This is a genomic window from Streptomyces sp. NBC_00287 (assembly GCF_036173105.1).
Classification (GTDB): domain Bacteria; phylum Actinomycetota; class Actinomycetes; order Streptomycetales; family Streptomycetaceae; genus Streptomyces.
On sequence record NZ_CP108053.1, the window covers coordinates 4,220,002 to 4,276,165 of the forward strand.

Below are 56,164 nucleotides of genomic sequence, written 5' to 3' on the forward strand. Positions count from 1 at the left end.
GAGCGGACGGGCTCGGGCGCCTCCGCGGAAGCGGGTTATCCCGGTCCCACCTACAGATCAGGTGGCCGAAGCAACCGAGGCAGCGTCGAGGCTTGGTCAGGAGGGACAGCGGTCACTGACGTCTGATCGCGCGGGATAATCCGCCCGCCTGTTCCGATCCCCTGGTGACGAATGCACCGCGCCGGTTCCTCACCTGTCGTGGGCTCGCTGGTCGGATGCCGGCCGTCGGGGAGGGGCGTGAGCGACATCAGCGTGCCGGACGGATGGCAGACAGTACGCTGAGTCCAGTGGGATCGGGTCCGCAGCACAGCGTCCAAGAGGTGCTTCATGACGGCCGAGATGGTGGCCCCGGCGTGGATGCATGAGCAGATCACGGCGGAGGAGTACGAGTCCTGGTCCGAGGAGCAGTGCGCCGGTATCGAGATCGTGGACGGGATGGTCGTCGTTAGTCCGAGTGCGTCCAAGCGGCACAACCGGCTGGCCCGGATTCTGGCGAACGCCTTGGGTGCCGCCGCGGGCCCGGAGTGGAACGCCGACACTGGCTTCGACGTCCGGCTTCAGAACGTCCCGCTCACCAATCGCCGCCCGGACGTCATCGTGTACCGCGCAGACACGATCGACATCACCCCCACCCGCCCCGAGCATGTGCTGCTGGTCGCGGAGGTGGTGTCGCCGGGCTCGGAGACCACCGACCGGATCGTGAAGGTCGACCAGTACGCCAAGGCAGGCATCGGCTTCTACTGGCGGATCGAGCAGGCCGCGACAGGCGTCCCTCTCGTGTACACCTACGTCCTCGACCCCGCGACGAAGACCTACCGGGACGGAGACGTGTTCACCGGCGTCCTCAAGGTAGCGGCCCCCTTCCCGGTGGAGATCGACCTCGGTCAGGTCTGACCCACGCGCAGCAACCGGCAGCGCGTGAACGATGCGTGAGCGGACTGCACGGCGGCATGAGCAAGGATTCGATCCCACTCTCCTAAAGCGGGTGCCGCAGGTTCGAATCCCGCCAGGGGAACACCAGACAAAAGGCCCCGGACCAATCACGGTCCGGGGCCTTTGGTATTCACTTACTGAAGCAATGGTCAGGCAGTCGTGTAAACCCACCCGCCGCAATGCTCAAGGTAAGTCCCGCCATAGTGGCCACGGCAAATCCTGAACTGCAGCTGATAGCCCTCTGTGAAGTCCTTGTTCTGCCAGCGGGACTCGCCGGCGCCCAGCCTCATCCAGATAGTTCCGCCGCGCACGAGCGTGCCGCTGGAGTTGTGGAGACGCCATTGGGTGGCAGCGGAGAATCCGTCCGCCCTGTTGTCGGAGACGAAGAACCAGTCGCCGTTCTCCTGGAATGCCGCACTGGCGTCTTCGTAGGAGCTGTGGGCCCAGACGTTCGACCCGCTGGAGGACGGGGACAGCCCGGTGGCGCTGTCCGTCTCCCAGGTGATGGCGGACGCCTGGGTGGAAAGGAGCATAAAAGCTCCCGCCGCGGCAGCGATAACTGTCGCTATGCGCTTCTTGCGCATTTGGACCCCCTACATGAATTGCAGATGACGGCGATCATGCTAGCGCAAGAAAGGGAAGCATTGATCAAGTGAACAATTCCGTCATCCGGGATAAGGCGCCGCCTCACGTGCCGTCCGGAGGGCTCCCGCCCACCACGACAGCTGGTCGAGGAGGGTCTTGGCGTAGCCGGGGGTTTCGGGGTCCAGGGGGCGGCCGTCCTGCCAGGACGTGAAGTACATCGGGAAGGACAGGCCGTCCCGGATGGTCACCGCATGCAGTTCCGTCAGGACGTTTTCCAGGTGGAGGACCGCATGGCGGCCGCCCGCCGCACCGCCGTAGCTGACGAAGGCGACCGGCTTGGCCGTCCACTGGGTGAAGTGCCAGTCGATGGCCGCCTTCAGGGAGGCGGGGTAGCTGTGGTTGTACTCCGGTGTGACCACGATGAACGCGTCCGCGCCCTCCAGGGCCGAGGTCAGGGGCGCCATCCCGGCCGGGCGGGGGTAGTCGTCTCCCGCGAACTTCGGCGGTGCCGCCGGGAGGGCCAACGGGATGTCCACCTCGGCCAGATCGATGACCTCCACGTCGAAACCACCGTGCGCCGCGGCCTGTTCGGCCACCCACGAGGACACCACCGGGCCGAACCGTCCGTCCCGGACGCTTCCGACGATGATCACCAGCTTGTGCTTGTTCGTCTCCATGGCCACCACGATCAGGGCTTACGAAGGCCCCAACCAGACCGTGTTCAGGCTGGCCCCCGCAGGGCCACGCTGAGCACTCCGCGAGCGGCCGACCGCGAATTATGCTCGCCGTATGGGGACGCCACTGGGGGACTTCATCCGAGCCAAGCGCGACAGCATCCAGCCCGAATCGCTGGGGCTGCCCGATCGCGGTCGCCGTCGGTCACCGGGGCTGCGGCGCCTCGATCTCGCCGCCCGGGCCGGTATCAGCGTCGAGTATCTGACCCGCATCGAGCAGGGCCGGGACCGCAATCCCTCCATCGCGGTCGTCAACGCCCTCGCCGACGCCCTCAGCCTCGACCCCGCCGAACGCAACCATCTGCGCTACCTCGCCAAGATCACGGGCGGTGAGTGCTCCGCCCACAGCCGGCCCGCACCCCCGAGCCGCGACGTCCGTCCGACGGTCCTGGAGACCCTCCGTCTGCTCGAACCCGGTATCGCCGTCGTGACCAACCGGCTCGGCGACATCCTCGCCCACAGCAGCGGCTACGCGTCCGTGACGAGCGGGAGCGGACTGCTCGACTCCGACAGCCCGAACCTCACCCGGTACCTGTTCACCGACCCCCGCGCCCGGTCCTTCTTCGCCGACTGGGACGACATCGCCGACGAGCAGGTCTTCGACCTCTGGCTCGCGCCCTCCGTCGAGAACTCCGAGTGGTTCAGCACGGAGCTCGCCCCTCTCGCAGGGCCTGACTTCACCCGTCGGCTCAACCGTCACACGGTTCCCGGGCGCGGGGACCTCCGCCTCAAGCACCCGACGGCCGGGGAACTTCGGCTGCGCCGCGAGACTCTCGAACTCTCGGCAGACAACCAGCAATTGGTCGTCTTCCTCCCGGCCGACGAGGCCACCGCCCAGGCCGTCGAGCAGCTCCGTCAGCGGTCCCACGGTCGGCTGCGCGCCATTTCGTGAGTCGCTGCGCGCCATTTCGTGAGTCAGGGACGGGCCCGCGACCTCAGCCGCGGGCCCGTCCACAAAGGTCAACTCGCCGTACAAGTCGCTCCGTTCAGCGTGAACACGCTCGGCGACGGGTTCGTCGTCCCCTTCGTGCCGGTGAAGCCGATCGAGACCGATCCGGACGCCGGGATCGTCGTCGTGTACGACGCCGGGGCCACCCGTACCGTGTCCGCCGTCTGTGTCGGGACTCCGCCCCACATGTTCGTCACCGTCTGGCCCGCCGGGAAGGCGAAGGTCAGGGTCCAGCCGTTGACCGGGGTCGTGCTCGTGTTGCGGACGGTCAGGTCCGCCTGGAAGCCGCCCGGCCATTCGTTCACCACGCGGTAGGTGACCGCGCAGGTTCCCGTGGGCGGGTTGGTCGTCGTCAGCGTCGCCGTCGCCGAGCGCGGGGAGCGGTTGCCCGCCGCGTCCTTCGCGTAGACCGCCAGCGTGTACGCCGTGTTCGGGGACAGGCCCGTCAGGGCCGCCGAGGTCGTCGTCGACGCGGCCAGCGTCGTCTCCGTCGTGCCCGTCACCCGTACGATCTCGTACGCCGTCACGCCGACGTTGTCGCTCGCCGCCGGCCAGCTCAGCTGTGCCGACGTCGAGGTCACCGCCGATGCCGTGGGGGTGCCGGGGGCCGTCGGGGGCTGGGTGTCGGTCCCCCCGCCGCCGAAGATCGTGGCCTCCTTCGACGTCTGGGCTATGCCATTGGCGCCGTTGAAGATCCGCTGGCCCCAACTGCTCAGCTGATTCGGGTCGAAGCCGATCGACAGGTCCAGGATCGGGTCCGTGTTGCCGCTCCAGGACCAGGCCAGGTAACCGAGGTTCAGCCTCTGCGCCTCGGCCATCATCGTGTCCTCGTCCGGATCGCCCCATTGGTCCGCAGGGCCGCCGAACTCCCCTATCAGGATGGGTAGTTTGGCTGCGACAAAGGCGTTCAGGTAGTCCGTTATCTCCGCCGCCGTGTCGTACACGCTGTACATGTGGATCGAGAAGATCAGGTTGCCGGTGGTGTCCGCCGCGTACACCGCCTGGGCGTTGGCACGCATCACGCCCTGCCAGTCCTGGCCCCAGTTCGGCGCGTCCACCATGATCGTGTGCTCCAGGCCCGCCGCCCGCAGCTTCTTGATCGAGGCGATCGTCGGGTCCGTCCAGCCCGCCGGATCCGTGTTGCCCCAGGGCTCGTTGCCGATGTTGACGATGACGTAGTTCTCCTGGCCGGCCAGGACGTCCTTCAGGCCGATCCAGTAGTCCGCCGCCGAGTCGAGCGTGGCGGCCGCCGCCTCCTCGCCGTAGCCCGTCGTGTCATGCACCTCCAGTACGCAGATCAGCCGGTTCGCCTTGCAACTGGCGATGACCGCGGCCACGTCCTCGGGCGTGTTCCGGGTCCAGCGGTGGCCGTTGGACAGGACCACGCGGACGCTGTTCGCGCCCAGCGCCTTGATGTCGGCCAGCGACTGGGTCTCGCCGGGGTACCAGGTGTGAGCGTGGTTCACACCGCGCATCACGAAGTCGTTGCCGTTGGCCTCCACCAACCGGCCGTTGCTGATGTGCAGGCCAGTGGCCTGGGCGTCCACGGGTGGCTCCGCGGCCTGGGACGGCGTCGCGCCCAGGACCAGCAGACCTAACAGGGTGGCCAGCGCCGTCAACAGTCTCACCGTCAACTGCCTCGCCGCCACCGAGCTCTTGTGTGTTCTCACTGCGACTCCTGAGAAGTGAGCACCGGAAAGCATCGGAAGAAAAACATGGGAGCGCTCCCACACATGTATCCACCCCGCCAGGGACACGTCAAGACAATGCGCGCTCCTCGATTCCCGCGGGCACCGGAGCGCGCAGCCCCCTCGCGAGGCACACCGTCACCGCCAGCGACGACACCGCCATCACGGCCATCGCCGTGGCGGGAGACGTCAGTTGGGCCACCGAACCGGCCAGCGTCGCGCTCACCCCCTGCAAGGTCAGCATCCCGGCCGAGTGCAAGCCCAGCGCATGTCCGCTCAGTTCGTCGGGCGTGAGCTCCATCAGCCGCTCCTGCTGGATCAGGCTCGCCCCGAAACCGACCGACGCCAGCGCCACGGCGAGGGCCGCGAGCGGCACGGGCGGGCCGAGGACGAAGAAGGCGTACGGCGCAGCCAGCAGCATCAGCAGCGGTACCCCCAGCCTGGCGCGCCGCGCGGGTGGGATCAGGCGGCCCACCGTCACATCGCCCGCGAGCATCCCGAGCGCCGCGCAGGCGAACAGCGTGCCGGCGGATTCGGGGGCGTAGGAGACGAAGAGCGACTCGCAGCCCACGACCAGGCCGTTGGGGATCCACAGGGCCAGGTAGACCGTCCGGCGGGGGCGGGAGGACCAGAGCAGGGCGTTGGTGCGCCAGGTCGCCGCGACCGACGGGCGGCCCGAGGCGCGCGGGGCCCGGGCGGTGAGGCCGAGACGGACTCCAGCCGCTGCAAGGACGTACAGCAGGGCCGAGAGCAGCAGGCACCAGCGGGGTGACAGCAGCGCCACCAGCACCCCGCCCGTCGCGTACCCGGCGATCTGCATGATCCCGCTCATCATGTTGAAGACCGAACGCCCCAGCAGATAGCCGTCCTTGGCGAGGATCTCGTTCAGCAGTCCCCAGCGAACTCCCCCGCCGAGTGACGCGATCAGGCCTTGCGTCAGCAGGATGACGAAGACCGCCCAGATCGGCAGACCCGGTACGGCGAGAAGGGCCGTGGCCGCCGCGAAGGCCAGCGACATGCCCGTCAGGGTCGCCCTCGGGGGGAGACGGTCGGCACCCGAGAGGAACAGGGACGCGCCCAGCACCTGGGCCAGCGACGGGCCGAACATGCTCACCGCCGACAGCAGCGGGGAGTCCGTCGCCCGGTACACGAGCGTGGCGAGCGCCAGAGAGCCGACCGTCTGGGCCGCGACATGGGCCGAGGAGGAGAGGAAGAGCGGGGTGAACTCAGGGGTGCGGAAGAGGGCTTGGTAGCTGTTGCTGCGCATGAGCGGGAGTCTCGGGCGGCGCTTGCGGGGGCCGTTAATGTTTCGCACAGGTGCGAAAGGAGGGGCGTCATGGGCTGGTGGCAGGTCAACGCGGACACGCTCGCGCGCAGCCGGTTCGTGCTCTCGCCGCTCGCCGAGACCTTCGCGAGCCTGAAGCTGCTGCACGCGGCGACCGGCGCCCACCCGGGCGAGAAGGCCTGGCTGCGCGCGCATCTGCCCGGCTACCGGGCCCTGCTCGCCGCCGATCCGGTGACCGCGCTGCTGGTGCGTGCCGGGCTCGGGCGGGACTGGATCGCCGACTTCCTCACGCCCACGCCCCGCGACGGGGAGACCTTCGAGGAGGGCGTCGCCCGGGTGCGCGCGGCCCGCCCCTCGGAGGCTCGCGCCCACCTCACCGTCTCCCTCGCCGGACCGCTCCCCGCCGAGCTGGACCGCGACGACCTGCCGGAGCGGGCGGCCGCGCTGCTCCAGTACGTCTGGCAGGAGACCGTACGGCCGGACTGGGACCGGCGCCGACGGATCCTGGAGGCGGATGTGGTCGCCCGGACCGTGCAGGTGAGCCGGAGCGGCTGGGCGGCGGTGCTGGACTCGCTGCGGCCGGGGACCCGGTGGCTCGGGGAGAGCCGGTTCCAGGTCAACCGGCACGAGTACCCGCCGCGGGAGATCTCGGGCGCCGAGCTGGTGTTTGTGCCGGTGACGCCGAAGTCGGGGTGGGTGTCGTGGGAGGGCGACGACCGGTACGCCGTCGTCTACCCCTGCACCGGCGCGCTCGCCTCGCACCACGACCGCCGTGCCGTCCCGACGGGACTCGGGGCGCTCCTGGGCACCACCCGCGCCGGTGTCCTCGTCCTGCTCGGCACCCCGATGAGCACGACCCAGCTGGTCGCGGTGACCGGACAGGGTCTCGGCTCGGTCGGACGTCATCTGCGGGTGCTGCTGGACGCGGGGCTTGTGGAGCGGCGGCGGGCGGGGCGGTCGGTGCTTTATGTGCGTACGGCGGCTGGGGAGGTGCTGGTGGAGGCGGCCGGAGAGATGTCACCCGGCGCGGCTAGCATCCGGGCATGACTGTAAACAGCAGCAATCCCCTTGATGTCCAGATCGACGCGCTCGCCGGCGGATCCGCCGACCTCAAGCAGTACCTCGGTCAAGTCGTCCTCGTCGTGAATGTGGCCTCCAAGTGTGGGCTGACTCCGCAGTACTCCGGGCTGGAGCAGCTCCACGAGAACTACGCGGGGCGCGGCTTCACCGTGCTCGGCGTGCCCTGCAACCAGTTCCTCGGGCAGGAGCCGGGCAGCGCCGAGGAGATCGCCGAGTTCTGTTCGGCGACGTACGGCGTGACCTTCCCGATGACCGAGAAGGTCGAGGTGAATGGGGAGCAGCGGCATCCGCTGTACGAGCGTCTTGTCGGGTTCGCCGACGGTGAGGGGCACAGTGGGGACATCCGCTGGAACTTCGAGAAGTTTCTGATCGGGCGGGACGGCCAGGTCGTCGCCCGGTTCTCGCCGCAGACCGAGCCGGACGCCGCGGAGGTCGTGGCCGCCGTCGAGGCGCAGATCGCCGCTTGACCTTTCCCCTGGGGCAGACCCGAGCGTCCTGTCACCGGGCGAACGGCGCCCGGTGACGGAGGATGACGTGGTGGACGTAGGAGAGGAACTGCTCACCATCGGGGCGTTCGCCGCCCGGGCGCGGCTGTCGGCCAAGGCCCTGCGGCTGTACGACCGGCTGGGGCTGCTGGCCCCGGCGCACGTCGACGAGGTCAGCGGCTACCGCTACTACCGGGCCGGACAGGTCGAACGCGCCCGGCTCGTGGCCCTTCTGCGCCAGCTCGACATGCCGCTCGCGCGGATCGCCGAGGTCGTCGAGGCACCGGACGGGGCCACGGCCGCGGGCCGGCTCGACGCGTACTGGGCGGACGTGGAGACGCGGTTCGCCGGGCAGCGGACGCTCGCCGAGTACCTCCGTGGACGACTGTCGGGGAGGAGCTCCGAGATGTACGGGAAGTTCGTGGTCGAGACGGTGGACGTGCCCGAGCAGGTGCTGATCACCGAGATGCGGCATGTGCTGGCGGGCGAGCTGCCGGCGTGGATCGGCGCGTCGCTGGGGCGGCTCGAGGAGGGGGCGAAGAAGTGCGGCGGCAGCACCGGCGCGCCGTTCGTCGTCTACCACTCCGATGTGTCGATGGAGAGCGACGGCCCGGCCGAGTCGTGTGTGCCGGTGGCCGACGAGGCGGCGGCGCGGGCGTGGGTCGAGAAGCAGGGCCGTACGCATGCGACGAAGGTGCGCGTGGAGCCGGCCCAGCGGCTCGCCTACACCCGGATCACCAAGGCCCAGGTGGCCCATCCGCAGATCCTGGCCGCCTTTGAGGCGGTGGAGGAGTGGATCCCGAAGCAGGGGCTGTGGCAGGCGGGCCCGTGCCGGGAGATCTACTTCGCCGACTGGGACGCGGCGGGCCCCGAGGACCCGGTCTGCGATGTCGCCTTCCCGGTGAAGTAGCCACCGAGCCGGTGAACGGCCGTGCCCGGCAGACGCGTTGCGCATCTGCCGGGCACAAGCCGAGCCCCCTCGGCAAGGACGGCGGGCTGGTCGAGAGGGCTCTTCCTGTGGTGCTTATGGAGTTGTGATAGGTGGTGCCGCATCAGCCGAGGTCGAATGCTCCTCGGCCGGCCTGAGCCACGAAGGCGTTCCACGCGTCCGCCGGGAAGGCCAGCGTGGGACCCTCGGGGACCTTGGAGTCCCGGACGGCCATGGCCGCGAGAACCGGTGACTTGATCTCGACGCACGCGCCGTTTCCCGTGGAGTACGAGGACTTGGTCCACGTGTCCGTGGCGCCCTGACGAATTGCCATGTTCGCTCCGCATTGCCAGTTGATGAGTTGCTGAGATTGCGCCAACGGTGTTGCTCGATGGCGTGATCGACGCTACTCGCCAACATCGGCTGATGAAGCGACCATTCACTCGACCGGATGGCATATTCCAATGGAGCTTCCATCTTGGCCGGGCGAAGGTGTACTGTGCGCCTCCTTCTGCCCAGGGGGCAGGATCCAGAGCCTCGGCCCTAGCGGGCGTACTCCTTCGCGATGTCCGCAATGAACTGCCGGGACTGGTCCACATTCAGCGCCTGCGCCCGCAAATGCTCGTACATCACCGCGTACTTCTGGACGTCGTTCGCCTTCTCCAGGTACAGATCGCTGGTGACGCCCTCGATGTAGACCACGCTGGAATCGGCCGCGTCCGGGAACTCCAGGATCGCGTACTGCCCGTTCAGGCCGGGATGGGCGCCCATGTCGAAGGGGATCACCTGCACGGTGACGTGCGGCAGCTGCGACTGCTCGACCAGGTACTCCAACTGTTCGCGCATGAGGGAGCGGTTGCCGACCACCCGACGCAGGGCGGCCTCGTCCAGGACGGACCACAGGCGCAGCGGGTTGTCCGGGGCGATGATTCGTTCCTGCCGGCGCAGCCGCACCTGGACACGCTTCTCGACTTCGGCGGCCGCGGTCTCCGGCAGCGCGCCCGCGATCAGCGCCTCCGCGTACGTCCGGGTCTGCAGCAGACCGGGGACGACCTGGGGGTCGTACACCCGAAGACTCGCCGCGTCCGTCTCCAGGCCGATGTAGACGCTGTACGGGATGTCGCCGAAGGAGTGCCACCAGCCCTGCTGGCGCGAGTCCTTGGCCATCTGCATCAGGGAGTCGACGATCCGGACGTCCTCGACCTCGTAGACCCCGCACAGATCGCGGACGTCGCGCTGGCTGATGCTGCGGCGGCCGTTCTCCAGACGGCTGATCTTCGACTGGGAGACCAGCAGCCGCTCGGCGACTTCCTCGGCCGTCATGCCCTTGAGCTCGCGGAGCCGGCGCAACTCCTGACCCAGCCGGCGGCGCCTGACAGTGGGATTGACATTGGACGCCACGGGACGTGCACCTCCGGCTGCATGTACTGCTTGCGACTTTGCGTATCTGCTGTTGAGCAGACTGCCACCAAGGTGCTTTCTACCGCTGGGAAACGGTGGATATGCGCTGCATACACGCCAGTTCGGGGCATGGACGCAAGCCGTCCGCACATGCGGCCGCGCGGGGCGGCGGGACCGTGTCGTCGTCCGGACACATACGGTCCCGCCACCCCGCGCGGACCAGCGGCTCCCGTACCGGGCCTTTGGGGACTGCGGTGCGGCGTAGCTGCCGATTGGTGCGGGTCGTGGAACTGCGGCTCAGTGGGCCACGACGCGCGCCATCGAGCCTCGGCGCGGTTGCATCGGAACGCCACGAGCGGGTTCCGGTGCGGCCCTGCCTCCGGGGGCCGGCTGGCGGCCGGCTGGAGCGGGGCTGCGACGCGGCTGGGCCGCGACGCCGTTCTGGACGTCCATCACGGCGTGCGCGACGAGACCGCCCATGGGGTCGTGCCTGATCAGGTCCCGCAGCCGGGACCTTGAGGACCTGCCCTCATTGCCCGGATACAGGTGCTTGCCGAGGCCGACCGCATGCGCCAGTGCGGCAAGCGCCGCGGTCCGCGGGTCCGGCGGTACGCCGGTACGGATCGCGGAGTCCAGCCGGGCCCTGATCTCTCGGCTGATCTCGTTGTCGCTCGCCTGGTAGCGAGTGGTCGGCAACACCCCGCACATCTGTCCGGCCACGGCATGCACCATGCCGCACCGCTCCAGATGCGAGAGGTAGGTCTGGCGCAGCCCCAGCCGGGGCCCGCCAATCCAATGGACGGCACGCACGGGAGCGCCACGCCTGCGCAGCAACTCCAACGCACAGTCCAAAGTCGGATCTCCAGTCGGCCGTGGTACGACCACGGCGATACGATCCCCGTCAGGGGCTATCCGTCCGGCCAGCGCCAGCTCCACTAGCTGTGCTCCGGCCAGACCGAGGTCGAGCGACTGCGGCTGTGCAGTGGTACCCGTGGCCGGGTCCAGTGCCAGCAGCAGAAGCTCCTCCGGAATTGTTCTGCGGCTCCTGCCCATCCATGCCTCCCCGCGTGGATGAATGACAGGGTGACCCCTCTCACATTCATCTGTCGAGGGTGCGTGACCTGTTTGTAAGGGAACCAGTAGGTATGTCGTTCTCGTCTACCGCGTCAGTCAAGCCCGCACACAGGACACTGGTACATGGTTCGGACAGCGCGTTGGAGCGGGGTCCGGGCGGCGGCGGTTCAGACAATTCAGACGATTACGTCGGTTCACGGGTTTAGGAGGCATCGGTGGCGGGCGAGTCCCCCGACAGTTCGAAGCAGCGCGAGTCGTCGGCAGAACCGACGTCGGGGAGCGCGGGTCCGGTTCCGGAAGCCCGGAACGAATCCACCGACCCCCGCCTGGCAATGACCCGCGGAGGCGTGGACACAGCGACCCGCATCCTCTCGGCAAGCGACCTGGCAGAAGCCCGAAAGCCGGCGACGCCCGAGCCGGAGGCGGAGGCGGAGGAGCCCGACTCCGGAGACGCCCGCCTGCGGGCCGCGGTGGCGGCATGGGTGTCCAAGGGCGACGAGAAGCCGACAGAGCCCGAGGAGCCGACGGAAGAGGCCGAGGAGGAGGCACCCGAGGAGGAGGCACCCGAGGAGGAGCCACAGAACGAAGCCGCCTCCGAGGACGAGCCTGAGGACGAGACCGAGCCTGAGCCCGAGGACGAGACCGAGACCGAGCCCGAGGCAGAAGCCGAGGACGAGGACTCGGAGCCGGAGACCGAAGCCGCAGCGGACGACGAGCCGGAAGCCGCGGCCGACGAGGACGAGGCCGAAACCGAGGACGCACCCGAGGCCGCCGACGACGAGGAAGCCCCACAGGGGCCACCCGCACCCGACGACGAAGCCAGCACGGGTGGTGCGGGTGGGAACGACACGGCCGAAGGCGAAGCCGAGGACGCACCGCACGACGAGCCCGCGGCCGCAGACGCCGAGGACGCGAAGCGGGACGCACCCGCGGCCGCAGACGCCGCCGAGGACGCGAAGCGGGACGCACCCGCAGCCAAGGCCGTAGACCACCCCACCACCGCCATCCGCGCCCCCCGCCCGCCCGCCGTGGACCAGCCCACGAGCAAGTTCGTCGCCCTCAAGCCCGACGTCACCACCGCCATCCCCCACGTCGGCCCCGAGCGCACCACCCAGCAACCGCTCCCCCCCAAGCCCCCGCTGGACCTGCTCGCCGAGCTGACGAACACCCCGCCGCCCCCGGACACCCCCGTCCGCAATCTGGTCCGACGGGTCAAGATCTGGACCCCCCTGGTCCTCCTGCTCGTCGTCGTGTTCGCGATCGTGCAGGCCGTACGACCGCTCCCGACCCCCACCCTGGACCTCACCGCGGAGTCCACGTACACCTTCGACGGCTCCGAGGTCGACATCCCCTGGCCCGCCGAGGGACAGGCCGCGCTCGACGTCCAGGGCATCGGATCCTTCGGCTCCTCCGGCGACCAGAAGCCCGTGCCGATCGCCAGCGTTGCCAAGGTCATGACCGCGTATGTCATCCTTCGCGACCACTCGCTCAAGAGCGGCGAGGAAGGCCCGAAGATCGAGATCGACCAGGCGGCCGAGGAGCAGGCGACCGCGGAAGGGGAGTCGACCGTCAAGGTGACCGCGGGCGACTCCATCACCCAGCGCGAGGCCCTGGAGAGCATCCTCATCGCGTCCGCGAACAACGTGGCGCGTCTCCTGGCCCGTTGGGACGCCGGTTCCGAGAAGGCGTTCGTGGAGAAGATGAACGCCGCCGCCGAGGACCTCGGCATGACCAACACGACGTACACCGACCCCTCGGGCCTGAACAACACGACGGTCAGCACGGCCGTGGACCAGATGAAGCTGGCCAAGGCCGCGATGGAGGATCCCGCCTTCCGCGAGGTCTCCGCGATGATGTCGTACGACGACTACAAGGGCGAGAACCACGGCAACTGGAACCAGCTGGTCGGCAAGAACAACGTCGTGGGCATCAAGACCGGCACCACCACCTCCGCGCTCGGCAACCTCATGTTCGCCGCGAAGCAGGAGGTCGGCGGTGAGACGCGGACCATCGTCGGTGCCGTGCTGCGCCAGCCGGACGTCGGCGGCGGCATCCTCGCCGCCGCGCTCGACTCCGGCGACCAGCTGATCCGGGCCGCCCAGGGCGCCCTGGAGTCGGCGACGCTGCTGAAGAAGGGCGATGTCGTCGGATACGTCGACGACGGCCTCGGCGGCCGTACCCCGGTCGTGGCGACTAAGGACGTCAAGGCGGTCGGCTGGGCGGGCCTGAAGGTGGAGCTGGACTTCAAGGCCGACGCCGTACCGCACGAGGCGAGGGCCGGCACGAAGGTGGGCACGCTCACCGTCGGCGACGGCGGCACCGCGGGCGCGGTCAAGGTGCCGGTGGCACTCCAGAGCGACCTGGTCGAGCCCGGCTTCACGGACAAGCTGATCCGCGTCAGCTGATCCCCCGGCGCGCACAGCCCGCCGACGGCCCCCACCCGGGAGCCGGTCGGCGGGCTGCGTGCTAGCGTCACGAATCGGGTCAGGTCGTCGCTCACAAGGCACGGCCGGAAAACCCTCTAGGACAGGGCCGACAACACGCGGGAAACGGGACGCGGCCAGAACAGAAGACAGGACACCACGGGGAGTGCCTTAACGGTGGTCACCACGGAGCCGACACGCGCCGACGACGCCGCTGCGGGCCCGGAAACCGGCCCGCGAATACGCGTGCCCGCGAGCGAGGACCACTCGCCCACGGCCGCCGTCTTCCTCACCGTACGTGAGCGTCTGCTGCGTCACCCCGTTCTGTCCATCACCGCCCTGGCGGGCGTCCTGCACATCGTCTGGTTCTTCACGTTCGCCAACAGCGGCGGCGATCTCGCGGCCCAGGACGCCTGGGCCGAGTTCGTCGGCCGGCACCCGGACTCGGCGTACAACCTGGCCTGGTACGGCGGGATGCACCCGGTGTCGTACAGCGTGGTCTCGCCGTATCTGATGTCGGTGCTGGGCGTCCGTACGACGATGATGATCGCCGGGACCGTCTCCGCGGGCCTGCTCACCCTCGTCCTCATCCGCAGCCGGTCCGTCCGCAATCCGCTGTGGGCCGCGCTGACCGGGGTGTTCGCGCTGCTGTGCAACGCGGCCTCGGGGCGGGTCACCTACGGTCTCGGCACGGTGTTCGCGCTCGGCGCGGTCGCGGTCGTGTTCTGCTGGCCGTACCGCTGGCGCTACAAGCGCTGGGCGAAGGCGCTGTGCGCCGCCCCGCTGGCCGCGCTCGCGACGATGGCCTCGCCGGTCGCCGGTCTCTTCGTGGGTCTGGTGGCGGTGGCGCTGTTCCTCCAGAAGCGGCGGCCCGGCGCCTGGGCGCTGGGGCTCGCGCCGAGCGCGGTGGTGGCCGTATCGGCGTGGCTGTTCCCGTTCTCCGGGACGCAGCCGATGATGTTCGCTTCGGTGATCCTGCCGTTCGCCTCCTCGGTCCTGGTGCTCTTCCTCGTCCCCAAGGAGTGGACGACGGTCCGGCTGACCGCGGCGGTCTACGCGCTGTCGGTCGTCCTGGTGTGGCTGATCAGCTCGCAGATCGGCTCCAACATCACCCGGCTTTCGATGCTGTTCGCGGGTGTGGCCCTGGCGGCGGCGCTGCCCTTCACGGTGCCGCGCACCCGCAAGTGGTACGTCACCGTGCTGGCCCTCGTCGGGTTCAACGTGTGGATCGGCGTGAAGTCGGTCGACGACATCGTGCACACCACCCCGGCCGCCTCCTGGGCCCGTGAACTGGCGCCGCTGGTCAATGAGCTCCAGGAGGTCGGCGCCGAGAAGGGCCGGGTGGAGGTCGTACCGGCCCGCTCCCACCGCGAGGCCTCGGCGCTCGCGCCGTACGTCAACCTCGCCCGTGGCTGGAACCGCCAGGCCGACATGGAGCGCAATCCGCTCTTCTACGACGACACCCTGAACTCGGCGAACTATCTGGAGTGGCTGAACCGCTGGGCGGTGCACTTCGTGGTGGTGCCGAAGGACGAGCCGGACGGTGACGGCGGTGAGCGCGAGCGGGAGCTGGTGCAGCGCGGGATGCCGTATCTGAAGCAGGTGTGGGGCGACACCAACTGGCAGCTCTTCCAGGTGATCGACCCGGCGCCGCTCGCCGAGCCGAACACCGTGGTGGAGCGGGCCGAGCAGGGCGAGTGGACGATGCGGGTGAGCGAGCCGGGGCGGGTGCTGATCCGGATCCCGTACTCGCCGTGGCTGAGCATCGTCGACGCCGAGGGCAAGAAGCTCGATCCGCCGAAGGAGACAGAGGCCTCCAAGGACCGTCCCGACGGTGAGCCGAAGTCGTACGACAACGTCAACGGCTGCCTGATGGAGACGGACGAGGACGCGCTGGGCGACAAGTGGACCATGCTGGTGGCCCCGAAGGCGGGGACCTACCGGCTGGCCGCGCCGTACGACGTACCGCGCGGCACTCCGTGTCCGGACGCGCTGAAGTAGCTCCCTTCAGCGCAGCTGGTCCACGTACTTGTCGGTGCCCGGAACCGTCGGCACGAACGGCGCGAGCAGCTCCAGCCGCCCCAGGCCCTCCATCGTGTCGAGCCCCGTGAAGTACGGGTCCCAGCACTCCCTGGGATCCGCCTCCAGGAACCACAGCAGGGTCAGCCGTGTTTCCACGCCCTCGACCTGCTTGACGTAGGTCATCCGGTCGCCGGGCAGGGGCGTGGGCCGGAAGATCGTCACCATGGCGGCCGGGGACCCCGCGAGGCGCTTCGGGAGGTTCCGTGAGCGCAGCCACTCGGTCAACTCGGCCCGCTGCTCGGCCGATTCGGCGTCGATGACCTCCAACACCAGGCCGGCGTACGGATGGTCCAGGGCGTGGAAGTCCCGCGGCCCGGCCGCCCCGTCCCGGTACACCGTCGCCTCGTGGTCCTGGAAGGCGGTGAAGACGTGGGTGCGGTCCTGGTAGACGCGGGCGTCGCGGTTGAGACGCTTGTTGATGGCGACGGTCCACTTCATGTGGTCGTCGTAGCGGCCATCGGTGATCCAGTACGTCGAGAGGTAGCAGCCCGCGGTGACGGGCTGGGCAACGGCCGACTTCTCGGGCGCGCGCAGGAGTTGCAGATCGCGGGTGGCGACCCAGCGGCGGCCCGCGTACATCCAGGGCATGGCCATGGCGCCGGCGTAGTAGTGGTCGTCCTCGTACCAGCGGTTGTAGGCGTACTCATGGCCCGGGTGCGGTTCGACCATGGTGATCAGGGCATGGCCCGGGCGGACTCCGTACGGGCCGACGGCGGCGAGTTCGGCGTAGACGTCGCTGCGGGTGTCCATGGCGTTCCCCTTTCCTCGCGTCGCTCATACTCTGACGCTCCGTCAGATATTTGGCCAGAGAGGGGAGTCCGCGATGTCGCTGCTCTACGGCAGGACAGTCGTCGTCTCGGGAGTGGGGCCCGGACTCGGGCATCAGGTGGCGGCGGCGGTCATACGGGACGGGGGGAACGCGGTCCTCGGGGCGCGTACGGAGGCCAACCTCACCAAGAGCGCGGCCGAGATCGATCCGGACGGGGCGCATACGGCGTACCGGACGACGGACATCACCGACGAGGCGCAGTGCGAGTCGCTCGCCGGCCTGGCGCGAGAGCGGTTCGGGCGGATCGACGCGGTCGTCCATGTGGCCGCGTGGGACGGGTACTTCGGCGGTCTGGAGGACGCGGACTTCCCGACCTGGCAGCAGGTGATCGACGTGAATCTGCTGGGGTCGCTGCGGATGACGCGGGCCTGCCTGCCGGCACTCAAATCGGGCGGCGGCTCTGTGGTGTTCATCGGGACCCAGTCGGCGGTGGCCGCTCCCTCGCAGGTACGGCAGGCCGCGTACGCCGCGTCCAAGGGGGCGCTGACCAGCGCGATGTACTCGCTGGCGCGGGAGCTCGGGCCGTATCGGATCCGGGTCAACACCGTGCTGCCGGGGTGGATGTGGGGGCCGCCGGTGCGGGCGTACGTGCGGTTCGCGGCGCAGTCGGAGGGGGTCGAGGAGTCCGCCGTACGCAAGCGGCTGACCGATCGGATGGCGTTGCCGGAGCTCGCCACGGACGGGGATGTGGCGGACGCGGCGGTGTTCCTGGTGTCGGATCGTGCGCGGGCGATCACGGGACAGTCTTTGCTGGTCAACGCGGGGGAGCTGATGCGGTGAGTTCATAGATGTGAACCAGAACCATCATGTCGAATACTTTTACCTCCCCTTGACCTTACGCCTGCTTGTCGTGTTCACGAGGCAGCGCCCACGATGAGCGCCGGGCTGAACCCTGGGAGGGCGCACATGAACGGTCTCGACTGGGCCGTGCTCATCGGCTATTTCGGCGTGATGGTGGCGATCGGCATCTGGTCGCACAAACGCGTCGACAACGTGAGCGACTTCTTCACCGCCGGCGGGAAGATGCCCTGGTGGCTCTCCGGCATCTCGCACCATATGTCGGGCTACAGCGCGGTGATGTTCACGGGCTACGCGGGCATCGCCTACACCTACGGCGTGACCTCCTTCGTCACCTGGTCCTTCCCGATCGCCCTGGGCATCGCCATCGGGTCGAAGCTGTTCGCCCCGCGGATCAACCGGCTGCGCTCACGGCTCCATGTGGCCTCCCCGCTGGAGTACTTGAAGAACCGGTACGACCTGAAGACGCAGCAGGCACTCGCCTGGTCCGGGATGCTGCTGAAGATCGTCGACGTGGGTGCGAAGTGGGCGGCGATCGCGACGCTGCTGTCGGTGTTCACCGGGATCTCGCTGAACCAGGGGATCCTGATCACGGGTTGCATCACGGCGGTGTACTGCACGATCGGCGGGTTGTGGGCGGACGCGCTGACGGAACTCGGGCAATTCGTCATTCAGTTGCTGGCCGGTATCGCGATGTTCGTGGCCGTCGTCGTGGAGTTGGACGACAAGGGCATCGGCTTCTTCGGCGCGTGGGACGAGCCGGAACTCCAGGGCCACGGCGAGCCGCTGGTGGGGCCGTACGGAACGGTGTTCCTGCTCGCCTTCCTCTTCATCAAGCTGTTCGAGTACAACGGCGGCATGCTCAACCAGGCGCAGCGGTACATGGCGACCCGGAACGCGAAGGAGGCGGAGCGGTCGGCGCGGCTGTCGGCGATTCTGTGGCTGGTCTGGCCGCTGGTGCTGTTCTTCCCGATGTGGATGTCGCCGCTGCTGGTCGAGTCGCAGAAGCCGGACGGCTCGGACTCGTACGGCCTGATGACGGAACAGCTGCTCCCGCACGGCCTGTTGGGCCTGGTCATCGTCGGCTTCTTCTCCCACACCATGGCGATGTGCTCCTCCGACGCCAACGCCATCGCGGCGGTGTTCACTCGGGACTGCGCACCGGTGATCTGGCGTCGGGCGCGGAGCTGGAGCGAGGGGCAGGGGCTGCGGGTGGCGCGGGTGACGACCGTGGTCTTCCTGGGCCTGTCCATGGCGGCGGCGACGCAGGTCAACTCGCCGACGTTCGGGGACATCATCACGGTGGTCATCAAGTGGGTGGCCGGTCTGATGGGCCCGATGGCGATCCCGATGATGCTGGGGCTGCTACGGCCGTTCCGCCGCTCGGGTCCGACGGCCGCGCTGACGTCATGGTCTCTGGGTCTGCTGGCGTTCTGGCTGGTGAACTACCCGATCCACTGGAACGTGGACGGCGGGGTACCGCTGCAGTACCAGGTGTCCATCCCGCTCGCCGTGTCCCTGGTGCTGTACATCCTGATCGGCTTCGTGAAGCCGGAGGACACCCCGGAGCGGATGGCGATCATCGACAAGGTCAACTCCGACGACGACGGATCGGCCGCCGCGGCGGTTCCGGCTCCGGCCGACCCCGTGGACGAGGTGGCTCAGCCGCGCGGGTAACGGGCGAGCCAGCCCGGGGAGGAGCCCGCCGGACCGTGCAGGGCCGGGCCCTGGGTCATCTCCATCGCGAAGTCGTCGGACAGTTCCAGGATCGTGGGACGGCCCTCCAGCTCGGCCAGCCAGGCCGGGGGGAGGGCCGTTTCGCCGTGCAGGGCGCCCAGGAGGCCACCGGTCAGGGCGCCTGTCGCTCCCGAGGGGCCGTCGTGGTTGATCGCCAGGCACAGGCCGTGGCGTACGTCCTCGCCCACCAGCGCGCAGTACACGGCCACCGCCAGTACGCCCTCCGCCGTGCCCTCACCCAGCAGTTCCTCGACCCGGGCCGGGGTCGGCATCCCCTGGCGCACCGCCCCCAGCGCGTGCTGGAGCGCGTCCGAGACGGGCTGATGGCCGGAGCGGGCCGCCAGCAGCGCCAGCGCCCGCTGCACCGCGCCGTCGAGGCTCTCGCCGCAGGCCAAGGCGTGCACGATGATCGCGTACGCGCCCGCCGACAGGTATCCGACCGGGTGGCCGTGCGTCTGTGCCGCGCACTCGATCGCCAGCTGGGCCACCAGTTGGGGCTCCCAGCCGACCAGGAGGCCGAAGGGCGCCGACCTCGCCGCCGCCTCCGGTCCCGCCTCGCCCAGGTTCTTCGGCGCCTCCAGGGTGCCCATCGCCTCGTCGCCGAAGCCGATCAGCAGCGATCGGGCGGCGTCGCGGCGGGCGTACAGCCACTCCTCGCGCGCCAGCCAGCCGTCTTCTTTGCGCCGCTCGTCCGGACCCCAGTCCCGCTGAGTGGCCGCCCACCGCAGGTACGCCCGGTGCAGATCCGTCGGCGGATGCCAGGCGCCCGTGTCCCGGCGGACCTGGGCCCGTATCAGCCCGTCGACCGAGAAGAGGGTCAGCTGAGTGAGGTGCGTCACAGCACCCCGCCGCCCGTACCCGAGCCCCAGATCGACCAGGCCCTCGGCGCCGTACGCCTCCCTGATCTCCTCCAGGCTCATCCCGTCCACGGGCGCGCCCAACGCATCGCCCACGGCGACCCCGAGCATCGTTCCGCGCACCCGGCTACGGAAGTCCTGCTGCTCGGAACGGCCCCAGACGGCGCCCGCTGTCGCACCCACGTTCAGCACTGTAATCGACCAGGAACGGTCGGTTCAGGGGGCGGAAGGGTATGCGGGGTGTGCGGTAAGTGGCGGTTATTGAGCCCGAGTGTTCAGTTTTCACCCGTACCGAGTGACGTTGCGGTCACAGCCCGACTTCGGACTCGGCCGCCTCCCGGATCGCGCGGATCTCGGCCATGGCCTCGGACGGGTCCTGCTCGCCGGCGTCCACGATGCGCTCCAGGTCCCGCAACCGCGCGGCACGCGCCGGGTGGCGTTCGATCGCGACGAACACGGCCCAGGAGTGCACGAAGGCGCGGAGGGGAGCGAGGCTCTGGGTCTGCTGGGCGTTGGTCGTCGCCTCGAAGAGATGCTGGGTGAGCGCCGGAAGCCTGCTGGGGGCGATCCGCCCGACCGCGCTCCGAAGTGCGTCGGGGGTCAGCTCAGGCATCGGGATCAGCGGTCCGTGGAGGCTGTCGCTCATGACGCGCGTCCGGCATGGTTACGCCACGCTCCGCTCAGGCGCCTGGGCCGGTCGGCAGTCGCGGCATCTGCCCGGGTGGGGGGAGCGGAAAGCGCGGTCGCAGGCGTCGCAGGTCTGGAGGGGGGCCGGGCGGAGGGGTTGCGGGGTGGCCGGGAGGTGCGGTGGGAGGAGGTCGGTCAGGCGGCGGGACAGGAAGGCCGCCGGGTGGCGGATGGGTTCCTGGGGGAGGCCGGACGTCAGGGTGTGTTGTACCGCTGTGGCGGGCACTCCTCGTTCCAGCCAGGCCTCTACTGCCGGAGCCAGGCGGTCCACGTCCCGTTCGGTCAGCAGCAGGCGCGCGTCGTGGGCGCGCAGTCCGGTGAGGAGGTCGGCGGCGGGCCCCGGCGTCGCCGTCGGGCGGGGTTCGGGCGCTGCCGCTGCCCTGAGCGTCGTACGCCGCGGCAAGTTGTACGAGTACGTCCGGGTCACGAATCGGCCCGATTGAAGACGCTCCTTGATGCGTGCCAGGTACCCGTGCTGCTCCAACTCCCGCAGCGCCGCGGCGATCCGGATCTCGCCCTCGGGGAACTTCGCCGTCAGCGCCTTGATTCCGATGGGGGCTCCGTCGGGCAGCGACTGGATGTGCACCGCCAGGCCGATCGCCATCAGGGAGAGATCCGGGTGCTGGGCGAGGTGGTTGCCGACCACGGTGAAGTTGTCGTGGTGGGGTTCGTTCACGTGGGTGACGCCGGTGCGGGAATGGCCGGACTTGGCGCGCGAGGGCGCGCTAGGCTGCTCGTCAGTCATCGGGAAGCGGGTGCTTTCTTCCTTGGTGATCAGGCCCTCGCACTGGGATGCCAGTCCCGGCGAGGGCCGATGCATGTCTGCAGTTGTTGCGGCTGAGGCTGCACCATGAAGTCCCTTCCGCGCCAATTGAGTTGAGGATGTTCACCCTCGTGGGTGATCGCCGGGGGCGGTGGGGCGGGTTGGGTTCTTTCCCCGGTTCTTTGGTCTTTGCGTCGGGCCCGACCGGGTCGTGGACTCCCGCGATCCAGGGCCACGCCGCCGGCAACCGGATCGGGGATCTGCGGGACCCGGGCGAGTCGAGCACCCCTTCGAGTGACGTCTGCGCTCAACTCCCCCGGCGCCACGGCCTGTTCCTACGCTGAGCTGTATGGAGGATGAGGAAGCTGCGGCCGTACTCAAGACCGTCGGGCGACAGATCAAAATGTGGCGCGAGGCCGCCGCACTGACACAAGCGGAACTCGGAGACGCGATCGGGTACGGCGGGGACATGGTCTCGGCCGTGGAACGGGGGGTGCGGATCCCCAAGCCCGATTTCCTGGACAAGACGGATGAGGTGACCGGGGCGGGCGGCAAGGTCTCCGCGATGAGGAAGGACGTGGAGGAGGCCCGGTATCCGAAGAACGTGCGCGATCTGGCGAAGTTGGAGGACGACTCCGTGGAGATGGGCGCCTATACCGCCCTTCACATCCACGGTCTGCTCCAGACACCCGAGTACGCACAGGCGTTGAACGAGGCGCGGCTGCCTGCCTATACGGAGGAGGAGATCGAGCGACGCGTCGCCGCACGCATGGCACGCAAGGTCGTCTTCGAGCGAACACCCCGGCCGTTCCTCACCTTCGTCCAGGAAGAGGCCACGCTGCGGAGACCGGTCGGGGGCAGGGTGGTGCTACGACAGCAGCTCGAACATCTCTTGGATATCGGCAGGTTGCGGCATGTGGAGATCCAGGTCATGCCCACAAGCCGAGGGGACCACGCGTACGTGTCCGGTTCGTTCCGCGTGCTGAAACTTCGGGACGGCAAGACACTGGGGTACTTGGCGGCAGAGCAGTACGGTCGAGTGATCAGTGATCCCCGGGAAGCCCAGGTCGTGGAGATGCGCTATGGCATGATCCGGGCGCAGGCCCTCTCGCCTCGGGAGTCGCTGGCCTTCATCGAGAAACTTCTGGGAGAAGAGACATGACCACCCCCGTGCTGACGTGGTTCAAGAGCAGCTACAGCGGCACCGACGAACCCGACTGCGTCGAGGTCGCGATATCCCCCACCGCCCCCACCATCCACGTACGCGACTCCAAGGACACAACCGTCGGACGCCTCACCTTCACCGACGACGCCTGGTCCACGTTCCTCAAGACCTACTCCGCATAACGCGCCTGAACCGCGTCCCTGGCCTCGACGAGGGGTTCCAGGCAGACCGTGATCAAGGGAATGTCCGCGCCCGGGCTCTCTTTCAGGTCCGTAAGGGTGGACGCCAGGTTGGCCAGGGACAGCCAGTCGGGGTCCAGGGCCAGTACCCCCGCGAGGCCCTGTTCGGCGGTGGTCGGGTCGGAGAGGGCGCAGCCGGTGAAGCAGCGGGCCTCGGCGTGTTCGAGGGGCCCCAGGTCCTCCGGTAGCAGGCGGATCAGTTCCCGCCACAGGGGCGCCGCTGCGGGCAGGCCTTCCGATCTGCTCACGGTCAGCGCCACCTCGAAGTGGCCCGCGAGCGGTTCGTCGCCCGCGCGGAGGCGTTCCGCGGCGCTGAGGGCCTCGGTCCAGCGGCCCGCGTGGCGATGCAGCTCGGACGACAGGTCGTCCAGGTCGTCGGTGAGGCGGGCTTCGGCCTCCCCCCAGCGGTCGCAGAGGATCAGCAGCTCGACGGCCTTACGGCGGGCCCAGTCCGGCTCCCTGTCCAAGGACACGCAGCGGTCGAGGTCCGCGAGCGCCTGGTCCGTGCGGCCCGTCGCGAGGCCCACCCGGGCGCGCTGGGCGTATGCCCAGCCGTATTCGGAGGACAGGGCGAGGGCCCGGTCCAGGTGCCGTAGCGCCTCGGCGTAGTCGTCACGGGCACGGTGGACCGCGCCCAGGATCGCCCAGGAGTTGGGGTCCTCGGGGTCTTGTTCCAGGCAGCGGCGCAGGGCGGCGATCGCCTCCTCGTGGCGCCCCGCGTCCAAGTACTCCGAGCCGAGTTCGCGGCGGATCCACACCGCGTCCGGGGCCGCTGCCACGGCCGCCTCCAGGTCGACGAACATGCCCGCCTCGTCGCCGTTCAGGTTCTTCGCCCGGGACCGCATCACCAGCGCCCAGGCGTATCCGGGCCGCAGCGCGATCGCGCGGTCCAGGTCCGCATGCGCCTCCTCGCCACGGCCGAGTTCGCCCAGCGCCGCGCCCCGGCTCGCCAACGCCGAGGCATGGTCCGGGTCCAGGGAGATCGCACGGCCCAGTTCGGTGACCGCGTCCTCGTAGCGGCCCGCCAGACGGTAGGTGTCACCCCGCTCCGAGGCGACCCAGGCCACGTCGGGGGCACGGGCGACCGCGAGATCGAAGTCGGCGTATGCCTGCTCCAACTCGCCTCGGCTGACGCGCAGTCGGGCTCGGCGGATCAGCGTCCACAGATCGTCGTCGATGGCGAACGAGCGGTTGAAGTCGGCGAGTGCCTCGTCGTACCGCCCGAGCACATGCCGGCACACGGCCCGCCCGGTCAGAGAGCCCGCGTCGGTCGGATCGAGGGCGAGGGCGCGGTCGAAGTCGGCGAGGGCCTCCTCGTAGCGGCCGGCCAGGCGGTAGGTCTCGGCGCGCTCGGCGATGATCCAGCCGGTGTCGGGAGACAGTGCGTCGGCGCGGTCGAGGGCGGTCAGGGCGGGCGGGAAGTCGTCCATGAGCTGGAGGGTGAGGCCCCGGCCGTAGTGGGCGAGGGGTGCGTCCGGGTCCAGTTCGATCGCCCGGTCGTACTCCTCCAGCGCACGCCCGTACTCCCGCTCATGGCGCCACTCACGGCCGCGCAGCCAGTGGGCCGCGGCCCGCCCGCGCGGGTCCAGGCCCGGGCGGGTCAGGAGCAGGTCCAGGGCGCGGGCCAGGCCGCCCTCGTCGTCGAGCGCCTCGCCCAACTCCCGGCCCCAGTCGGCCGACTGAGTGTGGTCCGTGGCAGTGCCCGCGTCCTGGAGCATGCGGGCCCAGCGGCGGCCTTCGACCTCGTCCTCGCGGCAGGCCTCGACGAACAGCCTGAGCGCGTCGGCGAGTGCAGCCGTCGGCCGGGCGCAGAGCAGGTGATACGTCTCCTCCAGTCGCAGGGCCCGCCATTCCTCGTCCGCCCAGAGGTCCTCGCACTCCCGGCTCTCCCCCACGTCCTCCCGCCACTCACCGAACGCCGCCGCCAGCCGCCGGTGCCGTTCTCGCCACCGGCGCGGATAGTGCAGCCGCTCCTGCCGCAGCATCGGCTCCCGTACGACGTCGTGGTACCGCACCCGCCCGCCGCGCTCCCCCACGAAGGGCAGCCCCCTCAACCACCGGTACTGCGCGTCGAGTTCGCCGTCCGGTAGATCGACCAGGATCCGGAAGACGTCTCCGTCCAGCCAGCGGGGCAGCGCGCAGAGCCGGGCGACGTCATGGCGGACCTCGGGCTCGGCGCGCAGGAACCGTTCCACGGCGTCGGCGCTGGGGTCCTCGATCTGCTCCGGGCCGTCGGGCCGCTTCTCGGCGAGGGTCGACACGAGGACGGGCAGCCCACCGGTCACGCGCAGCACCTCGGCGACCACCGGCTCGGCCACCACCCCTCTCCCGGCGAGGAGTTCACGTGCTTCGACATCGGTGAACGGGGCGAGCGGCAGCTCCACGACACCGTTCCAGCGGCCTGTCGGCAGGGGCAGTTGGCCGGCGGTGACCACGACGACCTCGTCCGGCGGTCCACCGTGCTCGTCCCGCTTCCTGAACAGGCCGTGCAGCCATGGGTCCAGGAACGGCCCGGTCCGCTCGTAGGTGTCGAAGAACAGGACGATCCGCGGTACGGCGGAGGCGGCGGCGCGCAGTTCACGGAGCAGGACCGGGGTGAGTGCGGCCTCCGGGTGCAGGACGAGGTCGATGTCATCGGCGTTGCGGAAGCGGGTGCTGAGTCCGGCCCGCAGCCGGTCCGCGCCCTGGGCGATCAGATCGGCGGGCAGGGCCCGGGTGAGTAGCGCGCCTCCCGGCACGGCGGTCTCCAGGACGCCCATGCCCAGTTCGACGGCTGTTCTGCTCCCGGCGGACGCGGGCTCCGGCTCCTGCGCCCGCAGCGCCGCCTCCGCCTCGCGCCGCCGCTCGCGGTACACGGCCAGCCGACGTTCCAGCGACTTCATTCTCCGGCCCTGCGCGGCGAACTGACGAGAGATCACCTCCAGTGCGTCCGGCACGCTCCCGGCGTCCTCGTCGACATACGCCGTGAGCGCTCCGTGTTTCCGCGCCAGCCGCTTCAACTCCTCGACCAGGAACGTCTTTCCGACGCCGGAATCACCGCGCACATGGAAACGCGAGCGGCGGTCCGGATCTCCCGGTGGAAGCCCGAAGTTCACCAGGAACGAGGCCCGTTCGGCCTCCCGGCCGACGAACCGGTCATCCGCCTCCCGCTCAGGCAGCTGTGCCATCCCCGTGCGTCCCCTCGCTGTGGCGACTCCACGTCATTCTGGCTCAATGCGTAGGCGGGTCCGCACCCTCACAGGGAAAATGATCGGCATGGCCACCACACCCCCACGCACCGCCCTCCGCCTCACCGCCACCCTGCTCACCGCGAGCGTCGCGCTCTACATGGCGCTCGTCGCCTTCGGGAACATCACGGACTTCGGGACGAACCAGCAGTTCGTCCAGCATGTCCTCGCGATGGACACCACATTCAAGGACGACGACCTGATGTGGAGAGCCATCACCAGCAAGGGACTTCAGGACACCGCGTACGTCGCGATCATCGTCTGGGAGACCCTCGCCGCACTCGTGCTCATATACGGCACCTGGCTCTGGGCCCGCCAGGGCGACCGCAGCGCCCGGCGCTTCACCACCTACGGCCTGCTCATGGTCATGCTGCTCTTCGGCGCCGGGTTCATCGCGATCGGCGGTGAGTGGTTCGCGATGTGGCAGTCCGGGGACTGGAACGGGCTGGACGCGGCGACGAGGGTCTTCGTGTTCAGCGGCATCGTGCTGATCGTCAACCAGCTGACGGCCGCGTCCGACACGTAACTAGTCGTCCGACCTACTGCTCCGGCTCGACCCCTTGTTGGACCGCATCAGGACCCACAACAGCTCGCCCGCACCCCGGGTCACGGCCGCTGCCGCGCGCGCCCAGCGCGGGGCAGTGCCCCGGCTCGTCCACACGACACAGACACAGCCTCCGACGACCAGCGCCAGAAGCAGCGACAAGATCAGTACGCCCACGCTCGATGTCCCCCGTTGCCTACTCGACGACCGTCACGGTCGTGCCCGCCGTCCCGAACGTCCACAGCGCCGAGCCGTCCCCCGTCTTCATCCGGATCCCGCCCGTCTGCGCCCCGGCCTCGGGCGGGGGCGGTGACGAGCCGTCCATGGCGTTGGAGAAGGCTATGTTCACGCCGGACTTCGCAGTGAAGTACACCACGTGCTCGATCTCCACACCGTCCGAGCCGGTGATCGGATCCTCGGTCCGCTGGCCGACCTCATAGCTGCCCGGATCGGGGTCGACCGTGCCCGGCCACACCGCGAAAGTGCGGCGCGCGGCGTCGCTCGCGTCCACCAGCCACACGCGCTGCTGGCCGAGCGAGTACACGATCCGGCGGCCGGTGCCCGAGCCGTCCGGCACCCGGGCCGGCTTCGCGGACTCGGTCGGCTTGGGCGTGGCGGAGGCGGAGGCGCTCGGCGGGGTGGTCGTGGCCGTGGGCTTCGCGCCCTTGTCCGCCTGTACGGCGAGGGCGACGACCACGGCTGTCGCCCCTACCGTCAGAGCGGTCACCCATACCTTCGGGGCAGGCACGGCACGGATCTCCTCAGCTCACCGACAGGGTCGGATCATCGTACTGCGGCCATGAGAACGCTCACTCCAGCACCGGCAGCAGCTCCGGAAGATGCCCGTCCGACACCGCCGCCGCCCGCTGCCGCTCCTCCGGGACCTCGCCGTACAGCGTGGTGCGGGGCCTGGAGGGGCGCCCTGCCGCGTCCGCCACCGCGATCAGGTCCTTGACCGACTTGTAGGAGCCGTAGGAGGAGCCCGCCATCCGGGAGATCGTCTCCTCCATCAGCGTGCCGCCCAGGTCATTGGCGCCCGAGCGCAGCATCTCCGCCGCGCCCTCCGAGCCGAGCTTCACCCAGCTCGTCTGGATGTTGGGGATCCAGGGGTGCAGGAGCAGGCGGGCCATCGCCGTCACCGCACGGTTGTCTCTGGTCGTCGGGCCCGGTCGTGCGATGCCCGCCAGATACACCGGCGCGTTGGTGTGGATGAACGGCAGCGTCACGAACTCCGTGAAGCCGCCCGTCTGCTGCTGGATGCGGGCCAGGGTCCTGAAGTGGCCCAGCCAGTGCCGGGGCTGGTCGACATGGCCGTACATCATGGTCGAGCTCGACCTGATGCCCAGCTCGTGCGCCGTCGTGATCACCTCGATCCAGGTGGCCGTGGGCAGCTTGCCCTTGGTCAGGATCCAGCGGACCTCGTCGTCGAGGATCTCGGCGGCCGTGCCGGGGATGGAGTCGAGGCCCGCTTCCTTCGCCGCCGTGAGCCACTCGCGGATCGAAAGACCCGTCCTGCTCGCGCCGTTGACGACCTCCATGGGAGAGAAGGCGTGCACATGCATCCCCGGGACCCGTGCCTTCACCGCCCGCGCGATGTCGAAGTACGCCGTCCCGGGGAGGTCGGGGTGGATGCCGCCCTGCATGCAGACCTCCACCGCGCCCACCTCCCACGCCTGCTGGGCCCGGTCCGCCACCTGCTCCAGGGAGAGCGTGTACGCGTCCGCGTCGGTCCGCCGCTGCGCGAACGCGCAGAACCGGCAGCCCGTGTAGCAGACGTTGGTGAAGTTGATGTTCCGCGTGACGATGTACGTCACGTCGTCGCCGACTGCCGTCTTGCGGACGTCGTCGGCGATCCGTGTCAACGCGTCCAGCGCCGGGCCGTCCGCGTGCAGCAGCGCCAGCGCCTCCTCGTCGGTCAGCCGGGTGGGGTCGTCGGCCGCGACGCGCAGCGCCTGGCGGACGTCCGTGTCGATACGCTCCGGCGCCATGCCGGGGGCGGCCGCCTCACGCAGGGCGCCCCAGTCGCCGTACACCTCGTCGAAGTCGTCGCGGCGGTCGGACGTACGGCCCTCGGTGTCGATCGTGGTGTGCAGATCCGTACGGCCCGACGCCTCGAAGGCCTCCTCCGGCTCCTGCCAGGGGTGCCCCTCGACGACGGCGTCTTCCTTCGCGAGCCCGGACGACGGGTCCGCCAGCGCCGCCACATGCGGACGCAGCCGCGGATCCAGCCAGGGCTCGCCGCGCCGCACGAACTCGGGGTAGACGCAGAGGCGTTCGCGCAGTTCGAAGCCGGCCGCCGCCGAGCGCTCGGTGAGCTCCTCGATCTGCGGCCAGGGGCGCTCGGGGTTGACGTGGTCGATGGTCAGCGGGGAGACCCCGCCCCAGTCGTCGATACCGGCGCCGATGAGCCGCTCGTACTCGGAGTCGACGAGGTTGGGAGGGGCCTGGAGGCAGCCGCTCGGCCCCATGATGAGCCGGGCGACCGCCACCGTGGCCACCAGCTCGTCGAGTTCCGCGTCCGGCATGCCCCGCATCGCCGTGTCCGGCTTGGCGCGGAAGTTCTGGATGATCAGTTCCTGGATGCCGTGGTAGGCGCGGGAGATCTTCCTGAGCGCGAAGAGGGACTCGGCGCGCTCCTCGTACGTCTCGCCGATACCGATGAGGATCCCGGAGGTGAAGGGGACCGAGGACCGTCCCGCGTCCTCCAACACCCGCAGCCGTACGGCGGGCTCCTTGTCCGGAGAGCCGTAGTGCGGGCCGCCGGGCTCGGACCACAGGCGGGTGGCCGTCGTCTCCAGCATCATGCCCATGGAGGGCGCGACGGGCTTGAGCCGCTGGAAGTCGGTCCACGACATGACCCCCGGATTGAGATGGGGCAGCAGGCCCGTCTCCTCCAGGATGCGGATGGAGACGGCTCGGACGTACGCGATGGTGTCGTCGTAACCGTGCGCGTCCAGCCACTCCCGGGCCTCCGGCCAGCGCTCCTCGGGCTTGTCGCCGAGGGTGATGAGGGCTTCCTTGCAGCCGAGGGCGGCGCCCTTGCGGGCGATGTCCAGCACCTCGTCCGGGGACATGAACATCCCGTGTCCGGCCCTGCGCAGCTTGCCGGGGACGGTCACGAAGGTGCAGTAGTGGCACTTGTCCCGGCACAGGCGGGTGAGCGGGATGAAGACGCTCTTCGAGTACGTGATGACCCCGGGGCGGCCCGCCGCTTCGAGCCCCGCGTCCCGGACCCGGGCGGCGGACGCGGCGAGGTCGTCGAGGGCCTCACCGCGGGCCTGGAGCAGCACGGCCGCCTCGGTGACATCGAGGGCGACGCCGTCCCGGGCCCGTTTCAGGGCGCGACGCATGGAGTTCTCGGTCGGGCCGGTTCCGGAGGTCGCCGAAGTCGTCATCCCTCGAGCATACGGAGGGGCTCCGCCGGTTCAGCGGGGTCGGGGGGCCTTGGGGGGCTGCTGGTGCATCGCCGGGTTCGGTTTCGTTGTGGCTGGTCGCGCCCATGCGGCGGAGCCGCATATCGATACAGCCCCGCGCCCCTGGGGAGGTGCCACGGCCCTTGGCTACAAGTACTCGGCGTACTTGTCCAGCGCCTTCAACACCTCTTCCTCCCCTGCGGGCGGCAGCTGCGCCACGACCTCCTCGATGCCGAGGTCCGCGTAGTGCGCGAGCTTTCCGGGGCTGGGGTAGATGGCGTACGGCACGATCTGGAGTGCGGCGGGGTCGCGGCCCGCGTCGGCCCAGGCGGTACGGAGCACCGGCAGCGTCTCGGTCAGTCCGCGCCCGCCGATGGGCATCCAGCCGTCGGCGTACTCGCAGATGTGGGAGAAGAGCTTGGGTCCGGCGGCGCCGCCGACGAGGGTGCGGGGGCCGGTGACGGGCCCGCGCGGCTTCTGCACCGGCTTGGGGTAGGCGTAGGAGGCGCGCACGCTCGCGAACTCGCCCTCGTAGGCGGTCGGTTCCTCCGCCCACAGGGCGCGCATCAACGCCATCCGGTCCCGGCCGAGTTCACGCCGGGTGCGCCACTCGACACCGTGGTCGGCGGCCTCCTCCACGTTCCAGCCGAAGCCGAGGCCGAGGGTGAAACGTCCGTCGGAGAGATGGTCGACGGTCGCGATCTGCTTGGCCAGGACCACCGGGTCGTGCTGGGCGACCAGCGTGATGCCGGTGCCGAGGCCGAGGCGCTCGGTCACGGCGGCGGCCTGGCCGAGCGCGACGAAGGGATCGAGGGTACGGCCGTACTCGGGCGGCGGCTCGCCGCCGGCCGGGTACGGGGTGGTCCGCTCGACGGGGATGTGGGTGTGCTCGGGCAGATACAGCCCGCCGAACCCACGCTGCTCCAGCTCGCGGGCGAGCCGGGTCGGGGTGATCGTCTCGTCGGTGAGGAAGATCGTGACGGAGAGGCGCATGTCACATCTGTACCCGGGGTGGCTTGAGAAGTCCATACCGACTGGTCGGCATCCAAGGCGGGCTTCGCTCGATGCCCGCCGATTCCCTTCCCGTCCTTACGAGTTCACGCCCGAGGGGAACACTCCCGGGCATGTGTGATGACGACGCAAGGCTCGGAAGACGCGCCCTGATCGTGACGGGCGCCACGGCTGCGCTTACGTTGGGAAGCGTGACCTTCGCGAGAGGGGCGGACGACATGCACCAAGCCGAGACCCGTACGGTAAGCGGGACTCTGCCCCCCGGCTCGCCCGATTTCGTGTACGTCCCCGTCGAAGTACCCGACGGGGTCAGGGAGATCAAGGTCTCCTACACCTACGACCGCCCGACGGTCCCGGCCGGCACCCCTGGCAACGCCCTCGACATCGGCATCTTCGACGAACGCGGCACCGACCTGGGCGGCAAGGGCTTCCGCGGCTGGTCCGGCGGCGCCCGCACGGAGTTCTTCATCCGCGCCGACGACGCGACGCCGGCGTACATCCCCGGCCCGGTCAACGAGGGCACCTGGCACATCGCCCTCGGCCCCTACACCGTCGCCCCGCAGGGCCTGAGCTACGAGCTCACAATCACTCTCCTCTACGGCGAGCAGGGCGCCGTGGCGGAACCCGTCTACCCGCCGCAGCGGGCCAGGGGACGCGGCCGGGACTGGTACCGCGGCGACTGCCATCTGCACTCCTGGTACTCCGACGGCCGCCGCACCCCCGCGGAGATCGCCGAGCTCGCCCGGGCCGCGGGGCTGGACTTCATCAACAGCTCCGAGCACAACACGCACGCCGCGCACGCGCACTGGGCCGATGTCGCCGGCGACGACCTCCTGGTGATGCTGGGCGAGGAGGTCACCACCCGCAACGGTCACGTCCTCGCCCTCGGCACGGAACCCGGCACCTTCGTCGACTGGCGCTACCGGGCCCGCGACAACCGCTTCGGCAAGTTCGCCCGCCGGATCCGGGCCTCCGGCGGACTGGTGGTCCCCGCCCATCCGCACGCAACCTGCATCGGCTGCAACTGGAAGTTCGGCTTCGGCGAGGCGGACGCGGTGGAGGTGTGGAACGGTCCGTACACCCCCGACGACGAGGTTTCGCTGGCCGACTGGGACGGGATGCTGGTGGCGTCGGTACGGGAGGGGCGGGCCTGGATCCCGGCCATGGGCAACAGCGACGCGCACCGAGCCCCTGACCCCGTGGGGTCGCCGCAGACGGTGGTGCTCGCCGATGACCTGACCCGGGAGGCGATTCAGGAGGGGATCCGGGCGGGGCGGTCGTATGTCGCCGAGTCGAAGAATGTGTCGGTGACCTTCACGGCGTCGGGTGGGCGGGGGCAGCACGCGGGCATCGGCGAGCGGTTGCGGGTGGACCGGGATACGCCGGTGACTGTCCGTCTGGAGGTCACGGGGGCGCCGCGGTGCGCGGTGCGGTTCGTGACAGATCAGGGCGTGCTGTTCACGAGTGCGCCGCTGCCGGTTTCGGGGGCGGGGGTGGTGGAGTGGCGGACGACGCCTTCGTATGCGGCTTATGTGCGGGCGGAGTTGCGTCATGAGGCGGTGCTGGCGCCGCTGCCAGGGGCGTTGGCGGCGTTCACGAACCCCATATTTTTGGGGCGGGACTGATTCGTTTTCGGCTGCGGGCCGGTGGGGGCCGGTCGCGCCCACGCGGCGTAGCCGCATATCGATACAGCCTCGCGCCCCCGGTGGGTTGAGTGACCGTCACTTAATGGTCACGTAGTCGAAGGAGGCCGGGCCGTTGCCGCCCGCGACGTACTCAGCGGTGCCGTACTCCCCCAGGGCGGCGGCGGCCAGGCAGAGCAGGATCTCCAGCCTCGCGACACTGAGCATGGCCATGTCCCAGGAGGCCAGGTCGGAGCCCACCTCGGACCGGCAGCGCCCTGGAGGGGCGCGGGGAACTGCGCGACCAGCCACGACGGGGCCGCGGACGACCGACGGCATATCGCGGCACTTCCAGCGGAGCGCTCAGCACAGAAGGTCGACGACGACGGCCGCGTGATCGGAGGGCCAGACCCCGTCCACGGGCCGGTCACCGGCTCGCCGTGCGTCCCGGACGGACGTCGGGCCGCCCAGATGGACGTAGTCGATCCGCGCGCCCTGCCGCGGGCCGTCCGGGGTGTACGGGAGCTCCGGGTCCCAGTCCCAGGTCGCCGAGGGTGCCGTCGGATCCGCCTCCTCCCAGGCATCACGGAAGTGGCGGCGAAACAGGCGCAGTTCCTCCGCCTCCGGCTCGGCGTTGAAGTCTCCGGTGACGATCACGGGGCCGTCACGGCGGGCGAACTCGGCGAGTGCGGCGGCCTGTTGGCAGCGTACGGCGGAGGCGCTCGGGGCTGATGTCAGATGGGCGGTGAAGAAGTGCGCCGGGCCCGTCCGCGCGTAGAGAGCGAGCCGTCCGTCATCAAGCTCGGGCGGCGCGGGCAGTCGTAGGACATCCGTCTCCTCCACCGGCCACCGGCTCAGCACCGCGGCGCCGATATCCACCGACGCGTCCCCGATCCGCCGCCGCCACCGCTCCGGCGCCGGGGAGGCCGCCCAGGTCCAGTGCAGGCCCAACTCCCCCGCCAGCCATTCCGCTAGGTTCTCCCCGTCGGCGGCCCACACCTCCTGCAGGCCCACGAGGTCGGGCCGCAGCTCCCGCAGCACGGAGCGGATCGCCTTCTGCCGCTCGTGCCACGGCCCGAACCGCCACCACAGGTTCCAGGTCACCACGCGCACGGCCACCCACCCCTCGGTCATGGCACTGTCAAGGCACCATTAAAGAGGGCGCGGCGGAACCGCAGCCCGACCACACCGCAAAACGTATGTGAACACGCCCGCACACCGCCGTACCGGCCGATGACAGGAGTCCTACCGACCATGTCCCGCAGCATCGAGCGCAAGTACCGGGCCGCCAGGGCCTTCCAGCGCCGACTGAACGCCGTCATGCGCCGTCTGCCGAACCACACCCTTCTGGAGACCACGGGCCGCACCTCGGGCCTGCCCCGCCGTACGCCGGTCGGCGGCCGTCGGGTGGGCGACTCATTCTGGCTGGTCTCGGAGTTCGGCGAGCGTTCGCAGTACGTGCGCAACATCCGGGTCGACCCGAAGGTCCGGGTACGGATCCACGGCCGCTGGCACGAGGGCACGGCCCATCTGCTGCCGGACGACGACCCGGTGGCCCGGCTGCGGACACTGCCCCGCTTCAACAGCGCCGCGGTACGGATGATCGGCGCGCAACTGCTCACGGTGCGGGTGGACCTGGCGGACTGAGGCTGCCGTCTACCCCGGCCAGACGATCGACTGCACCTCGCTGTACGCGTGCAGGGCGTAGGACCCCACGTCCCGGCCGACCCCGCTCTTCTTGAAGCCGCCGAAGGGGGCCTCCATGTTGCGGCCGACCGTGTTGATGCCCACTCCGCCTGCCCTGAGGCGGCGGGCGACGCGGAAGGCTCTGGCCACGTCCGTCGACCAGACGTAGTCGATCAGGCCGTAGTCGGAGTCGTTGGCGAGGGTGACTCCCTCGTCCTCCTCGTCGAAGGGGATCACGGAGACGACGGGGCCGAAGATCTCCTCGCGGGCGACGGTCATGTCGTTGGTGCAGTCGGCGAGGAGGGTGGGGGTGACGTAGAAGCCCTTGTCCAGCGGGGGGCGTTCGCCGCCGGTCACGACCGTCGCTCCCTCCTTGCGGCCCACCTCGATGTACGACTCCACCCGGTCCCGGTGCGCCGCCGAGATCAGCGGCCCGACGACCGTGTCCGGTTCCCGGGGATCGCCCACCTTCAAACGGCGGGCGTAGGCCGCCAGTTGCTCGACAAGACGGTCGTACACCCCCCTCTGCGCCAGCACCCGCGTCGGCGCCGTGCAGATCTGGCCGCTGTAGAAGGAGAACGTCGTCCCGATCCCGGCCACCGCCGAGCCGATGTCCGCGTCGTCGAAGACGAGCGCCGCGCCCTTTCCGCCGAGCTCCATCAGCTGGCGCTTCATCCCCCGCCCGCACACCTCGGCGATACGGCGTCCCACGGCCGTGGAGCCGGTGAAGCTGACCATGTCGACGTCCTCGGAGGCGACCACCGCCTCCCCGACCTCCACCGAGGCGCCGGAGACGACGTTCACCACCCCCGGCGGCACCCCGGTCGCCTCCAGGGCCTCCGCCATCCGGTAGACGGAGAGCGGATCCTGCGGGGCCGGCTTCACCACCACGGTGTTGCCCATCGCCAGGGCCGGGGCGATCTTGCCCGCTGCGTTGGCCCATGGGTTGTTGTACGAGGAGATACAGGCGACGACCCCCACCGGCTGCCGCACGGCCAGCGCGCCCATCACCCCCGCCCGCCCCATCGGCCCGGCCTCATTGATCTGCGGCGGAATCGCCCACTCGGCGCTCTCCACGCGCGCGTACCTGCGAAAGCGGGCGGCGGCCACCCCGACCTGCATCGCGCGAGCCGTAGCCATGGTCGCGCCGGTCTCGGCCTGGGCCAGTTCGGCGTAGGGCACCAGCCGGTCCCGGATGACGTCCGCCGCCCGCCCGAGAATCGCGGCCCGCTCCTCCGGCGCCGTACGCGACCACGCCCCGAAGGCCTCGCGGGCCGCGGCACAGGCCGCGTGCACCTGATCCCGCGAGGCCTCGGGAGCCGAGCCGACGGTCTCTTCGGACGCCGGGTCGAGGACGTCGTAGAAGCCGCCCTCGGGCGACACCCACGACCCCCCGATGAACAGCGACTGGCTCACCGTGTGCTCACCGTCCGTGTGTCCCGCCCGGACCGCAGCACCTTCCCCGGCACCGCGCCCGTCACCACGTCGTCCCGGATCGCCTCGACCCCGTTGACCCACACGGCGCGCACCCCGAGGGCCTTGGAGTCGAGCCGCGGGCTGTCACCCGGCAGGTCGTGCACCAGGGTGGCCGTACCGGCGTCGATCCGTTCCGGGTCGAAGAGCACCAGATCGGCATGGAACCCCTCCTGCACCCGCCCCCGCTCCCGCAGCCCGAAGAGCCGCGCCGGGTCGTCGGTCAGCATCCGCACGGCCTGCTCGAGACCGGCCAGCTTCCGCCCCCGCAGACAGTCCCCGAGGAAGCGGGTCGTATACGGCGCCCCGCACATCCGGTCCAGATGCGCCCCCGCGTCCGAGCCGCCCAGCAGGACGTCCTCGTGCTGCCAGGTCTGGGCCCGCAGCGCCCAGGAGGCGGGGTCGTTGTCGGGCGGCATGGGCCACAGGACGGTGCGCAGCTCGTCGTTGGCACAGATGTCGACGAGGCAGGCGAAGGGGTCCTGCCCGCGCTCCGCCGCGATGTCCCGCACGACCCGCCCGCTGAGCCCACGGTTCGCCTCGCTGTAGGTGTCGCCGATGACGTACCGCCCGAAGTCCGCGAGCCGCCGGAAGACGCCGGCCTCCTTGGAGGCGGCGCGCTTCAGCATCTCGGCCCGGACCTCGGCGTCCCGGAGTTTCGCGATCCGCTCGGGCACGGGCAGCCCGAGGATCGGCCCCCACCCCGGGATCAGGTTGAGCGCGCAGAAGGTGCCCAGGGACATGTTCATCGGCGTCAGGATCGGCATCGTCAGCGCGACGACCCGCCCGCCCGCCTTCCGGGCCCGCTCACTCGCGAGCAGTTGCCGCGGCACCCGCTCGGGTACGGCGGCGTCGATCGTCAGCACATTCCAGTTCAGGGGCCGCCCCGCCACCGCGCTCATCTCCGCGAACAGCTCGATCTCGGCGTCACTGAACTGATCGAGACACCCGGCGACGATCGCCTCGATCTGAGTGCCCTCGTGCTCCCCGACGGCCTTCGACAGCGCGAGCAACTCCGCGGGCCGCGCATGCCGGGACGCGACCGGCTGCCCGTCCCCGTCGGAGTGCGTGGACGACTGGGTGGTGGAGAACCCCCAGGCCCCGGCGTCCATGGCGTCGTGCAGCAGCCGGAGCATGGCGTCGAGCTGATCCCGGGTGGGCTGCCCCCCGACGGCGTCCGCCCCCATGACGTACCGGCGCAGGGCGCAATGCCCCACCATGAACCCGGCATTGACCGCGATCCGCCCCTCCAGGGCATCCAAATACTCCCCGAAGGACCGCCAACTCCAGGGCGCCCCCTCCTCCAACGCGACCAGCGACATCCCCTCGACCTTGGACATCATGCGCCGCGTGTAGTCGGCATCGGCGGGGCGATCGGGGTTGAGGGGCGCCAGCGTGAACCCACAGTTCCCGGCGGCGACGGTGGTCACTCCGTGATTGAGGGAGGGGGTGGCGTACGGGTCCCAGAAGAGCTGGGCGTCGTAATGGGTGTGGGGATCGACGAAGCCGGGGGCGAGGACGAGCCCGGCGGCGTCCTCGGAGGTACGGGCGTCTTCGGTGACACCGGGGGCGATGACGGCGATACGACCGTCGCGTATGCCGACGTCGGCGGTGTAGGCGGGACCGCCGGTGCCATCAACAACGGACGCACCTTTGATGACGTGATCGAGCATGGACGTTCACCTCCTGACATACGGGGTGTTGACGTAGTTAGGGGCGCGGGGAACTGCGCGACCAGCCCCCACCACCCCGCACCCGCCAACGACGCTCAGACACCCCTCCGGAACCGCGTAGTCCGATGCACAGGATCCGTATCGATCTTCGGAATCACGTGCTCCCCAATGAGCCGAATCGTCTGCAAGGTCTCCTCCTTCGGCACCCCCACAGGCAACCCAAAGCTCAACTGATCGGCCCCGGCCTGCTCCCACCGCTTGCACTGCCGAAGCACCTCATCCGGATCCCCACAGATGACGAGTTCCTCCTCGATGAGCACCTCGACAAACTCCGCCGTGTACTCGGGCAACGTCTCCGGCCACACCGGAAACCCCTCAGGCCGAGGAAACGTGTCGTGGTACCGAAAGACCAGCGAGGGCAGATAGTGCAGCCCCCCGCTCACAGCGATCCGCACAGCCTCCTCATGCGTAGGCGCACAGATCGCCGTCGTCGTCACCATCACGTTGTCGTTGACGAAGTCCCCGATCGGCTCCGCATCCACGATCGCCGTCTTGTACTGCTCCAGCACCCACTCCATGTCGGAGACCTTCTGCACACTGAACCCCAGCACCCCGAGCCCCTTCTTCGCGGCCATGGAGTACGACGGAGGCGACCCGGCGGCGTACCACATCGCGGGGTGGGACTTCCCGTACGGCTTGGGCAGCACCTTCCGCGGCGGCAGCGACCAGTGCTTGCCCTGGAACCCGACGTACTCGTCCTGGAGCCACATCTTCGGGAACTCGGCGATGGTCTCTTCCCAGATCTCCTTGGTGTAGTTCATGTCCGTGATGCCGGGCAGGAACCCGAGGATCTCGTGCGACCCGGCACCCCGCCCGCTGCCGAACTCGAAGCGGTTCTCGGAGAGATGGTCGAGCATGGCCACCTTCTCGGCGACCTTCACGGGGTGGTTGACCTGGGCGAGGGGATTGAAGATCCCGGAGCCGAGATGGATCCGCTCGGTGGCGTGCGCGAGGTACCCGAGGAAGACATCGTTCGCCGACAGATGCGAGTACTCCTCCAGGAAGTGATGCTCGGACGCCCAGGCGTACTTGAACCCGGCCCGGTCCGCCGCGATCACATACTCGGTCTCCTCCATCAGCGCCTTGTGCTCGGCGAGCGGATCGGTCTCTGCGCGCTTGCCCACGTATCCCTGTACAAAGAGCCCGAATTCCAAGGCGGTTCACCGTCCCCGGTCTGGAGTTTCTGATGGTCCGTCAGATCGCTGCTGACTGTGGCACCGTCCGCATGAGGCGTCAATAGCTGACGGCGAGTCAGATAACGGAGACTCCGGCCAGCCACCCGCCGTCGATCACCAACGGCTGCCCGGTGATGTACGAGGAGTCCTCCGAGGTCAGGAAGAGGGCGAGCCGGGCCACCTCCTCCGGCCGCCCGATCCGCCCGAGCGGTACGAGCTTGCGGTACAGCCCGTCCAGCGCCCGCGCCGTCTCCTCCGCGTCCGCGGCCGGGTCCAGCTGTGCCGGGTTGGACATCGCGGTGTCGATCGCGCCGGGGCAGACGGCGTTGACCCGGATCCCCCGGGGAGCCAGCTCCAGCGCGGCGACCCGGGTGAGCCCGACGATCGCGTGCTTGCTCGCCGCGTACGCCCCGACGGCCGCCATCCCGGTCACCCCGGTGTAGGAGGCGGTGTTGACGATCGTGCCGCCGTCCTCCATCTCGGGCGCGACGGTCCGGACGCCCAGGAAGCAGCCGACCTGATTGACCCGCACGACCTGCATGAACTCGTCGAGGGGCGTGTCCACGAGGGCGTTGAAGCGCAGGATGCCGGCGTTGTTGACGAGCCCGTCGATCCGGCCGTACGCCTCCTTGGTCCGCCGTACGGCCCCCTGCCACTGCTCCTCCTCCCCCACATCCAGGTGGACGTACAGCGCCCCGATCTCCTTGGCGAGCGCCTCCCCCTGGTCGTCGAGCACATCCGCGACGACGACCGACGCCCCTTCCTCCCGGAACAGCCGCGCCTCCTGCTCCCCCTGTCCGCGCGCCGCGCCGGTGACGATGACGACACGTCCGTCCAGCTTGCCCATGGGCTGACTCCTCACAGGTGGGGTCCTATGTCGGCGCCGAACGCCGCGATCTGGTCGATGAGTTCGCTACGGCTCCGGCTGCGGAACCGCACCTGGATCTGGTCCACGCCCATCGCCCGGTACGCCCGCAGCGACTCGGCGAGTTCCTCCGGGCCGCCGGTGAGCGTGCGGCGGCCGACGTGCCAGGCCGGGGTGCCGATGTAGAGGGGTTCGGCGATGGCGCCGATGGTGAAGGGGCCCTGGATTCCTTCGCGGAGTTGCCGGAGCCGGGCGATCTGCTGGGGCAGCCGGTCCCGAGGATCCCCCTGCGGAAGCCAGCCGTCCCCCTTGAGGGCGGCCCGGCGTACAGCGGCGGGCGAGGAGCCGCCGACCCAGATCGGGACGTGCGCCTGCGCGGGCCTGGGGAGCTGGCCGAGGCCTTCGAAGTCGTACAGCTTGCCGTGGTGCTCGGGGAACTCCTCAGGGCCGAGCGCGGCACGCAACGCGTCGATGGTCTCGTCGAGTACGGCGCCCCGGTGCCGGAAGTCCGCCCCGAGCGCCGTGAACTCCTCCTCCACATGTCCGGCGCCCACCCCGAGGAGCAGGCGTCCGCCGGAGAGGTGGTCGAGGGTGGCGTACTGCTTGGCGGTGAGGAGGGGGTGGCGCAGGCCGACCACGGCGACATGACTGAGCAGCCGTACGCGCTCGGTGGCGGCGGCGAGGTGGGCGAGGGTGGCTACGGGGTCGTACCAGACCGTGCTCATCGCGGGGGCGAGGCGGCGGGGGATGGCGACGTGGTCGCAGGTGGCGATGTAGTCGAAGCCGGCGCGGTCTGCTGCGCGGGCTACTTCGACGAGGTCCTCGGGCCCGGCGGCGGCCTCCCAGGGCTCGGCGTAGAGGGTGCTCTGGGACTGGACCGGGAGCTGCATTCCGTACATGCGATCCCCTCTATCTGACGGTCCGTCAATTCAGTGACGGGCTCATGGTCTTGCCTGACGGCGTATCAGACAAGGGGTGTTCCGGCGGTCTCCGGAATGTCCACGTCTCCGCCCGATTGACCGGAGGCCGTCGCGGCCGTGTCTCAGGGGTGTCACCGGGTGAGGGCGGCCGAGCCGGGGTTCGTACTGGGCGGTGGCGGCTCGGGGACTCCGGGTCGCGCCGAGACCACGGGGAGACCGAGATGATCCGCAACCGCATCGCCGCAATCGCCGCCACCGCAGCCGCCGCGTCCCTGCTGCTGACCGCCTGCAACGGCACCGAGGAAGCGGCGTCCACGTCGCAGAAGCTGAGCTTCAACAGCGGTACGGCGAAGCAGAACAACGCCGCCCCCAAGACCGGCGACTGGGCCAAGTCCCCCGGTAAGGCGGCGAAGTGGGTGCAGTTGAGCGCGGCCCAGGCGGGCGCCCTGAACCCGGTCGTCGTGAACGGCGCCGGCTTCACCCTCTACCGCTTCGACAACGACACCGCGAGCCCGTCCAAGTCGACCTGCAACGGCGACTGCGCCACCGCCTGGCTGCCGGTGGTCGTGGCCCCGGGCGGCAAGATCTTCCTGGACGGCGTGGACAAGTCCGACGTGGGCGTGGTCAAGCGCGACGACGGCCGACTCCAGGTGACCGTCGGCGGCTGGCCGGTCTACCGCTTCAGCAAGGACCTCAAGCCCGGGGACACCAACGGGCAGGGCGTGGGCGGCACCTGGTTCGGTGTGACGCCGGACGGACAGAAGGCGGGGGTCGCCCCCGCCGGCAGTGTCACCCTCTCCGACGAGCCGAACTTCGGTGACCCCTCCGAGGGTCTGGCCGGTTCCGGCTGCCAGAACGTCGGCCGCGAGGACTCCGCCTCCTCCCTCCAGGCCTCCGGCTCCCTGAAGATCTGGTCGGAGAAGGACTGCAAGGGCGAGTCCAAGGTGGTCGAGGGCAACATCGCCGACCTGAACTCCATCGGCTTCGACAACAAGATCTCGTCGGTGTTCTTCGGCTGACCGCCCCACTCACGTCTCACGGGCGCCGGGCCACAGCCCGTCGTCCGTGAGCCCCAGCAGGTCAATGGCATTACGCCGTACGATCCGCTCGACCACGTCCGCGTCCAAGTGCCCCATCTGGGCCTCGCCGACCTCCCTCGACTTGGGCCACGTCGAGTCGGAGTGCGGGTAGTCGGTCTCGTAGAGCACATTGCCGACGCCGATGGCGTCGAGGTTGCGCAGCCCGAAGGCGTCGTCGAAGAAGCAGCCGTAGACATGGTCGGCGAACAGCTCGGACGGTGGCCGGTGCACCTTGTCGGCGACCCCACCCCACCCCCGGTTCTCCTCCCACACCACATCGGCGCGCTCGAGAATGTACGGAATCCACCCGATCTGCCCCTCGGCATACATGACCTTGAGATTCGGGAAGCGCTCGAACTTCCCGCTCATCAGCCAATCCACCATGGAGAAGCAGCAGTTGGCGAAGGTGATGGTGGAGCCGACGGCGGGCGGCGCGTCGGCGCTCGTGGAGGGCATCCGGCTGCTGGAGCCGATGTGCATGGCGACGACCGTGCCGGTCTCGTCGCAGGCGGCGAGGAAGGGGTCCCAGTCGTCGGTGTGGACGGAGGGGAGTCCGAGATGCGGAGGTATCTCGGAGAAGGCGACGGCTCGGACGCCACGGGCGGCGTTCCGCCGTACCTCCGCCGCGGCCAGCTCGGCGTCCCACAGCGGGATGAGGGTGAGCGGTATGAGCCGCCCCCGCGCCTGGGGCCCGCACCACTCCTCCACCATCCAGTCGTTGTAGGCCTGGACGCACAGCAGCCCCAGCTCATGATCCTGGGCTTCCGTGAAGGTCTGGCCGCAGAAACGGGGGAAGGTGGGGAAGCAGAGGGCCGACTGGACGTGGTTGACGTCCATGTCGGCGAGGCGGGAGGGGACGTCGTACGAGCCCTTGCGCATCTGCTCGTAGGTGATGACCTCGAGCTTGATCTCGTCCCTGCTGTAGCCGACTGCCGTGTCCAGGCGGGTGAGGGGCCGCTGGAGGTCCTCGTAGACCCACCAGTCGCCGATAGGGCCGTCATCGCCCTTTTCGCCCATGACGGGCTTGAACCGGCCGCCGAGGAAGGTCATTTCCTTCAGCGGGGCGCGGACTGTGCGGGGCCCGATGTCGAGGTACTTCTTCGGGAGCCGGTCCTGCCACACCTGCGGGGGCTCCACGGTGTGGTCGTCGACGGAGATGATCAGCGGGAAGCTCGGATTGGTCTCCATGTGGCCCACGGTAGCGCTGATCTGACGACCCGTCAGCTATCGGGTTCTGTACGGAACTGTGCGAAGAGGTTGTGAGGGCCTTGTGGTGTACCGCACGTCTGGCTGTGAGTGCGGTCTCGCACGGCTGACGCATCCGCCATGAACAAGGCAAACTGGCGCCTGGTTGTCATGACGTTCTGCAGGGGGACGGCGATGGACGGTGTACCGCGGGTGCCGGAGCAGAGGCGTGGCGGCCGTGACGGCTCATCCGAGCCGGCGGCGCTGCGCTTCAGCGTGCTCGGCCCGGTGCGCGCCTGGCGCGAGGAGGAGCTGCTCAACACCGGCTCGCCCCAGCAACGCGCCCTGCTCGCGGCCCTGCTGCTGCGAGAGGGCCGTACGGCGACGGCGGCGGAGCTGATCGACGCGCTGTGGGGCGAGGAACCGCCCTCGCAGGCCCTGGCGGCGCTACGGACGTACGCGTCCCGGCTGCGCAAGATCCTGGACCCCGGGGTCCTGGTGAGCGAGTCGGGCGGCTATGCGATCCGGGGCCTGGGCGACGGCGCGCTGGACCTGTCGATGGCGCAGGAACTGGCGACGGAGGCGGAGAAGGGGCGTGGGGCGGGGGACCTGTGCCATGCGCGAGAGGTCCTGAACCGCGCACTGGCCCTGTGGGACGGGGAGCCCCTGGCCGGAGTCCCCGGCCCCTACGCCGAAGCCCAACGGGTCCGCCTGGAGGAATGGCGGCTCCAGCTCCTGGAGTCCCGTCTGGACATGGACCTGGAACAGGGCTGCCACGCGGAGGCGGTCTCGGAACTGACGGCCCTGACGGCGGCGCATCCGCTCCGGGAACGTCTGCGTGAGCTGCTGATGCTGGCCCTGTACCGCAGCGGGCGCCAGGCGGAGGCGCTGGCGGTGTACGCGGACACGCGGCGCCTGCTGGCCGACGAACTGGGCGTGGACCCGCGGCCGGGGCTGAAGGAGCTCCAGCAGCGCATCCTGCGGGCGGACCCGGGCCTGGCGGAACCGTCGGCCCCGCTGGCGGAGCCTTCACCGGTCCCGGTGCGCCCGGCCCAGCTCCCTGCCACGGTCCCGGACTTCACGGGCCGCTCGTCCTTCGTGTCGGAGCTGAGCGAGGTGCTGGCGTCGGCGGAGGGCCGGGTGATGGCGGTGTCGGCGCTGGCCGGGATCGGCGGCGTGGGGAAGACAACGCTGGCGGTCCATGTGGCCCACCAGTCCCGGTCGGCCTTCCCGGACGGCCAGCTGTACGTGGACCTCCAGGGCGCGGGCGCGAGGGCGGCGGACCCGGAGACAGTACTCGGCTCGTTCCTACGGGCCCTCGGCACGGCGGACTCGGCGATCCCGGACTCCCTGGAGGAGCGGGCGGCGCTGTACCGCTCGGTGCTGGACGGTCGGCGGGTCCTGGTACTGCTGGACAACGCGAGGGACGCGGCGCAGGTACGTCCGCTGCTGCCCGGCACCTCGGGCTGCGCGGCGCTGGTGACGTCGCGGGTCCGGATGGTGGACCTGGCCGGGGCCCACTTGGTCGACCTGGACGTGATGTCCCCCGAGGAGGCCCTCTCCCTGTTCACGAAGATCGTGGGCGAGGAACGGGTCGCCTCGGAACGGGAAGCGGCGCTGGATGTGGTGGCGGCGTGCGGCTTCCTGCCGTTGGCGATCAGGATTGCAGCATCGAGGCTGGCAGCCCGCCGCACCTGGACGGTCTCGGTACTGGCGGCAAAGCTCGCGGACGAGCGGCGGCGGCTGGACGAACTCCAGGCCGGCGACCTGGCGGTGAAGGCGACCTTCGAGCTGGGGTACGGGCAGCTGGAACCGGCCCAGGCCCGGGCATTCCGCCTGCTGGGCCTGGCGGACGGCCCGGATATCTCACTGGCTGCGGCTGCGGCGGTACTGGATCTTCCGGCGGAGAAGACGGAGGACTTGCTGGAGTCACTGGTGGACACGTCGCTGTTGGAGTCTGCGGCGCCCGGGCGGTATCGGTTCCATGATCTGGTTCGGCTCTACGCGCGTGCTTGTGCGGAGCGGGACGAACAGCCGCCCAGCGAGCGGGATGCGGCGCTGTGCCGACTCCTGGACTTCTACCTGAGCACCGCGGCCGGCGTCTACGCGATCGAGCGCCCCGGAGACCGACTGGTGGACCACCTCCACCCCACAGGGGCGGTGGGCCTGACCTTCCCCGACCGCCAGGCCGCACGGGACTGGCTGTACTCCGAGGCGGTACCGCTGCTCGCCTGTGTCCGGCAGTCCGCCGAGGGCAGCACCCTGCGGCGGGCGGTCGATCTCCTGTGGGCCTCCGTCGATCTGGCGGAGTCGGGGGCCAACTCGAAGGAGTACGAGGTGGCTGCCACGGTGCTGCGGGACGCCGCGCGGGCCGAGGGTGACGTACGTGCCGAGGGTCGCGCCTCGGTCGTGCTGAGCAACGCACGTCTGTTCTCGGGCCTGTTCGACCGGGCGTATCCGGAGGCGCAGGAGGCGATCCAGCTCGCCGAGACGACCGACGACCCGCTGCCGTCGAGCTGGGCGGCGAACATCCTGGGGAGCATCGCGTTCTACCAGAACCGCTACATGGACGCCGAGCGGTTCTTCAGCCAGGCCATCGACAAGTTCCGGGGCTGCGGCGACGTCGCGGGGTCCGCCAGCCCGCTGTGCAACCTGTCCCGCCTGCACCTCGCCACCGGGCGTGCCGACACCGCGGTGGCGCTGGCCCGCCAAGGGACCGACATCTACCAGTCGTTGGGCCACACCCTGCGGGGCGCGAACGGCCGCTACGCCCTCGGGATGGCGCTGGCCAAGACGGGACAGCACAGCGAGGCGACGGAGCAACTGGACGAGGCGCTCCGGGTCTTCCGTGACAGCCGACAGCGCCTGTGGGAAGGGATGACGCTGTGCCGGCTCGCGGAGGTAGACCTGGAGGCGCGTAAGCCGGCCCAGGCGTCGAGCAACGCCGAGATGGCACTCACGGTGCTGCGCGGCATCGGCGGCGACTGGCGCCGAGGGCACGTGCTGACCGTCTTGGGCAAGGCGCTGAACGGCATCGGGCACTCCGGCCGCGCACAGGTCTGCTGGCGCGAAGCCCTGGAGATCTACGAGCGGTTGGACTCGCCGGAGGCCGCCGAGGTGAGGGGACTGCTCACCCCGGTCGCCGCCTGAGGACGTCCGTGGCGTGAAGGGCGTTCATCATTCGTTTATCGCCGCCAGGCACTCTCAACGTGTCGATCCGTCGCGTCGGGGGGCAGGCGGGACGACCTTCGGCCGTCGTCTATGGTGAACGGCCGCGAGCAGCCCGTCCGGCGGTCCTCGGGGGAATCGCCGGACGGGCCTCGCAGTTCCGCAGGGATCCACCAAGGGGAGGCACCACCCATGAGCAACACCGAGAAGGACCCGGTCCTTGAGCCGGACAACACCCACGTCACCGACGCGGACAGCGGCGAGGAGATCAAGCCGCTCAACACTCACGTGACGAGCAGCCCGATCAAGCCGCTCAACACCCACGTCACGAGCACCGAAGACGAGGGCGAGGCCACAACGGACAACACCCACGTCACGGACAACCCGGCCTGACCGGCCGCACCACAGACCCTTTTCCCGCACGGGGATCGGCCGCGGCGGCGCGGAGGGGGAGCCGCCGCGGCCGAGGTGTGGCTTCACGCCCGTCCGGAATTCCCTCCCCAGCAGGAGCCGAAAATGACTCGCACCAAGAAGATCGTCGCCACCATCGCCCTGGTACTCGGCGCCACCGCCGCCGCTGCTGGCCCGGCACTGGCCGACAACGCGATGCCTGTGACCCCGCAGAACACCCACATCACCATCGTGATGGAGTAACCAGCGCGCGCTGATCACCGCACGAGGGGGCCGGGCAAAGCTCGGCCCCCTCGTCATGTCAGGTCACAGCCCGACGACCCGCACCCGCTCCCCGCACAGCTTCGTCATGTCGTTCTCGTCGGACGTGAAGAGGACGACGTTCCCGTCCAGCCGCCCGGCGATCACCGCCAGCGCCGCGTCGATCGCGTACTTGTGGCCGTGCAGGCCGGTGTCACGCAGCAGGGCGATCGCCTGCTCCGCCACATCCCGGGTGACCGGCTCCACGGCGATCCGGGACATCGCCCACGCCCAGGCGGCATGCTGCACCTGCTCGTGGTACGCCTCGATCAGGGTCATGGAGCTCGTGACTACACGGATACCGCTGCGGTGGGCGTCCTTGATCCGCGAGAGCATGCCGCGCTCGCCGCGAACGGTCCTGGACAGTCCTTCGCAGTCCAGGACATACGAGGTGTACGTGGCCATCAGCCCGCCATCGGGAGCGATGAACCGCCGGCGGTCCCGGCTGCTCCCCCACGCTCGGCAAAGTACCGCTCATGCTCGCGCCGCTCCGCCTCGGCCTCGGCGAGCTCAGCCTCAGTGACCGGGCCGTGCTCCTCCTCCAGCCGCGCCACCAGCTCCCCCAACCGATCCTGCTCCCGCTGCCGCTCTATGGCCCGCGTGACATACGCGCTGAAGTTCCCCGCCCCCACGTCCCGCCGGATCTCCTCGGCAAGCTCCTCGGGCAGCGTCACGGTGTACTTCTTGGTTGCCATACCCCTCACCATACCAACGCCGACCGTGGCCTACATCACACGCTCCGACGCCCCTCCGCCGACCCGAACCCCAGCCACGTATGCCGGTTCCCCCACCAGCACCACCCGACCTTCGGAGCATTACGGCGTTCCCGGCCGTCCCGACCCGTGCCGTTGCTGATCCAGATGGCCGGGGTGCGGGCGTCGAAGGTGCCGTTGGGTTTGGGGAGGCGGGAGCCGATGGTCATGAAGCAGTGGTTGCGCTCCAGGACCGCCGGTTGCTGGAGGATCCAGTGGATGCCCTCGGTGAGGACCAAGGGGGTTCGGGACTCCTTCTTCAGCGCGGGCAGCGCCTCCTCCGGACTCCAGTTCGCCATGTGGTCGCCTCGGTCGATGCCGGTGACCAGGTAGAGCGGGGCCTGAGGCAGCTCCACCTCGTACGGGGTGAACTCGTCCACGTCCGGCATGTCCGTGACGACGAAGCCCGGCTTGCCGTCGCGATCCAGGAGCGGGGTCAGCGCCGACGCGGGGGCGCGGTCCGGATGGACCGCCAGCAAGGCGCCCTCCGCCGCCTCGGCACCCTCGGCAAAGGCCCGCACCTCCTCCGCGGTCATCCCCGCGATGTCGTGCACACCCAGCTCGATCAGACGTTCCGCCTGAAGGTTCAGCCCCGGCAGCAGCAAAGGTACTCCTCGGTTCGGTTCCGTTCGGTTCGACCTGACGTCGAACGAGAGGCGCCGCCTGAAGGTTCCCGGGGTCGGAGAGGCACCGTTCATCCCCTGATTACCCTTCACATCCCATGGTTTACAGGCTATTTGGCCCCGCCCGGTGTAAACGCGCATAGACCGCGCGCATCCTCATGACATGAACCTGCCCCCCGACAAGCGGGCGGGCAGCCTCATGGAGGTGTGGGATGCACCGCAGACTCGGTACCGCACTTGCAACCTCGGCCCTCACGATCGTCACCGTCGTCGCCACCGCGACCGCGGCCGACGCCGCTCCCGCCGACAAGCCCCAGGTCCTTTCCAGTTGGACCCAGACCAGCTCGAGCAGCTACAACCTCTGGGCCGCCGCCCGGGCCAACCAGGGCGCCTGGGCCGCCTACGGGTTCGACTGGTCCACCGACTACTGCTCCTCCTCGCCGGACAACCCCTTCGGCTTCCCGTTCCAGATGTCCTGCGCCCGCCACGACTTCGGCTACCGCAACTACAAGGCGGCCGGCACGTTCAGCGCCAACAAGTCCCGCCTCGACAGCGCCTTCTACGAGGACCTCAAGCGCGTCTGCAACAACTACGGCGGCGCCACCAAGACCGCCTGCAACAGCACCGCCTGGACGTACTACCAGGCCGTTCGCGCCTTCGGATAGCCGGAGCAGCGGGGCGCCGGCCGTCCTTCAGCCGGCGTCCCGCAACTCCCCCTTCACCACCTTCCCGCTCGCATTCCTCGGCAGCTCCGCCACGAACTCCACCGACCTCGGCACCTTGTAGTTCGCCATCTCCCGTCGGGACCAGGCCATCAAGTCGTCCGCCGTCAGGACCGAGCCGGGCCGCCGGACCACATACGCCTTGCCGACCTCGCCCAGGCGGGCATCCGGTACGCCGATCACCGCCACGTCCGAGACATCCGGGTGCAGGGCCAGCAGCTGCTCTATCTCCGCCGGGTATGCGTTGAAGCCGCCGACTATGTACATGTCCTTGATGCGGTCCGTCACGCGCAGATTCCCCGCCTCGTCCAGGACCCCCACGTCCCCCGTCCGCAGCCACCCGTCCTCCGTCAGCGCCTCCGCCGTCGCCTGCTCGTCCTCGTAGTAGCCGCGCATGACGTTGAAGCCCCGGACCAGGACCTCCCCGGGCTCCCCCACAGCCCCGTCGACCCGTACCTCCGTCCCGGGGATCGCCCGCCCCGAGGTCGACGCGATCACCGACGGGTCGTCGCCCCTGCGGCACATCGTCACGATCCCGCTCGCCTCCGAGAGGCCGTACGCCGTCAGGACCGTCGCCACCCCTAGTTCCGAGTGCAAGCGGGACACCAACTGCAACGGCACCACCGCCGCCCCCGTCACCACCAGCCGCAGCGCCGAGAGGTCGAAGGCCCTCCGGTTCGGGTGGTCCAACAACGACTGAAGCAGCGTCGGCGGGCCCGGCAGCACCGACACCCCTTCCGCCGCCACATTCGCCAGCACCGTGTCCACGTTGAACACCGGCTGCGGGATCATCGTCGCCCCGCGCATCAAGCAGGCGATCACCCCGGCCTTGTAGCCGAAGGTGTGGAAGAAGGGGTTCACGATCAGGTAGCGGTCCCCGCGCGACAGGCCCGCCAGGTCGCTCCAGATCTCGTACGCCCTCAGCGTCTGACCGTGCGTGATCACCGCCCCCTTCGGGCGGCCCGTCGTCCCGGACGTGTAGACGATGTCCGACGGCGACGACGGGCCCACCTCGACCGGCCCGGGCTCCAGCCCCTCCCCGCTCGCCAGAAAGTCCTTCCAGGTCAGGAAGTCCGTCGGCGCGTCATCCGCCAGCACCACCACCCGCTCCAGCTCCGGCAGCGAGGCAAGCCCCACCCGACGTAGCGAGGCCACGTACGACGTCCCCAGGAAGGTCCCGGTCACGAACAACAGCCGCGCCCCGCACCGCCGCAGCACATCCGCCGCCTCCGCGCCCTTGAACCGGGTGTTCAGCGGCACCAGTACCGCCCCCGCCGACACCGCGCCCAGGGCCGCCACGATCCAGTCCAGGGAGTTCGGCGCCCAGATCGCCACCCGGTCGCCCGGCCGGACCCCGTTCACCACACACGCCGCCGTGGAGCGGGAGACCCGCGAGCCCAACTCCGCGTACGAGATCCGCGTACGCCCCTCCACCACCGCCTCGGCGTCCGCGTACCGCTCGGCGGCGTACCGGACGAGTCCCGGAATGCTGCCCCACTCCAAGTCACCACGCACAACAGCCCCCAACCACTAGCTGACTACCCGTCAGATTAGCTGTAACCTGACGCCCTGTCAGCGGACGTGGAGGCGGACGGAGGGCAACGCATGGCCGGGATCAAGGACGCCACCGCCATCGTGGGTATCGGACAGACTCCCTTCGCCAAGCAACTCCCCGAAGACGAACGCACCCTCGCCTGCCGAGCCGTCCTCGCCGCACTCCACGACGCGGGCATCGCACCGAGCGAGGTCGACGCGCTCGCCTCGTACACCATGGAGGAGACCGACGAGGTGGAGCTCGCCAAGGCCGTCGGCCTCGGTGACCTCACCTTCTTCAGCAAGGTCGGCTACGGAGGCGGCGGTTCGTGCGCCACCGTCGCCCATCTCGCCGCCGCCATCGCCGCAGGCCAAGCCACCGTCGGCGTCGCCTGGCGCTCACGCAAGCGGGGCAGCGGGCCGCGGCCCTGGACCAACACCGACGTCCAACTCCCCACGCCCGCCCAGTGGACCCGCCCCTACGGACTGCTCCGCCCCGTCGACGAGATAGCCATGCTCGCCCGCCGCCATATGCACGAGTACGGCACCACCCGCGACCACCTCTTCAACGTCGCGCTCGCCTGCCGCAACCGCGCCAACCAGAACCCCGCCGCGATCATGTACGACCGCCCCCTCACCCGCGAGATGTACATGACCTCCCGCTGGATCAGCGAGCCTCTCTGCCTCTACGACAACTGCCTCGAGACCGACGGCGCGTTGGCCTGTGTCGTCGTCAGCAGTGAGCGCGCCCGGGACTGTGCCCACAAGCCCGTGTACATCCACTCCGCCGCCCAGTCCCTGCCCGCCCAGCACCACGGCATGGTCAACTACTGGAACGACGACCCCCTCACGGGCCCTTCCTGGGCAACCGCCCGACACCTCTGGAAACACGCCGACTTCACCCCCCAGGACGTCGACGTCGCCCAGATCTACGACGCGTTCACCGCCCTCGTCCCCCTCTCCCTGGAGGGCTACGGCTTCTGCGGGCGAGGAGAAGGCGGCGCCTACACCGAACAGGGCGCCCTGGAAATCGGCGGACGGCTCCCCATCAACACCGGGGGCGGCGGGCTCTCCGAGGCCTACGTCCATGGCTTCAACCTCATCAACGAAGGCGTCAAACAGCTCCGCGGCACCAGCACCGCCCAGGTCCCCGGCGCCGCCACCTGCCTCGTCACCGCCGGCGAGGGCGTGCCCACCTCCGCCGTACTCCTCAGGAGCTAAGCCATGCTCACCCCCGTCACCGACCCCGACGGCGCCCCCTTCTGGCAGTACGCCGCCCAGGGCGAACTCCGTGTCCAGGCCTGCGCCGAGTGCGGCGAACCCCGCTTCCCGCCTCGGCCTTGCTGCCCGCACTGCCAGTCCTTCGACAGCGAGTGGCGGCCGGTGAGCGGGCACGGGCGCATCTGGTCCTACGTCGTCCCGCACCCGCCCCTCCTCCCCGACTACGCGGCGCAGGCGCCGTACAACGTCGTCCTCGTCGAGCTCACCGACGTGCCCCGCATACGCCTCGTGGGCAATCTGGTCACCGGGCCCGACGCACCCCTGAACTCCCTGGCACCGGATCGGATCCGGATCGGCGCCAAGGTCCAGGTCGTCTTCAGCCCCGAAGGGCTTCCCCAGTGGGTGCTGGAGCGTCCATGAGCCTGGACATCACGATCCACAAGGACAGCGGTGTCGCCGTCGTCACCCTGAACCGGCCGGACCGGCTCAACGCCATCGACCTGGCTACGGCACAAGAACTCACCGACGCCTGGCGGGCGTTCCGCTTCGACGACTCCGTACGCGCGCTCGTTCTCACCGGCGCCGGGGAGCGGGCCTTCTGCACGGGGATCGACCGGGGCGTGCTCGTCGAGCAGCCCAACTCGCCGTACATGCAGGATGATCCGTTGCTGGGCATCGGGCCCAAGTCCAACGACCTCTGGAAGCCCGTCATCGCCGCCGTGCACGGCATGGCCTGCGGCGGGGCCTTCTATCTGCTGGGCGAGTGCGACTTCGTCGTGGCCGACAGCAAGGCCACCTTCTTCGACCCGCACACCACCTACGGCATGGTCAGCGCCTACGAGTCCATGCTCATGGCCCAGCGCATGCCCGCGGGCGAGGTCGCGCGCATGATGCTCATGGGCACCGCCGAGCGGATCTCCGCCCGGCGGGCCCATGAGGTCGGGTTGGTGTCTGAAATTGCTGAGGAGAACGGTCACTTGGCGGCCGCGCTGGAATGCGCCACCGTCATCGCCGGTTACCCCACCGATGCCGTCCAGGGCACGGTCCGCGCCCTGTGGGCCGCCCAAGCGGCCGCCCGCGCCCAGGCATTCGCCCAGGCGCCCCATCTCATCGCGCTCGGGAACCTGCCCGCCGAGCGGCAGGCGGAGTTGTTCGCGGGACGGCGGGGCGGTGACCCCCGCGTGAGGTGAGGGCCGTCAGACGGACGGCATCAGTTCCGCCTCGCAGTGGTCGACGTTCGCCGCCGCGGCCGCGTCGGTGAGGTCGACCTGGACCTGCACGGTGTCGTTCGCGGGGACGACCTCGTCCACGGTCTGCATGTCGACCACCGAGGACTGGGCGTCCAGGAAAGTGACGACGACGGTGACGGTGTCGCTGGTGCTGTTCGGGTTGGTGACCTCGACGGTCGCGTACGGGCTGTCCGCCGTAGCGCAGCTCACCAGTTCCACCGTGGACTCCTGCGCCACATCGGCGGAACCGGAGCCGCTCGACCCGGAGTCGTCGTCATCGTCGTCGCGGGAGGTCGAACTGTCATGGTTCTGGCTGGAGCTGCTGCACCCGCCGTTCGAGTCACCGTCACCGCTGCCGCCGCTGCTACGGCCCGACGAGAAGCCCGTCAGCGCCAGAACCACCAATGCCGTTACTGCTGTGAATTTGAGCTTGCGCCCCCGAAGATCCATAACCGGCAGCCTACTGATTACCTGTCACGGTCATGTCACCGCATGGCGACCGACGCGTCCTCGGCGTAGCGTCTGGGGTGAGAGCGGCGTCAGGGCCGCTCCCGGCAGCGACGGCCGCCGTCTGGCCCCCTTCCGTGCACCGGTACGACGGCCGTCCCCCGCCAGAGACACTCAGCTCGTGCGCGCGGTACCCGTGCCCTTCTCCGCGTCCAGCGCGTATACGCACCGGTCCTTGCTGCACGCGTACACGACGCCGTCCCGCACCACCGGCGAACCAGTGATCTCGCCGCCGGTCGCCAGCTTCCAGCGCAGCCGGCCGTCGTCTGCCTTGAGGGTGTAGAGCAGGTGGTCGGTGGAGCCGAAGTGGATACGGCCCTCCGCCACCGACGGCGCCCCCACGATGTCCCCGCCCGCCTGGAAGCGCCACTTCGGCGTTCCGGTGACCGCGTCCAGCGTGTAGAGCCCCTTGCCGCTTCCCACATGCACATGGCCCGCGGCCACGAGCACCGGCTCGATGGAGGATCTGGCCTCCGTGGCGATCCGCCAGCGGTCGCGGCCGTCGGTCGCGTCCAGGGCGTAGACCGTGCCGAGGTAGTCGGCGAGGTACACGCCGCCGCCGGTCACCGCCGGGCCCGGTACGAAGGTCGGCGGGCAGAGGAAGACCGCCGGGGCCTCGAAGTGCCAGCGGACCTGGCCGGAGGAGACATCGAGGGCGAGGACGCGGGTGCCCGCGGAGACGTAGACATAGCCGTCCACCGCCTGTGAGACCCGTACCGGTACGCCGCCGCAGGAGGCCGCGTCGCCGATGGGGTACGACCAGCGCTCGTCGCCGGTGCGGGCGTCGAGGGCGCGCAGGCGGGCGTCCTGCCAGACGTAGACCGTTCCCTCGTGGAGCGCGGGGCCCGCCTCGGGGGACTCGAAGTCGGTCTGGGCGCCGGTGAGCTCCCACAGCTTCTGCCCGGTGGACGCCTCCCAGGCCTGGACCCCGCCGCCGCGGGTGCCGGTGACGACGGTGCCGCGTTCGGCCTTGAGCGAGTAGACCCAGGCGTCCGTCGGCAGCCGCCACAGGTCGCCGCCCTCACGGCAGTCCAGGGCGAAGAGGGTGGGGCCGTCGGAGGCGTGGATACGGCCGTCCGCGACCGCCATCGACCATGCGACGTCCCTCGTCTTGAAGCGGCGGCGGCCGGTACCGACGTCCAGGGCGTGCACCTCGAAGGAGGTGACGTAGACCAGGTCACCGGAGACCGCCGGGGTGCCCCATACGTCGTTGGACATGCGGAACCGCCAGGGGCGCCAGCCGCTCGCCGTCTCCGGGGGCGCGGTGGGCGCCTGGGGTACGGCAGGGCCTACGGCAGGGTCTGTGCCGTTGACTCCGGGGCGGGGCTTGGCCCAGGAGGCGACCAGGCCGGCTTCGGGCGGCGGTGCCTTCACGGCGGCGGCGCGGGCGTCGGCGACGCGCGGGCCCGGGCCGATCGGGACCTGGGCGCCCGCCAGGCGCACCGGGCCGGTGTCGGGGGCGCCAACCGGAACCGGAGGCGCGTGGGAGGGCGGGGGCGGCACCGCACGGCCGGCGCTGCGGCTTCCGGCGCCGGGCCCGGTCTTGGCCGGCGGGCGGCCGTTGCGGCGCGCCTCGATCAGGCTCACCGCCCGCTCGGGCAGCCACGCCGACGCCGTACCGCTGTCGTCCGAGCCGGAGCCGAAGAGGTGGGGGGCGAGCTGGGCCTGGAGGTCGGCGGGGTTGGGGCGGCCCGTCGCCTCCATCTGCATACAGGACTCGATCAGCGGGCGCAGTTCGTCCGGGAGGCCCTCCAGGTCCGGGCCCTCACGCAGGAGCATGAAGACCGTCTCCACCGGGTTGGCGCCGTGGAAGGGCGGATGGCCCGTCGCCGCGAACACCAGCATCGAGCCCAGCGAGAAGACATCGCTCGCGCCGGTGACGCTGCGGGAGTCCTTCGCCTGCTCGGGGGACATGTAGGCGGGGGTGCCGACGGCGACGTTCGTCATCGTCAAACGGGTGTTCGAGACGCCGGACGCGATACCGAAGTCGATGACCCGGGGGCCGTCCTCCACGACGAGGACGTTGGAGGGCTTCAGGTCACGGTGGACGAGTCCTGCGCCGTGGATCGACTGGAGCGCCTCCGCCACACCCGCCGCCAGCCAGCGCACCGCCTGGGCCGGGAGGGGCCCGCACTCGTTCACTATCTCTTCGAGGGAGGGCGCGGGGACGTACGCGGTGGCCAGCCACGGCACGGCCGCACGCGGGTCGGCGTCGACCACGGCCGCCGTGTAGAAGCCGGAGACGGCCCGGGCCGCCTCGACCTCGCGCGTGAAGCGGACACGGAAAAGCTGGTCCTCGGCGAGCTCCGTACGGACCGTCTTGATCGCCACGCGCCGCCCGGACGCCGAGCGCGCGAGATAGACCAGCCCCATGCCGCCGGCGCCCAGCCGTCCCAGCACCTCGAACGGCCCGATACGCCGCGGATCGTGCTGTGTCAGCTGATCCACCACTTGCCTGCCACCTCCCCGTACGGGCCGCGTCACCCACGTATGTACGCGACCCCGTGCAGCGTCTCACCACCGCACCGCCATGGCGGCACGCACCCCGATTCTTCCTGTCCCGGGGCGTGGTTGCGAACCAGGGGTCAGATCGGGGTGTCTTTGGACAAAAGCCTCAGTTCGAGCGCTGGAGCAGCGCGAACGACGCCCCCTGATTGTCCGTGACGACGGCCACGGTGCCGTACGACGTCTCAAAGGGTGGAGCCTGGACGCGCCCGCCCAGCCGTTGCACCGCCGCGAGCGCCTCCTCGCAGTCCTCCACCCGGAAGTGGACGAGGAAATGCGGCGGCATCTCGGCGGGGAAGACGTCGGAGACGGGGGCGCGGCCGAAGTCGGGCGCCGCGTCGGGTCCGAACAGGGCCTCGTGGAAGAGGTCGCCGTAGAAGTCGTTGACGGCCTCGGTGTCCCGGGCGTACAGCTGCACCCAGGCGAAGGTGCCGGGTTCATGGCGGCGCCCGAAGCCGGGGTGGCCGCCCGCCTGCCAGAGCCCGAAGACAGCGCCCTCGGGGTCGGTCACCAGGGCCGTGATGCCCTCCCCCTCGCC

Annotated in this window: 52 protein-coding genes (1 of these 52 cut by a window edge); 22 read left to right on the forward strand and 30 right to left on the reverse strand. The window is 69.9% G+C overall.

Annotation, left to right across the window (positions count from 1 at the left end; genetic code table 11):
* Positions 1-327 precede the first annotated feature (327 nt).
* Complete coding sequence (locus tag OHT76_RS19040) at positions 328-894, forward strand: Uma2 family endonuclease (protein ID WP_328872042.1); 567 nt, start codon at positions 328-330, stop codon at positions 892-894.
* 188 nt (positions 895-1,082) lie between these two features.
* Here OHT76_RS19040 and OHT76_RS19045 read toward each other — a convergent pair whose 3' ends face one another.
* Together OHT76_RS19045 and OHT76_RS19050 are read right to left on the reverse strand one after the other, a co-directional pair.
* Complete coding sequence (locus tag OHT76_RS19045) at positions 1,083-1,517, reverse strand: hypothetical protein (RefSeq protein WP_328872043.1); 435 nt, start codon at positions 1,515-1,517, stop codon at positions 1,083-1,085.
* A gap of 81 nt (positions 1,518-1,598) precedes the next feature.
* Positions 1,599-2,195 carry an NADPH-dependent FMN reductase gene (locus OHT76_RS19050; RefSeq protein WP_328872044.1) on the reverse strand — a complete coding sequence of 199 codons (597 nt, stop codon included), beginning with the start codon at positions 2,193-2,195 and terminating at the stop codon, positions 1,599-1,601.
* Positions 2,196-2,307: 112 nt separating this feature from the next.
* On the opposite strand from OHT76_RS19050, the gene OHT76_RS19055 reads away from it, so the two are divergent.
* On the forward strand, positions 2,308-3,144 hold the full coding sequence (locus tag OHT76_RS19055; protein WP_328872045.1) for a helix-turn-helix domain-containing protein: 837 nt from the start codon (positions 2,308-2,310) through the stop codon (positions 3,142-3,144).
* A gap of 68 nt (positions 3,145-3,212) precedes the next feature.
* On the opposite strand, the gene OHT76_RS19060 is transcribed toward OHT76_RS19055, so the two are convergent.
* Entirely contained in the window at positions 3,213-4,871 is a 1,659-nt protein-coding gene (locus tag OHT76_RS19060; RefSeq protein WP_328872046.1) for a cellulase family glycosylhydrolase, read from the reverse strand.
* 88 nt (positions 4,872-4,959) lie between these two features.
* Positions 4,960-6,156, reverse strand: a complete 1,197-nt coding sequence (locus OHT76_RS19065) for an MFS transporter (protein ID WP_328872047.1) — start codon at positions 6,154-6,156, stop codon at positions 4,960-4,962.
* Positions 6,157-6,225: 69 nt separating this feature from the next.
* On the opposite strand from OHT76_RS19065, the gene OHT76_RS19070 reads away from it, so the two are divergent.
* The 3 genes from OHT76_RS19070 to OHT76_RS19080 are packed head-to-tail and all read left to right on the forward strand — an operon-like array spanning position 6,226 to position 8,649.
* The gene (locus OHT76_RS19070; protein WP_328872048.1) at positions 6,226-7,221 is read left to right on the forward strand and encodes an ArsR/SmtB family transcription factor; all 996 of its coding nucleotides are present in this window, start codon (positions 6,226-6,228) and stop codon (positions 7,219-7,221) included.
* Positions 7,218-7,721 (forward strand): glutathione peroxidase, encoded by a 504-nt coding sequence (locus OHT76_RS19075; protein ID WP_328872049.1) that lies wholly within the window; start codon positions 7,218-7,220, stop codon positions 7,719-7,721. Before OHT76_RS19070 ends, OHT76_RS19075 begins: the two co-directional genes overlap by 4 nt.
* A 52-nt stretch (positions 7,722-7,773) precedes the next feature.
* The gene (locus OHT76_RS19080) at positions 7,774-8,649 is read left to right on the forward strand and encodes a MerR family transcriptional regulator (RefSeq protein ID WP_328872050.1); all 876 of its coding nucleotides are present in this window, start codon (positions 7,774-7,776) and stop codon (positions 8,647-8,649) included.
* Positions 8,650-8,791: 142 nt separating this feature from the next.
* Here OHT76_RS19080 and OHT76_RS19085 read toward each other — a convergent pair whose 3' ends face one another.
* From OHT76_RS19085 to OHT76_RS19095, 3 genes are all read right to left on the reverse strand, one after another.
* Positions 8,792-9,001, reverse strand: coding sequence for a DUF397 domain-containing protein (locus tag OHT76_RS19085; protein WP_155056542.1), 210 nt, complete (start codon positions 8,999-9,001; stop codon positions 8,792-8,794).
* Positions 9,002-9,210: 209 nt separating this feature from the next.
* Positions 9,211-10,068, reverse strand: a complete 858-nt coding sequence (locus OHT76_RS19090; protein WP_328872051.1) for a helix-turn-helix domain-containing protein — start codon at positions 10,066-10,068, stop codon at positions 9,211-9,213.
* 297 nt (positions 10,069-10,365) lie between these two features.
* A complete protein-coding gene (locus OHT76_RS19095) occupies positions 10,366-11,121 on the reverse strand; it encodes a GOLPH3/VPS74 family protein (RefSeq protein ID WP_328872052.1) in 756 nt (251 codons plus the stop codon).
* A 368-nt stretch (positions 11,122-11,489) separates the two neighbouring features.
* Here OHT76_RS19095 and OHT76_RS19100 point away from each other — a divergent pair, with 368 nt between their 5' ends.
* Entirely contained in the window at positions 11,490-13,547 is a 2,058-nt protein-coding gene (locus OHT76_RS19100) for a D-alanyl-D-alanine carboxypeptidase (RefSeq protein ID WP_443049809.1), read from the forward strand.
* 195 nt (positions 13,548-13,742) lie between these two features.
* Entirely contained in the window at positions 13,743-15,566 is a 1,824-nt protein-coding gene (locus OHT76_RS19105; protein WP_328872054.1) for an MFS transporter, read from the forward strand.
* Positions 15,567-15,572: 6 nt separating this feature from the next.
* On the opposite strand, the gene OHT76_RS19110 is transcribed toward OHT76_RS19105, so the two are convergent.
* Positions 15,573-16,397, reverse strand: a complete 825-nt coding sequence (locus OHT76_RS19110; protein ID WP_328872055.1) for a hypothetical protein — start codon at positions 16,395-16,397, stop codon at positions 15,573-15,575.
* A 73-nt stretch (positions 16,398-16,470) separates the two neighbouring features.
* On the opposite strand from OHT76_RS19110, the gene OHT76_RS19115 reads away from it, so the two are divergent.
* Together OHT76_RS19115 and OHT76_RS19120 are read left to right on the forward strand one after the other, a co-directional pair.
* Complete coding sequence (locus OHT76_RS19115) at positions 16,471-17,256, forward strand: SDR family oxidoreductase (protein ID WP_328872056.1); 786 nt, start codon at positions 16,471-16,473, stop codon at positions 17,254-17,256.
* Between the two features lie 126 nt (positions 17,257-17,382).
* Entirely contained in the window at positions 17,383-18,951 is a 1,569-nt protein-coding gene (locus OHT76_RS19120; protein ID WP_328872057.1) for a sodium:solute symporter family protein, read from the forward strand.
* Here OHT76_RS19120 and OHT76_RS19125 read toward each other — a convergent pair.
* The 3 genes from OHT76_RS19125 to OHT76_RS19135 form a co-directional block, all read right to left on the reverse strand.
* Positions 18,936-20,051 (reverse strand): ADP-ribosylglycohydrolase family protein, encoded by a 1,116-nt coding sequence (locus tag OHT76_RS19125; RefSeq protein ID WP_328872058.1) that lies wholly within the window; start codon positions 20,049-20,051, stop codon positions 18,936-18,938. The genes OHT76_RS19120 and OHT76_RS19125 overlap by 16 nt on opposite strands.
* Before the next feature lie 124 nt (positions 20,052-20,175).
* Positions 20,176-20,514: a DUF6247 family protein gene (locus OHT76_RS19130; RefSeq protein WP_328872059.1), complete on the reverse strand. Its 339-nt coding sequence runs from the start codon at positions 20,512-20,514 to the stop codon at positions 20,176-20,178.
* 18 nt (positions 20,515-20,532) lie between these two features.
* Complete coding sequence (locus OHT76_RS19135) at positions 20,533-21,300, reverse strand: helix-turn-helix domain-containing protein (RefSeq protein ID WP_328872060.1); 768 nt, start codon at positions 21,298-21,300, stop codon at positions 20,533-20,535.
* A gap of 367 nt (positions 21,301-21,667) precedes the next feature.
* On the opposite strand from OHT76_RS19135, the gene OHT76_RS19140 reads away from it, so the two are divergent.
* Both OHT76_RS19140 and OHT76_RS19145 read left to right on the forward strand, forming a co-directional pair.
* Complete coding sequence (locus OHT76_RS19140) at positions 21,668-22,480, forward strand: helix-turn-helix domain-containing protein (protein ID WP_328872061.1); 813 nt, start codon at positions 21,668-21,670, stop codon at positions 22,478-22,480.
* On the forward strand, positions 22,477-22,665 hold the full coding sequence (locus OHT76_RS19145; protein ID WP_328872062.1) for a DUF397 domain-containing protein: 189 nt from the start codon (positions 22,477-22,479) through the stop codon (positions 22,663-22,665). The genes OHT76_RS19140 and OHT76_RS19145 overlap by 4 nt, the downstream gene beginning before the upstream one ends.
* On the opposite strand, the gene OHT76_RS19150 is transcribed toward OHT76_RS19145, so the two are convergent.
* Positions 22,653-25,889 (reverse strand): tetratricopeptide repeat protein, encoded by a 3,237-nt coding sequence (locus OHT76_RS19150; protein WP_328872063.1) that lies wholly within the window; start codon positions 25,887-25,889, stop codon positions 22,653-22,655. The two genes, OHT76_RS19145 and OHT76_RS19150, sit on opposite strands and share 13 nt — an antisense overlap.
* Before the next feature lie 88 nt (positions 25,890-25,977).
* On the opposite strand from OHT76_RS19150, the gene OHT76_RS19155 reads away from it, so the two are divergent.
* Complete coding sequence (locus OHT76_RS19155) at positions 25,978-26,475, forward strand: DUF2165 domain-containing protein (RefSeq protein ID WP_328872064.1); 498 nt, start codon at positions 25,978-25,980, stop codon at positions 26,473-26,475.
* A gap of 214 nt (positions 26,476-26,689) precedes the next feature.
* Here OHT76_RS19155 and OHT76_RS19160 read toward each other — a convergent pair whose 3' ends face one another.
* The 3 genes from OHT76_RS19160 to OHT76_RS19170 all read right to left on the reverse strand — a co-directional run bounded on the left by OHT76_RS19160 (position 26,690) and on the right by OHT76_RS19170 (position 30,899).
* The gene (locus tag OHT76_RS19160; RefSeq protein ID WP_328876572.1) at positions 26,690-27,250 is read right to left on the reverse strand and encodes a hypothetical protein; all 561 of its coding nucleotides are present in this window, start codon (positions 27,248-27,250) and stop codon (positions 26,690-26,692) included.
* A 52-nt stretch (positions 27,251-27,302) separates the two neighbouring features.
* The gene (locus OHT76_RS19165) at positions 27,303-29,888 is read right to left on the reverse strand and encodes a bifunctional FO biosynthesis protein CofGH (protein WP_328872065.1); all 2,586 of its coding nucleotides are present in this window, start codon (positions 29,886-29,888) and stop codon (positions 27,303-27,305) included.
* A 165-nt stretch (positions 29,889-30,053) separates the two neighbouring features.
* Positions 30,054-30,899 (reverse strand): LLM class F420-dependent oxidoreductase, encoded by an 846-nt coding sequence (locus OHT76_RS19170; protein ID WP_328872066.1) that lies wholly within the window; start codon positions 30,897-30,899, stop codon positions 30,054-30,056.
* A gap of 131 nt (positions 30,900-31,030) precedes the next feature.
* On the opposite strand from OHT76_RS19170, the gene OHT76_RS19175 reads away from it, so the two are divergent.
* A complete protein-coding gene (locus OHT76_RS19175) occupies positions 31,031-32,542 on the forward strand; it encodes a CehA/McbA family metallohydrolase (RefSeq protein WP_328872067.1) in 1,512 nt (503 codons plus the stop codon).
* 96 nt (positions 32,543-32,638) lie between these two features.
* On the opposite strand, the gene OHT76_RS19180 is transcribed toward OHT76_RS19175, so the two are convergent.
* The gene (locus OHT76_RS19180) at positions 32,639-32,800 is read right to left on the reverse strand and encodes a hypothetical protein (protein ID WP_328872068.1); all 162 of its coding nucleotides are present in this window, start codon (positions 32,798-32,800) and stop codon (positions 32,639-32,641) included.
* Between the two features lie 102 nt (positions 32,801-32,902).
* The gene (locus OHT76_RS19185) at positions 32,903-33,673 is read right to left on the reverse strand and encodes an endonuclease/exonuclease/phosphatase family protein (RefSeq protein WP_328872069.1); all 771 of its coding nucleotides are present in this window, start codon (positions 33,671-33,673) and stop codon (positions 32,903-32,905) included.
* A gap of 120 nt (positions 33,674-33,793) precedes the next feature.
* Here OHT76_RS19185 and OHT76_RS19190 point away from each other — a divergent pair, with 120 nt between their 5' ends.
* Positions 33,794-34,186 (forward strand): nitroreductase/quinone reductase family protein, encoded by a 393-nt coding sequence (locus OHT76_RS19190; protein WP_328872070.1) that lies wholly within the window; start codon positions 33,794-33,796, stop codon positions 34,184-34,186.
* Positions 34,187-34,195: 9 nt separating this feature from the next.
* Here OHT76_RS19190 and OHT76_RS19195 read toward each other — a convergent pair whose 3' ends face one another.
* From OHT76_RS19195 to OHT76_RS19215, 5 genes are all read right to left on the reverse strand, one after another.
* A complete protein-coding gene (locus OHT76_RS19195; RefSeq protein ID WP_328872071.1) occupies positions 34,196-35,641 on the reverse strand; it encodes an aldehyde dehydrogenase family protein in 1,446 nt (481 codons plus the stop codon).
* Positions 35,638-37,371: an N-acyl-D-amino-acid deacylase family protein gene (locus OHT76_RS19200; RefSeq protein ID WP_328872072.1), complete on the reverse strand. Its 1,734-nt coding sequence runs from the start codon at positions 37,369-37,371 to the stop codon at positions 35,638-35,640. The genes OHT76_RS19195 and OHT76_RS19200 overlap by 4 nt, the downstream gene beginning before the upstream one ends.
* 95 nt (positions 37,372-37,466) lie before the next feature.
* Entirely contained in the window at positions 37,467-38,585 is a 1,119-nt protein-coding gene (locus OHT76_RS19205; protein WP_328872073.1) for an LLM class flavin-dependent oxidoreductase, read from the reverse strand.
* A 97-nt stretch (positions 38,586-38,682) separates the two neighbouring features.
* Positions 38,683-39,453 (reverse strand): SDR family NAD(P)-dependent oxidoreductase, encoded by a 771-nt coding sequence (locus OHT76_RS19210; RefSeq protein ID WP_328872074.1) that lies wholly within the window; start codon positions 39,451-39,453, stop codon positions 38,683-38,685.
* 11 nt (positions 39,454-39,464) lie between these two features.
* Complete coding sequence (locus OHT76_RS19215; protein WP_328872075.1) at positions 39,465-40,370, reverse strand: TIGR03619 family F420-dependent LLM class oxidoreductase; 906 nt, start codon at positions 40,368-40,370, stop codon at positions 39,465-39,467.
* Between the two features lie 242 nt (positions 40,371-40,612).
* Here OHT76_RS19215 and OHT76_RS19220 point away from each other — a divergent pair, with 242 nt between their 5' ends.
* Positions 40,613-41,410, forward strand: coding sequence for a hypothetical protein (locus OHT76_RS19220; RefSeq protein WP_328872076.1), 798 nt, complete (start codon positions 40,613-40,615; stop codon positions 41,408-41,410).
* 9 nt (positions 41,411-41,419) lie between these two features.
* On the opposite strand, the gene OHT76_RS19225 is transcribed toward OHT76_RS19220, so the two are convergent.
* Positions 41,420-42,658, reverse strand: coding sequence for an amidohydrolase family protein (locus OHT76_RS19225; RefSeq protein ID WP_328872077.1), 1,239 nt, complete (start codon positions 42,656-42,658; stop codon positions 41,420-41,422).
* Between the two features lie 192 nt (positions 42,659-42,850).
* Here OHT76_RS19225 and OHT76_RS19230 point away from each other — a divergent pair, with 192 nt between their 5' ends.
* From OHT76_RS19230 to OHT76_RS19240, 3 genes are all read left to right on the forward strand, one after another.
* Positions 42,851-45,805, forward strand: coding sequence for an AfsR/SARP family transcriptional regulator (locus OHT76_RS19230; RefSeq protein WP_328872078.1), 2,955 nt, complete (start codon positions 42,851-42,853; stop codon positions 45,803-45,805).
* A 210-nt stretch (positions 45,806-46,015) separates the two neighbouring features.
* Positions 46,016-46,216, forward strand: coding sequence for a hypothetical protein (locus OHT76_RS19235; RefSeq protein WP_315884249.1), 201 nt, complete (start codon positions 46,016-46,018; stop codon positions 46,214-46,216).
* Between the two features lie 123 nt (positions 46,217-46,339).
* On the forward strand, positions 46,340-46,477 hold the full coding sequence (locus OHT76_RS19240; protein WP_328872079.1) for a hypothetical protein: 138 nt from the start codon (positions 46,340-46,342) through the stop codon (positions 46,475-46,477).
* 63 nt (positions 46,478-46,540) lie between these two features.
* On the opposite strand, the gene OHT76_RS19245 is transcribed toward OHT76_RS19240, so the two are convergent.
* The 3 genes from OHT76_RS19245 to OHT76_RS19255 are packed head-to-tail and all read right to left on the reverse strand — an operon-like array spanning position 46,541 to position 47,891.
* Positions 46,541-46,939, reverse strand: coding sequence for a hypothetical protein (locus tag OHT76_RS19245; protein WP_328872080.1), 399 nt, complete (start codon positions 46,937-46,939; stop codon positions 46,541-46,543).
* Positions 46,939-47,229, reverse strand: a complete 291-nt coding sequence (locus OHT76_RS19250) for a hypothetical protein (protein WP_328872081.1) — start codon at positions 47,227-47,229, stop codon at positions 46,939-46,941. Before OHT76_RS19250 ends, OHT76_RS19245 begins: the two co-directional genes overlap by 1 nt.
* Before the next feature lie 35 nt (positions 47,230-47,264).
* Positions 47,265-47,891: a DUF5701 family protein gene (locus OHT76_RS19255; protein WP_328872082.1), complete on the reverse strand. Its 627-nt coding sequence runs from the start codon at positions 47,889-47,891 to the stop codon at positions 47,265-47,267.
* A gap of 230 nt (positions 47,892-48,121) precedes the next feature.
* Here OHT76_RS19255 and OHT76_RS19260 point away from each other — a divergent pair, with 230 nt between their 5' ends.
* The gene (locus OHT76_RS19260; RefSeq protein WP_328872083.1) at positions 48,122-48,574 is read left to right on the forward strand and encodes a phospholipase; all 453 of its coding nucleotides are present in this window, start codon (positions 48,122-48,124) and stop codon (positions 48,572-48,574) included.
* Between the two features lie 27 nt (positions 48,575-48,601).
* On the opposite strand, the gene OHT76_RS19265 is transcribed toward OHT76_RS19260, so the two are convergent.
* Positions 48,602-50,146 carry a FadD3 family acyl-CoA ligase gene (locus OHT76_RS19265; protein ID WP_328872084.1) on the reverse strand — a complete coding sequence of 515 codons (1,545 nt, stop codon included), beginning with the start codon at positions 50,144-50,146 and terminating at the stop codon, positions 48,602-48,604.
* A gap of 90 nt (positions 50,147-50,236) precedes the next feature.
* Between OHT76_RS19265 and OHT76_RS19270 the strand changes: the two genes are divergently transcribed.
* From OHT76_RS19270 to OHT76_RS19280, 3 genes are read left to right on the forward strand one after another with little or no spacing between them, the layout of a single operon-like run.
* Positions 50,237-51,385 (forward strand): lipid-transfer protein, encoded by a 1,149-nt coding sequence (locus OHT76_RS19270; protein WP_328872085.1) that lies wholly within the window; start codon positions 50,237-50,239, stop codon positions 51,383-51,385.
* A 3-nt stretch (positions 51,386-51,388) separates the two neighbouring features.
* Positions 51,389-51,805 carry a Zn-ribbon domain-containing OB-fold protein gene (locus OHT76_RS19275; protein ID WP_328872086.1) on the forward strand — a complete coding sequence of 139 codons (417 nt, stop codon included), beginning with the start codon at positions 51,389-51,391 and terminating at the stop codon, positions 51,803-51,805.
* Positions 51,802-52,575: an enoyl-CoA hydratase/isomerase family protein gene (locus OHT76_RS19280; protein WP_328872087.1), complete on the forward strand. Its 774-nt coding sequence runs from the start codon at positions 51,802-51,804 to the stop codon at positions 52,573-52,575. Before OHT76_RS19275 ends, OHT76_RS19280 begins: the two co-directional genes overlap by 4 nt.
* A 6-nt stretch (positions 52,576-52,581) precedes the next feature.
* Here the strand turns inward: OHT76_RS19280 and OHT76_RS19285 are convergent, their stop codons facing one another.
* From OHT76_RS19285 to OHT76_RS19295, 3 genes are all read right to left on the reverse strand, one after another.
* The gene (locus OHT76_RS19285; protein ID WP_328872088.1) at positions 52,582-53,064 is read right to left on the reverse strand and encodes a hypothetical protein; all 483 of its coding nucleotides are present in this window, start codon (positions 53,062-53,064) and stop codon (positions 52,582-52,584) included.
* A 171-nt stretch (positions 53,065-53,235) separates the two neighbouring features.
* A complete protein-coding gene (locus OHT76_RS19290; RefSeq protein WP_328872089.1) occupies positions 53,236-55,572 on the reverse strand; it encodes a serine/threonine-protein kinase in 2,337 nt (778 codons plus the stop codon).
* Positions 55,573-55,735: 163 nt separating this feature from the next.
* Positions 55,736-56,164: the 3' portion of a VOC family protein gene (locus tag OHT76_RS19295; protein ID WP_328872090.1), read on the reverse strand. The gene runs 294 nt beyond the window's last position; 429 of the gene's 723 nt are visible here — the last part of the coding sequence; its start codon lies beyond the right edge, outside the window; the stop codon is at positions 55,736-55,738.

Excerpts from the sequence above, each read along its gene's own strand:
- OHT76_RS19040 (WP_328872042.1), top strand. The coding sequence starts at position 328 with ATGACGGCCGAGATGGTGGCCCCGGCGTGGATGCATGAGCAGATCACG.
- OHT76_RS19045 (WP_328872043.1), bottom strand. The coding sequence starts at position 1,517 with ATGCGCAAGAAGCGCATAGCGACAGTTATCGCTGCCGCGGCGGGAGCT.
- OHT76_RS19050 (WP_328872044.1), bottom strand. The coding sequence starts at position 2,195 with ATGGAGACGAACAAGCACAAGCTGGTGATCATCGTCGGAAGCGTCCGG.
- OHT76_RS19055 (WP_328872045.1), top strand. The coding sequence starts at position 2,308 with ATGGGGACGCCACTGGGGGACTTCATCCGAGCCAAGCGCGACAGCATC.
- OHT76_RS19065 (WP_328872047.1), bottom strand. The coding sequence starts at position 6,156 with ATGCGCAGCAACAGCTACCAAGCCCTCTTCCGCACCCCTGAGTTCACC.
- OHT76_RS19070 (WP_328872048.1), top strand. The coding sequence starts at position 6,226 with ATGGGCTGGTGGCAGGTCAACGCGGACACGCTCGCGCGCAGCCGGTTC.
- OHT76_RS19075 (WP_328872049.1), top strand. The coding sequence starts at position 7,218 with ATGACTGTAAACAGCAGCAATCCCCTTGATGTCCAGATCGACGCGCTC.
- OHT76_RS19085 (WP_155056542.1), bottom strand. The coding sequence starts at position 9,001 with ATGGCAATTCGTCAGGGCGCCACGGACACGTGGACCAAGTCCTCGTAC.
- OHT76_RS19095 (WP_328872052.1), bottom strand. The coding sequence starts at position 11,121 with ATGGGCAGGAGCCGCAGAACAATTCCGGAGGAGCTTCTGCTGCTGGCA.
- OHT76_RS19110 (WP_328872055.1), bottom strand. The coding sequence starts at position 16,397 with ATGGACACCCGCAGCGACGTCTACGCCGAACTCGCCGCCGTCGGCCCG.
- OHT76_RS19115 (WP_328872056.1), top strand. The coding sequence starts at position 16,471 with ATGTCGCTGCTCTACGGCAGGACAGTCGTCGTCTCGGGAGTGGGGCCC.
- OHT76_RS19120 (WP_328872057.1), top strand. The coding sequence starts at position 17,383 with ATGAACGGTCTCGACTGGGCCGTGCTCATCGGCTATTTCGGCGTGATG.
- OHT76_RS19130 (WP_328872059.1), bottom strand. The coding sequence starts at position 20,514 with ATGAGCGACAGCCTCCACGGACCGCTGATCCCGATGCCTGAGCTGACC.
- OHT76_RS19135 (WP_328872060.1), bottom strand. The coding sequence starts at position 21,300 with ATGACTGACGAGCAGCCTAGCGCGCCCTCGCGCGCCAAGTCCGGCCAT.
- OHT76_RS19140 (WP_328872061.1), top strand. The coding sequence starts at position 21,668 with ATGGAGGATGAGGAAGCTGCGGCCGTACTCAAGACCGTCGGGCGACAG.
- OHT76_RS19145 (WP_328872062.1), top strand. The coding sequence starts at position 22,477 with ATGACCACCCCCGTGCTGACGTGGTTCAAGAGCAGCTACAGCGGCACC.
- OHT76_RS19150 (WP_328872063.1), bottom strand. The coding sequence starts at position 25,889 with ATGGCACAGCTGCCTGAGCGGGAGGCGGATGACCGGTTCGTCGGCCGG.
- OHT76_RS19155 (WP_328872064.1), top strand. The coding sequence starts at position 25,978 with ATGGCCACCACACCCCCACGCACCGCCCTCCGCCTCACCGCCACCCTG.
- OHT76_RS19165 (WP_328872065.1), bottom strand. The coding sequence starts at position 29,888 with ATGACGACTTCGGCGACCTCCGGAACCGGCCCGACCGAGAACTCCATG.
- OHT76_RS19170 (WP_328872066.1), bottom strand. The coding sequence starts at position 30,899 with ATGCGCCTCTCCGTCACGATCTTCCTCACCGACGAGACGATCACCCCG.
- OHT76_RS19175 (WP_328872067.1), top strand. The coding sequence starts at position 31,031 with ATGTGTGATGACGACGCAAGGCTCGGAAGACGCGCCCTGATCGTGACG.
- OHT76_RS19185 (WP_328872069.1), bottom strand. The coding sequence starts at position 33,673 with ATGACCGAGGGGTGGGTGGCCGTGCGCGTGGTGACCTGGAACCTGTGG.
- OHT76_RS19190 (WP_328872070.1), top strand. The coding sequence starts at position 33,794 with ATGTCCCGCAGCATCGAGCGCAAGTACCGGGCCGCCAGGGCCTTCCAG.
- OHT76_RS19200 (WP_328872072.1), bottom strand. The coding sequence starts at position 37,371 with ATGCTCGATCACGTCATCAAAGGTGCGTCCGTTGTTGATGGCACCGGC.
- OHT76_RS19210 (WP_328872074.1), bottom strand. The coding sequence starts at position 39,453 with ATGGGCAAGCTGGACGGACGTGTCGTCATCGTCACCGGCGCGGCGCGC.
- OHT76_RS19215 (WP_328872075.1), bottom strand. The coding sequence starts at position 40,370 with ATGTACGGAATGCAGCTCCCGGTCCAGTCCCAGAGCACCCTCTACGCC.
- OHT76_RS19220 (WP_328872076.1), top strand. The coding sequence starts at position 40,613 with ATGATCCGCAACCGCATCGCCGCAATCGCCGCCACCGCAGCCGCCGCG.
- OHT76_RS19225 (WP_328872077.1), bottom strand. The coding sequence starts at position 42,658 with ATGGAGACCAATCCGAGCTTCCCGCTGATCATCTCCGTCGACGACCAC.
- OHT76_RS19230 (WP_328872078.1), top strand. The coding sequence starts at position 42,851 with ATGGACGGTGTACCGCGGGTGCCGGAGCAGAGGCGTGGCGGCCGTGAC.
- OHT76_RS19235 (WP_315884249.1), top strand. The coding sequence starts at position 46,016 with ATGAGCAACACCGAGAAGGACCCGGTCCTTGAGCCGGACAACACCCAC.
- OHT76_RS19240 (WP_328872079.1), top strand. The coding sequence starts at position 46,340 with ATGACTCGCACCAAGAAGATCGTCGCCACCATCGCCCTGGTACTCGGC.
- OHT76_RS19245 (WP_328872080.1), bottom strand. The coding sequence starts at position 46,939 with ATGGCCACGTACACCTCGTATGTCCTGGACTGCGAAGGACTGTCCAGG.
- OHT76_RS19250 (WP_328872081.1), bottom strand. The coding sequence starts at position 47,229 with ATGGCAACCAAGAAGTACACCGTGACGCTGCCCGAGGAGCTTGCCGAG.
- OHT76_RS19260 (WP_328872083.1), top strand. The coding sequence starts at position 48,122 with ATGCACCGCAGACTCGGTACCGCACTTGCAACCTCGGCCCTCACGATC.
- OHT76_RS19270 (WP_328872085.1), top strand. The coding sequence starts at position 50,237 with ATGGCCGGGATCAAGGACGCCACCGCCATCGTGGGTATCGGACAGACT.
- OHT76_RS19275 (WP_328872086.1), top strand. The coding sequence starts at position 51,389 with ATGCTCACCCCCGTCACCGACCCCGACGGCGCCCCCTTCTGGCAGTAC.
- OHT76_RS19280 (WP_328872087.1), top strand. The coding sequence starts at position 51,802 with ATGAGCCTGGACATCACGATCCACAAGGACAGCGGTGTCGCCGTCGTC.
- OHT76_RS19285 (WP_328872088.1), bottom strand. The coding sequence starts at position 53,064 with ATGGATCTTCGGGGGCGCAAGCTCAAATTCACAGCAGTAACGGCATTG.